Origin of the sequence: Flavobacterium pectinovorum, from assembly GCF_900142715.1 — a bacterium.
GTDB classification, from domain to species: domain Bacteria; phylum Bacteroidota; class Bacteroidia; order Flavobacteriales; family Flavobacteriaceae; genus Flavobacterium; species Flavobacterium pectinovorum.
Genome location: NZ_FRBX01000007.1, coordinates 237,073 through 294,743, shown reverse-complemented (window position 1 = coordinate 294,743; position 57,671 = coordinate 237,073). Strand labels below are relative to the sequence as shown.

Annotated in this window: 53 protein-coding genes and 1 tRNA gene (2 of these 54 only partly in view); 26 read left to right on the top strand and 28 right to left on the bottom strand. The window is 34.0% G+C overall.

The genetic code is table 11. The annotated features are described in order from the left end of the window. The 5 genes from BUE22_RS21420 to BUE22_RS21400 all read left to right on the top strand — a co-directional run. On the top strand, positions 1-379 hold the 3' portion of the coding sequence (locus BUE22_RS21420) for a DoxX family protein (RefSeq protein WP_042565429.1). The gene continues 2 nt to the left of window position 1, outside the view; the window shows 379 of its 381 coding nt (coding positions 3-381); its start codon straddles the left edge of the window (only 1 of its three bases is visible, at position 1); the stop codon is at positions 377-379. Continuing rightward, positions 380-601, top strand: coding sequence for a hypothetical protein (locus BUE22_RS21415; RefSeq protein WP_244152492.1), 222 nt, complete (start codon positions 380-382; stop codon positions 599-601). A gap of 80 nt (positions 602-681) precedes the next feature. Beyond that, positions 682-1,068 (top strand): VOC family protein, encoded by a 387-nt coding sequence (locus tag BUE22_RS21410; RefSeq protein WP_073398088.1) that lies wholly within the window; start codon positions 682-684, stop codon positions 1,066-1,068. 10 nt (positions 1,069-1,078) lie between these two features. Beyond that, entirely contained in the window at positions 1,079-1,588 is a 510-nt protein-coding gene (locus tag BUE22_RS21405; RefSeq protein WP_073398015.1) for a DinB family protein, read from the top strand. A 9-nt stretch (positions 1,589-1,597) separates the two neighbouring features. Beyond that, positions 1,598-2,059 (top strand): DUF1440 domain-containing protein, encoded by a 462-nt coding sequence (locus tag BUE22_RS21400; RefSeq protein ID WP_073398014.1) that lies wholly within the window; start codon positions 1,598-1,600, stop codon positions 2,057-2,059. Positions 2,060-2,227: 168 nt separating this feature from the next. Here the strand turns inward: BUE22_RS21400 and BUE22_RS21395 are convergent, their stop codons facing one another. Then, a complete protein-coding gene (locus tag BUE22_RS21395) occupies positions 2,228-2,389 on the bottom strand; it encodes a DUF1328 domain-containing protein (RefSeq protein ID WP_042565425.1) in 162 nt (53 codons plus the stop codon). A gap of 274 nt (positions 2,390-2,663) precedes the next feature. Here BUE22_RS21395 and BUE22_RS21390 point away from each other — a divergent pair, with 274 nt between their 5' ends. The 8 genes from BUE22_RS21390 to BUE22_RS21355 all read left to right on the top strand — a co-directional run bounded on the left by BUE22_RS21390 (position 2,664) and on the right by BUE22_RS21355 (position 13,386). Further along, positions 2,664-3,719 carry a glycoside hydrolase family 130 protein gene (locus BUE22_RS21390; protein WP_073398013.1) on the top strand — a complete coding sequence of 352 codons (1,056 nt, stop codon included), beginning with the start codon at positions 2,664-2,666 and terminating at the stop codon, positions 3,717-3,719. Further along, positions 3,703-5,973, top strand: a complete 2,271-nt coding sequence (locus BUE22_RS21385) for a glycosyltransferase (protein WP_073398012.1) — start codon at positions 3,703-3,705, stop codon at positions 5,971-5,973. The genes BUE22_RS21390 and BUE22_RS21385 overlap by 17 nt, the downstream gene beginning before the upstream one ends. Before the next feature lie 484 nt (positions 5,974-6,457). Next, positions 6,458-7,216, top strand: coding sequence for an MlaE family ABC transporter permease (locus tag BUE22_RS21380; protein ID WP_042565422.1), 759 nt, complete (start codon positions 6,458-6,460; stop codon positions 7,214-7,216). A 2-nt stretch (positions 7,217-7,218) separates the two neighbouring features. Next, positions 7,219-7,998 carry an ABC transporter ATP-binding protein gene (locus BUE22_RS21375; protein WP_073398011.1) on the top strand — a complete coding sequence of 260 codons (780 nt, stop codon included), beginning with the start codon at positions 7,219-7,221 and terminating at the stop codon, positions 7,996-7,998. A 24-nt stretch (positions 7,999-8,022) separates the two neighbouring features. Next, positions 8,023-8,877, top strand: a complete 855-nt coding sequence (locus BUE22_RS21370) for an MlaD family protein (RefSeq protein WP_073398010.1) — start codon at positions 8,023-8,025, stop codon at positions 8,875-8,877. Positions 8,878-8,891: 14 nt separating this feature from the next. Next, positions 8,892-11,705: an AsmA family protein gene (locus tag BUE22_RS21365; RefSeq protein WP_073398009.1), complete on the top strand. Its 2,814-nt coding sequence runs from the start codon at positions 8,892-8,894 to the stop codon at positions 11,703-11,705. Positions 11,706-11,711: 6 nt separating this feature from the next. Continuing rightward, positions 11,712-12,185 carry a low affinity iron permease family protein gene (locus tag BUE22_RS21360; RefSeq protein WP_073398008.1) on the top strand — a complete coding sequence of 158 codons (474 nt, stop codon included), beginning with the start codon at positions 11,712-11,714 and terminating at the stop codon, positions 12,183-12,185. A 1-nt stretch (position 12,186) separates the two neighbouring features. Next, entirely contained in the window at positions 12,187-13,386 is a 1,200-nt protein-coding gene (locus BUE22_RS21355) for an NAD(P)/FAD-dependent oxidoreductase (RefSeq protein WP_073398007.1), read from the top strand. A gap of 200 nt (positions 13,387-13,586) precedes the next feature. Here the strand turns inward: BUE22_RS21355 and BUE22_RS21350 are convergent, their stop codons facing one another. Together BUE22_RS21350 and BUE22_RS21345 are read right to left on the bottom strand one after the other, a co-directional pair. After that, a complete protein-coding gene (locus BUE22_RS21350) occupies positions 13,587-14,540 on the bottom strand; it encodes a bifunctional helix-turn-helix transcriptional regulator/GNAT family N-acetyltransferase (protein WP_073398006.1) in 954 nt (317 codons plus the stop codon). Between the two features lie 307 nt (positions 14,541-14,847). After that, positions 14,848-15,870: a helix-turn-helix domain-containing protein gene (locus BUE22_RS21345; RefSeq protein WP_042565415.1), complete on the bottom strand. Its 1,023-nt coding sequence runs from the start codon at positions 15,868-15,870 to the stop codon at positions 14,848-14,850. 229 nt (positions 15,871-16,099) lie between these two features. Between BUE22_RS21345 and BUE22_RS21340 the strand changes: the two genes are divergently transcribed. The 4 genes from BUE22_RS21340 to BUE22_RS21325 all read left to right on the top strand — a co-directional run bounded on the left by BUE22_RS21340 (position 16,100) and on the right by BUE22_RS21325 (position 19,918). After that, entirely contained in the window at positions 16,100-16,585 is a 486-nt protein-coding gene (locus BUE22_RS21340; protein ID WP_073398005.1) for a DNA-deoxyinosine glycosylase, read from the top strand. A gap of 256 nt (positions 16,586-16,841) precedes the next feature. Continuing rightward, positions 16,842-17,276 carry a DUF6526 family protein gene (locus BUE22_RS21335; RefSeq protein ID WP_042565413.1) on the top strand — a complete coding sequence of 145 codons (435 nt, stop codon included), beginning with the start codon at positions 16,842-16,844 and terminating at the stop codon, positions 17,274-17,276. 435 nt (positions 17,277-17,711) lie between these two features. Further along, positions 17,712-18,632: a hypothetical protein gene (locus BUE22_RS21330; protein ID WP_042565412.1), complete on the top strand. Its 921-nt coding sequence runs from the start codon at positions 17,712-17,714 to the stop codon at positions 18,630-18,632. A gap of 152 nt (positions 18,633-18,784) precedes the next feature. Continuing rightward, positions 18,785-19,918, top strand: a complete 1,134-nt coding sequence (locus BUE22_RS21325; protein ID WP_073398004.1) for an FAD-dependent oxidoreductase — start codon at positions 18,785-18,787, stop codon at positions 19,916-19,918. A gap of 141 nt (positions 19,919-20,059) precedes the next feature. Here BUE22_RS21325 and BUE22_RS21320 read toward each other — a convergent pair whose 3' ends face one another. The 6 genes from BUE22_RS21320 to BUE22_RS21295 all read right to left on the bottom strand — a co-directional run bounded on the left by BUE22_RS21320 (position 20,060) and on the right by BUE22_RS21295 (position 29,933). Then, positions 20,060-22,084, bottom strand: a complete 2,025-nt coding sequence (locus tag BUE22_RS21320; protein WP_084540309.1) for a glycoside hydrolase family 97 protein — start codon at positions 22,082-22,084, stop codon at positions 20,060-20,062. A 26-nt stretch (positions 22,085-22,110) separates the two neighbouring features. Next, positions 22,111-23,355 carry a glycoside hydrolase family 99 protein gene (locus tag BUE22_RS21315; protein WP_073398002.1) on the bottom strand — a complete coding sequence of 415 codons (1,245 nt, stop codon included), beginning with the start codon at positions 23,353-23,355 and terminating at the stop codon, positions 22,111-22,113. Positions 23,356-23,739: 384 nt separating this feature from the next. Then, a complete protein-coding gene (locus BUE22_RS21310) occupies positions 23,740-25,251 on the bottom strand; it encodes a RagB/SusD family nutrient uptake outer membrane protein (RefSeq protein WP_073398001.1) in 1,512 nt (503 codons plus the stop codon). 25 nt (positions 25,252-25,276) lie between these two features. Further along, positions 25,277-28,294 carry a SusC/RagA family TonB-linked outer membrane protein gene (locus BUE22_RS21305; RefSeq protein ID WP_089075916.1) on the bottom strand — a complete coding sequence of 1,006 codons (3,018 nt, stop codon included), beginning with the start codon at positions 28,292-28,294 and terminating at the stop codon, positions 25,277-25,279. A 24-nt stretch (positions 28,295-28,318) separates the two neighbouring features. Continuing rightward, positions 28,319-29,401, bottom strand: a complete 1,083-nt coding sequence (locus BUE22_RS21300) for an antibiotic biosynthesis monooxygenase family protein (RefSeq protein WP_073398086.1) — start codon at positions 29,399-29,401, stop codon at positions 28,319-28,321. Between the two features lie 7 nt (positions 29,402-29,408). Further along, complete coding sequence (locus BUE22_RS21295) at positions 29,409-29,933, bottom strand: DUF5004 domain-containing protein (protein ID WP_042565409.1); 525 nt, start codon at positions 29,931-29,933, stop codon at positions 29,409-29,411. A gap of 464 nt (positions 29,934-30,397) precedes the next feature. Here BUE22_RS21295 and BUE22_RS21290 point away from each other — a divergent pair, with 464 nt between their 5' ends. Beyond that, positions 30,398-31,996 carry a DUF6377 domain-containing protein gene (locus tag BUE22_RS21290; protein WP_073398000.1) on the top strand — a complete coding sequence of 533 codons (1,599 nt, stop codon included), beginning with the start codon at positions 30,398-30,400 and terminating at the stop codon, positions 31,994-31,996. 468 nt (positions 31,997-32,464) lie between these two features. Here the strand turns inward: BUE22_RS21290 and BUE22_RS21285 are convergent, their stop codons facing one another. The 12 genes from BUE22_RS21285 to BUE22_RS21235 all read right to left on the bottom strand — a co-directional run bounded on the left by BUE22_RS21285 (position 32,465) and on the right by BUE22_RS21235 (position 43,543). Beyond that, positions 32,465-33,685, bottom strand: coding sequence for a sterol desaturase family protein (locus tag BUE22_RS21285; protein ID WP_073397999.1), 1,221 nt, complete (start codon positions 33,683-33,685; stop codon positions 32,465-32,467). Positions 33,686-33,816: 131 nt separating this feature from the next. Further along, positions 33,817-35,103, bottom strand: a complete 1,287-nt coding sequence (locus tag BUE22_RS21280) for a Glu/Leu/Phe/Val family dehydrogenase (protein ID WP_243396748.1) — start codon at positions 35,101-35,103, stop codon at positions 33,817-33,819. A 451-nt stretch (positions 35,104-35,554) separates the two neighbouring features. Continuing rightward, on the bottom strand, positions 35,555-36,409 hold the full coding sequence (locus BUE22_RS21275) for a DMT family transporter (RefSeq protein WP_073397998.1): 855 nt from the start codon (positions 36,407-36,409) through the stop codon (positions 35,555-35,557). A gap of 30 nt (positions 36,410-36,439) precedes the next feature. Then, positions 36,440-37,759 carry a serine hydrolase gene (locus BUE22_RS21270; protein ID WP_073397997.1) on the bottom strand — a complete coding sequence of 440 codons (1,320 nt, stop codon included), beginning with the start codon at positions 37,757-37,759 and terminating at the stop codon, positions 36,440-36,442. A gap of 5 nt (positions 37,760-37,764) precedes the next feature. Then, positions 37,765-38,202, bottom strand: coding sequence for a MarR family winged helix-turn-helix transcriptional regulator (locus BUE22_RS21265; protein ID WP_073397996.1), 438 nt, complete (start codon positions 38,200-38,202; stop codon positions 37,765-37,767). Positions 38,203-38,294: 92 nt separating this feature from the next. Beyond that, positions 38,295-38,888 (bottom strand): 2OG-Fe(II) oxygenase, encoded by a 594-nt coding sequence (locus BUE22_RS21260; protein WP_042565403.1) that lies wholly within the window; start codon positions 38,886-38,888, stop codon positions 38,295-38,297. A 233-nt stretch (positions 38,889-39,121) separates the two neighbouring features. Further along, positions 39,122-40,585, bottom strand: coding sequence for an AAA family ATPase (locus BUE22_RS21255; RefSeq protein ID WP_073397995.1), 1,464 nt, complete (start codon positions 40,583-40,585; stop codon positions 39,122-39,124). 349 nt (positions 40,586-40,934) lie between these two features. Next, positions 40,935-42,053, bottom strand: a complete 1,119-nt coding sequence (locus tag BUE22_RS21250) for a vWA domain-containing protein (protein ID WP_042565401.1) — start codon at positions 42,051-42,053, stop codon at positions 40,935-40,937. A 106-nt stretch (positions 42,054-42,159) separates the two neighbouring features. Beyond that, on the bottom strand, positions 42,160-42,537 hold the full coding sequence (locus BUE22_RS21245) for a YchJ family protein (RefSeq protein ID WP_073397994.1): 378 nt from the start codon (positions 42,535-42,537) through the stop codon (positions 42,160-42,162). Then, a complete protein-coding gene (locus BUE22_RS21240) occupies positions 42,527-42,754 on the bottom strand; it encodes a hypothetical protein (protein WP_073397993.1) in 228 nt (75 codons plus the stop codon). Before BUE22_RS21240 ends, BUE22_RS21245 begins: the two co-directional genes overlap by 11 nt. A gap of 100 nt (positions 42,755-42,854) precedes the next feature. Further along, positions 42,855-43,001 carry a hypothetical protein gene (locus BUE22_RS23815; RefSeq protein WP_089075917.1) on the bottom strand — a complete coding sequence of 49 codons (147 nt, stop codon included), beginning with the start codon at positions 42,999-43,001 and terminating at the stop codon, positions 42,855-42,857. Further along, entirely contained in the window at positions 43,001-43,543 is a 543-nt protein-coding gene (locus tag BUE22_RS21235; protein WP_073397992.1) for a hypothetical protein, read from the bottom strand. Before BUE22_RS21235 ends, BUE22_RS23815 begins: the two co-directional genes overlap by 1 nt. Before the next feature lie 86 nt (positions 43,544-43,629). On the opposite strand from BUE22_RS21235, the gene BUE22_RS21230 reads away from it, so the two are divergent. The 5 genes from BUE22_RS21230 (at position 43,630) to BUE22_RS21215 (ending at position 46,341) form a co-directional block, all read left to right on the top strand. Further along, a complete protein-coding gene (locus BUE22_RS21230) occupies positions 43,630-43,881 on the top strand; it encodes a hypothetical protein (protein ID WP_073397991.1) in 252 nt (83 codons plus the stop codon). Positions 43,882-44,205: 324 nt separating this feature from the next. After that, on the top strand, positions 44,206-44,646 hold the full coding sequence (locus BUE22_RS21225; RefSeq protein ID WP_026983258.1) for a KTSC domain-containing protein: 441 nt from the start codon (positions 44,206-44,208) through the stop codon (positions 44,644-44,646). Positions 44,647-44,905: 259 nt separating this feature from the next. Then, positions 44,906-45,667 (top strand): DUF4369 domain-containing protein, encoded by a 762-nt coding sequence (locus tag BUE22_RS21220; RefSeq protein WP_042565396.1) that lies wholly within the window; start codon positions 44,906-44,908, stop codon positions 45,665-45,667. A gap of 39 nt (positions 45,668-45,706) precedes the next feature. Then, positions 45,707-46,072: a TlpA family protein disulfide reductase gene (locus BUE22_RS23530; RefSeq protein WP_082036966.1), complete on the top strand. Its 366-nt coding sequence runs from the start codon at positions 45,707-45,709 to the stop codon at positions 46,070-46,072. Between the two features lie 185 nt (positions 46,073-46,257). Continuing rightward, positions 46,258-46,341: transfer RNA gene (locus BUE22_RS21215), tRNA-Tyr, on the top strand. A gap of 349 nt (positions 46,342-46,690) precedes the next feature. Here BUE22_RS21215 and BUE22_RS21210 read toward each other — a convergent pair. Further along, entirely contained in the window at positions 46,691-47,551 is an 861-nt protein-coding gene (locus BUE22_RS21210; protein ID WP_073397990.1) for a LysR family transcriptional regulator, read from the bottom strand. An 89-nt stretch (positions 47,552-47,640) separates the two neighbouring features. Between BUE22_RS21210 and BUE22_RS21205 the strand changes: the two genes are divergently transcribed. Further along, the gene (locus BUE22_RS21205; protein ID WP_084540308.1) at positions 47,641-48,615 is read left to right on the top strand and encodes an alpha/beta fold hydrolase; all 975 of its coding nucleotides are present in this window, start codon (positions 47,641-47,643) and stop codon (positions 48,613-48,615) included. 290 nt (positions 48,616-48,905) lie between these two features. On the opposite strand, the gene BUE22_RS21200 is transcribed toward BUE22_RS21205, so the two are convergent. The 3 genes from BUE22_RS21200 to BUE22_RS21190 form a co-directional block, all read right to left on the bottom strand. Next, complete coding sequence (locus tag BUE22_RS21200) at positions 48,906-49,178, bottom strand: DDE-type integrase/transposase/recombinase (RefSeq protein WP_159438495.1); 273 nt, start codon at positions 49,176-49,178, stop codon at positions 48,906-48,908. 64 nt (positions 49,179-49,242) lie between these two features. Further along, complete coding sequence (locus BUE22_RS21195; protein ID WP_073397988.1) at positions 49,243-51,363, bottom strand: cation:proton antiporter; 2,121 nt, start codon at positions 51,361-51,363, stop codon at positions 49,243-49,245. Between the two features lie 3 nt (positions 51,364-51,366). Then, positions 51,367-51,942 carry a hypothetical protein gene (locus BUE22_RS21190; RefSeq protein WP_073397987.1) on the bottom strand — a complete coding sequence of 192 codons (576 nt, stop codon included), beginning with the start codon at positions 51,940-51,942 and terminating at the stop codon, positions 51,367-51,369. A 327-nt stretch (positions 51,943-52,269) separates the two neighbouring features. On the opposite strand from BUE22_RS21190, the gene BUE22_RS21185 reads away from it, so the two are divergent. Continuing rightward, positions 52,270-52,479, top strand: coding sequence for a helix-turn-helix domain-containing protein (locus BUE22_RS21185; protein ID WP_073397986.1), 210 nt, complete (start codon positions 52,270-52,272; stop codon positions 52,477-52,479). 261 nt (positions 52,480-52,740) lie between these two features. On the opposite strand, the gene BUE22_RS21180 is transcribed toward BUE22_RS21185, so the two are convergent. Beyond that, positions 52,741-53,370: a nitroreductase family protein gene (locus tag BUE22_RS21180; RefSeq protein ID WP_073397985.1), complete on the bottom strand. Its 630-nt coding sequence runs from the start codon at positions 53,368-53,370 to the stop codon at positions 52,741-52,743. Between the two features lie 98 nt (positions 53,371-53,468). Here BUE22_RS21180 and BUE22_RS21175 point away from each other — a divergent pair, with 98 nt between their 5' ends. Beyond that, a complete protein-coding gene (locus BUE22_RS21175) occupies positions 53,469-53,831 on the top strand; it encodes a winged helix-turn-helix transcriptional regulator (RefSeq protein WP_073398083.1) in 363 nt (120 codons plus the stop codon). Between the two features lie 281 nt (positions 53,832-54,112). Here the strand turns inward: BUE22_RS21175 and BUE22_RS21170 are convergent, their stop codons facing one another. Next, a complete protein-coding gene (locus tag BUE22_RS21170; protein WP_073397984.1) occupies positions 54,113-56,737 on the bottom strand; it encodes a glycoside hydrolase family 31 protein in 2,625 nt (874 codons plus the stop codon). Between the two features lie 40 nt (positions 56,738-56,777). Then, positions 56,778-57,671: the 3' portion of an alpha-L-fucosidase gene (locus BUE22_RS21165; RefSeq protein ID WP_073397983.1), read on the bottom strand. 753 nt of this gene lie beyond the right edge of the window; only the last 894 of its 1,647 coding nucleotides appear in the window; its start codon lies off the right edge, out of view; its stop codon occupies positions 56,778-56,780.

Below are 57,671 nucleotides of genomic sequence, written 5' to 3'. Positions count from 1 at the left end.
GAAAAAAGCAAAGATGATTTTCTGGATTACAACTATTATTATTTTCCTGTTTGAAGGTGTTATGCCAGCACTGACTTCTCAAAGTGAAATGGCAAAAGAAGGAATCAGGCACCTTGGATATCCTGAATATTTTGGGAATGCCTTAGTCGTTTTTAAAATTATCGGCGTATTGATATTAGTGATTCCGCAAGTTTCAAATCGTGTTAAAGAATGGGCTTATGCAGGTTTTGCTTTCGATTTTATATTTGCTTCAATAAGCCATTTTGCGGTTGATGGAGTTGATTTTCAATCTTTCTTTCCTTTAATCTTTTTAGCGATTTTGGCGACTTCATATATTTATCACCATAAAATAGAGCAATACAAAAACATCGCTTTATAAATGCAAAAACCGATGATAGAAGTTTTTAAAACAAATGTTCAGGAAATGGAGCAATCAAAAATGATTGTGATGAAACTTCTTGAGCATTTTCCAAACAGCATCATCAATTTTGATCTCGAAGATTGCGATAAAATTTTGCGGGTTCATGCTGCATCGATTTCAAACCACAGCATCATTGAACTTTTAAATTCTTACGGCTATCATTGCGAACCGCTTCCTTAAACAATGCAAAATATTGATTTTTAGAAGTTTAAATTAAAATCGTAAATTTGGTTGTATCAGTAATCTTAAATAACAGAAAAATGAACATACCCAAAAATCATCAGGTTGTAATGCCGTATTTAATTGTAAAGGGCGCATTAAAATTTATAGAATTTACAAAAAACGTTTTTAATGCAACTGAATTACAAGCACCATTATTGCGCGAAGACGGAACAGTTCAGCATGCTGAAATCACGATGCACAACAGCACTATTATGGTGACAGACGAAACCAAAGATTTTAAAGTGCAAAACGCTAACTTATTTGTATATGTACCTAATGCCGATGAAAGTTTTAAAAAAGCAATCGCTGAAGGTGCAACAGTTTTAATGGAATTAAGCGATCAAAATTACGGCCGAACTTGTGGTGTAACAGATCCCTTTGGAAACATCTGGTGGATCACATCTGTAGATAAATTGACCATTTAAATTAAAAAAGATGAAAACAATAGTGCAAAAAGATATTGTTGAAACATTCAAAAAATTAAACGGGATTCTTTCTGAGTTTTCTGAAATTGAATTAAATACCGTTCCGTACAAAGGCAGCTGGACAGCTGCACAAACAACACAGCATATCATTCTTGTCTGTTCCGGTTATCCCGAATTATTTGCAGGAAAAACGGAAAAAACGGCCAGAAAACCTGATGAAAAAATTAAAGAGATTGAAAGCATTTTTTTAGACTTCAAAACAAAAATGGATGCACCCGATTTTATAAAACCTGAAATTAAGGATTACAGCAAAAATTCGCTAACGTTAACCCTGCTTAATATAGAATCTGATTTACTTAACGCTTCAGAAACTTGTGATTTAACGCTTACATGTCTTGATTTTGAAGTTCCTGGATTTGGAAAATTCACCATTTTAGAATGGATTTATTTTGGTTTAATTCATGTTCAACGACATACGAAGCAGTTACAAGACATTTTTAATTATGCGACAAAACTCTAAAATCATTATATGAAATCAAAAGCGGGAACAATATTTTTAGCAGGATTAATTGCCGGAACACTTGATATTTTAGCAGCGATTTTTATCTACGCAATTCTATTACAAAAAACAACTCCAATAAAAATTCTGCAATCCATTACCAGCGGAATATTCAAGAAAGAGGCCTACAATCACTCACAAATGGCTTGGTACGGATTGGGTTTCCATTTTATAATTGCCCTTCTTTTTGCCTGGTTTTATTTTATTATTTATCCCTATTTAACCTTCTTAAAAAAGAGCGCTCTCGTTTCGGGATTTCTGTATGGCATTTTTGTCTGGATTGTAATGAATTTAATTGTTCTGCCAATTGTATTTCCGGTTTTACCGGCTAAACATTTAGATTTCCCTTTAATCTTATCGGTCTTGATTCTGATATTTTGTATTGGATTTCCAATCGCGTTTATAACGCGGAAGTTTTATTCTTTTAAATAAATATTCAATTTTCTTAACGTACATACTACAAACCCGACAGGTTTTAAAACCTGCCGGGTTTAACAGCGTAATACCACTTGAAATCTGAAACAAAAGATAACAAACAAAAAAAAGCGACACTCCCCAAAGTATCGCTTTTTTTGATTTATATAATTAATCAGTTTATCACTAAACTTTTCTTCTTCCGCTTATTAATGAAAGTATAAATAATACGATAAATATGAAGAATAAAACTTTTGCGATACTAGCTGCTCCAGCGGCAATTCCACCAAAACCAAATATTCCGGCTACTATAGCTAGAATAATAAAAATGACTGTCCAACGTAACATATGATTTGTTTTTAGTTAATAAAAGTGACTTTTTGGGTCTGTTTGTTATTCAAATTTCTTTCTTAAATAAAAGCTTTATTAACTCTATCCAATAATTTATTAGCGCAATCAAATATAAAACACAATAAATGAGTAACTTACAAAAAAGTATCAGAATTCCAATTTTAGTCTTATAGAATTCCCATGAAAATGCTTTTGAGTTAAATTTTTAGTCGATTGGATTAATCGTACCCTTGCCTTCGATCTAATTTTAGATAATATTTAAAAAGAACGTATGGAATTGGCTACAAAACATGGTGTTGTACTTGAAAAAACCGAAAGGTCTTTTGAAGAATTAGGAGTTTTAAATCCTGCCGTTTTTCAAGACGGAAATTCAGTACACATGTTTTACAGAGCTGCAAAAAAAGGTAACTTTTCTACTATAGGATATTGTCGATTCGAAGGACCAATGACCTTAGCAGAAAGAAATACTGAACCAATCTTTGTTCCCGAATACATTTATGAAATTCATGGAGTTGAAGATCCGAGGATTACAAAAATTGATGATTTGTATTACCTCACCTATGTTACTTATGACGGAATAAATGCGTGCGGAGCTTTAGCGGTTTCGAAAGATTTGAAAAAATTTAAAAAGAAAGGAATTATTACGCCGAAATTCATTTTGAATGAATTTACAAACCTGATTAGAAAACATTTAGAAAATCCAAGTATTGCCAAAATACTTGCTTTTAATGTCAAAAGAAATTATCCTTTGACAGAAACTATTAAAGAAAATCTATTTGTGTGGGATAAAAACGTGGTTTTATTTCCCAAAAAAATAAATGGAAAATTTGTTGGATTACACCGCTTATTTCCATCTATACAAATATTTAGTTTTGAAAAGAAGAAAGACCTGACCGAAGATTATTGGAAAGATTATTTAAAAAACCTGCCTGATTATCTCGTAATGGAACCTAAATATGACCATGAAACAAGTCATATTGGTCCGGGTGCTCCTCCTATCGAAACAGCAGATGGCTGGCTGCTTATTTACCACGCCGCCGAAAGAAGAGAAAAAGGATTAGTGTATCATGCTTGCGCCGCAATGCTGGATATAAATAATCCGCAGATAGTTTTATCAAGGTTAAAAATACCTCTGATAACACCATCAGAATACTATGAAAGACATGGTTATGTAAATTATGTAGTTTTTCCAACGGGAACAGCCATTTTTGACGACCTTCTTTATATATATTATGGTGCTGCCGATGACAAAATTGCGGTAGCCTCTGTGAACTTAAATGACTTATTAAACGAATTAAAAAGTAATCCCCATGAAAGCAATATCTAATAAATCAAAAATCGTTTTTTTATCAACATTTCCACCAACACAATGTGGAATTGCTACTTATACGCAGGATACAATAAAAGGTATTACCGATGTTTTTGGTAAATCTATAGCATGTGAAATTTGCGAATTGGTTAAAGAACCAAAAGAAAATCCAACACAAGCTTTTACTTTAAACACCAATAACAGAGAAGAATACTCAAAAGTTGCCGAAGAAATTAATGATGACGAAAGCGTCAAACTAGTTCATATTCAACATGAATTTGGATTGTTTGGCGGAAATTACGGCGACCATTTATTAGATTTCTTAAATGTGATTAAAAAACCTGTTACGTTTACGTTTCATACCGTACTTCCTAACCCCAACAACGAATTAAAAACATTTGTAAAATTACTTTTGAGTTATAGTAATTCTGTATTTGTAATGACCAAAAGGTCTGAAGAAATATTGATTAATGATTACAACATTCCACAAGATTTTATTACAACTATCTCTCACGGAACTCACGTTGTTGTTTATGAAGCACCGGAAACGGCAAAAGCAAAATTTGGAATTGAAGACAGAAAAGTGTTATCAACTTTTGGCCTTTTAGGCGAAGGAAAAAATATTGAAACAGGTTTAAGATCTTTGCGCAAAATTGTTGAACATACGCCAAATGCACTTTATCTGATTATTGGCAGAACACACCCTAATTTAATTATTGATGGCGTAGATACATATCGTGAAAAACTAGAAGCTATTGTTAACGAATTAGACTTGCATGACAATGTTCGTTTCATCAACCAATATCTTGAAACAGAAGAACTTTTAAGCTATTTGCAGGCTACAGATATTTATCTGTTTACATCAAAAGATCCAAATCAGGCAGTAAGCGGCACTTTTTCTTATGCAATGAGTTGCGCTTGCCCAATTGTCGCATCAAAAATTCCGCATACAAAAGAAGTTCTTACAGAAGATTCAGGAATTCTGGTTGACATTGGAAATGAAGAACAATTTGCAGAAGCTGCAATAAAATTACTTTCTGATGAAAATCTAAGAGAAGAAATGGGTAAAAACGCCTTTAGAAAAACACGCGCCTGCTCTTGGGAAAATATAGCAATTGCGCACATCAATACATACAAAAAACTGATTGAAGATGCGACAGAAATTAAATTTACATATCCGCCAATTGAATTAGCACATGTTAAAAAAATGACAACAGAACTTGGAATGATTCAGTTCAGCAAAATTTCTGTTCCGGACCTTTCTTCAGGTTATACCTTAGATGATAATGCAAGAGCTTTGGTAGCACTTTGTATGCATTACAAACTTACAGAAGACAAAGCTGATTTGCCATATATTTTAATTTATCTGGATTTTATCGAGCGCTGCCAAAAACCAAAAGGTAATTTCATGAATTATGTTGATGAAAACAATCGCGAACATATTGAGCAAAATGCCGAAGTAAATCTGGAAGATTCTAACGCACGCGGAATCTGGGCATTAGGAACAGTTGTTTCTATTAGAAAAATTCTGCCTGAAGCAATTGCCAAAAAAGCTTCAAAATGTTTATTGAATTCTTTAAAATGGGCCGAAACTATTCAATCGCCTCGTTCTATAGGTTTTGCAACAAAAGGTTTGTATTTATATCACAGCGCTATTCCTAATTTATATGTGGCAGCCATTATCAATAAGCTAAACGCGAAATTGTTATACAATTATGAAGTTCATGCTACTAAAGACTGGAAATGGTTTGAAAATTATTTAACATACGGAAACGGAATTTTACCCGAATCAATGCTATATGCTTATTTGGTAACCAACAAACCTATTTATAAAAAAGTGGCTCTGGAATCGCTAGATTTCTTAATCTCTAAAACTTATAAAGGGGATAATTTCAAAGTAATTTCAAATAATGGCTGGTATCATAAAGACTCAGAACCAGCAGAATACGGAGAACAGCCAATTGATGTTTCATACATGATTCAGACTTTAAATTCGTTTTACAGCGCATTTAAAACTCCGGAATACAAACGTTTGATGAAAATTGCCTTTAACTGGTTCTTGGGTAAAAATCATTTGAACCAAATTATGTATAACCCGGTTAGCGGCGGTGGATATGATGGTTTGGAAAAAGAGAATGTAAATCTAAATCAGGGTGCAGAATCGACAGTTTGTTATTTAACCGCAAGATTAATAATGGAGAATCTGAAATTATCTGAAAGTAAAGTGATTCCGTTAATGAAAGCAAAAACTGATATGGCTATTAACTCATAATATCTTAACTATACCATAACTATATTTGAGTAACAGATTGTTACCGTAAAATCCCTTCTTTTCGAGAAGGGATTTTTTGTTTTTAAGATTTGAATAATGTAACACTAAAAAATTTACCTCAGAGATTCACAAAGTTTTTTCACAGAGTTTCGCAAAGTATTTAATAAGCTTTACTACAGTTGTATTCAAGCTTTGTGAACTTAAAAAACTTTCAATGAAGTTAACTCTGCGGATCTCTGTGAAAAAACTTTGTGTATCTCTGTGGTAAAATATCAGTATAGAAATTTTATGCTAGCACAAGTGTCATCTAACGTAAATCTTTTTGAGTTATTGCTTACGATGTAAATTATATAAACTTGAAAAAAAGTTCTGTAATATTTTTCGTTAACAATTAAGATAACTTTAATATTAAATAAGAAAGGAAAATACAATATGTTAAAATATTGATTTCTAACCTAATATCACCAACTAAAAACAACTTATTTTGATACTCACTTTAAAAAATACATTCGAAGAAGTAGGAAATGCAACGTTGTTTGCAAAGCAGTTTTTTAAGGAAGTATTTATACCCCCTTACGAAACCAGACAATTTTTGAAACAATGTTATATCATCGGATATAAATCATTGCCGCTTGTAGCCATAACAGGTTTCATTATGGGACTTGTGCTTACCATGCAATCGCGACCAACTTTGGTAAAATTTGGTGCCGAATCCTGGTTGCCGGGTATGGTGGCGCTTTCGCTAATAAGAGAAATTGCACCTGTTATTACAGCCCTGATTTGTGCAGGAAAAATTTCGTCAGGAATTGGTGCCGAATTAGGCTCTATGAAAGTAACAGAACAAATTGATGCTATGGAAGTTTCTGCCATTAATCCTTATAATTATTTGGTTGTAACGCGCATATTAGCCTGTACATTAATGGTTCCGATATTAGTGTTTTTTGCAGATGCAATAGGAATTATGGGTGGTTACGTGGGCGTAAATATTCATGGTGATGTCAATTTTCGCAGATACCTCACACAAATTATTCAGTCTCTGGAATTTCTGGATTTGATTCCGGCAACGATAAAGACTTTTTTCTTCGGATTTTTTATTGGAATGATTGGATGTTATAAAGGATTCAACGCCGCAAACGGAACCGAAAGTGTTGGTAGAGCTGCAAACTCTGCTGTTGTAACGGCGTCCTTGACCATTTTTATTATAGATATGATAGCCGTGCAAATAACCGATTTATTTTTTTAAAGATGATCAAGGAAGAAAAACATATAGAAAAAGAACCGAAAGCTAAAGATAAAAAAGCAATCATCGAAATCAAGGATTTGCACAAAACCTTTGGCAAAAACAATAAAGTTTTACAAGGCGTGAATCTTACTGTAAACAAAGGTGAAGATTTGGTGATTTTAGGCCGTTCAGGTTCCGGAAAATCGGTTACTATAAAATGCATCGTTGGTTTAATTGAACCAGACAAAGGTGAAATCAAGGTTTTTGACGAGAATGTATTACATCTTAAAAAAAGTGAACTCAATGAGATCAGAGTCAGAATTGGATTTTTATTTCAAAGCGGTGCTTTATACGATTCAATGTCAGTTAGAGAAAATTTAGCTTTTACGTTAAGAAAACACAAAAGAGATTTAAGCGCTGAAGAAATTGAAAGTCAAGTTATTGAAGCACTTGACAGCGTAGGATTAAGTGAGGCTATTGATAAAATGCCATCTGAATTATCCGGCGGAATGCAAAAGAGAATTGGCTTAGCCAGAACTTTAATCCTAAAACCCGAAATTATTTTATATGATGAACCAACAACAGGTTTAGATACGATAACATCAAGAGAAATCAGCGAGTTGATTCTCGACATAAAACATAAACGCAAAACAACTTCGATCATTATTACACACGATATGGCTTGTGCCAAACTTACTGCAGACCGAATTATGGTTTTAAAAGATGGTGTAATTCATGCCGAAGGAACATACGAAGAACTAGAAAAAAGCGAAGACGAATGGGTACGCTCTTTTTTTCAATAAAACTAAAAAACAAAAATAGAAATCATGGATAAGCAATCTGGATATACTTGGAAATTAGGAATGTTTGTAACAATTGGTTTGTTGCTTTTTATAATAGCAATTTACTTTATCGGGAAACAAAAAAACCTGTTTGGTTCAACATTCAACATCACTTCACAATTTAAAACCGTAAGCGGTTTAGAAGTGGGTAACAATGTTCGTTTTTCAGGAATAAATATCGGAACGGTTGAAGAAATCAGATTAATAAATGATTCTTCGGTAGTGGTAAGTATGGTTATCAAAGATGAAGTTCGCGAATTTATTAAAACAGATGCCCGCGCCAGTATAGGATCTGATGGGTTAATGGGAGACAAAGTATTAACGATTTCTCCTGGTGTAAAATCTACTAAAGTAATCGAAAACGGCGGAGCCATAGCTTCTGTCAACGGAATCGAAATGAACGATATCATGAAAAGCGTTAAAAAAAGCGTTGATAATGCCGGTATAATTACTGAAGAGTTAGCCATTTTTAGCCATAGTATGAATAACGGAAACGGTGCTTTGGCAAGATTAGTTCGTGATGATAAAATGGCAAACAGCGTTTCGAATACTCTTTCAAATCTTGAATCTGGTACAAAAGGTTTCAGCGAAAATATGGAAGCTGCAAAAAGCAACTTTTTACTAAAAGGCTACTTCAAGAAAAAAGAAAAAGAAAAAGAAAAAAAGCAGGAAGAACTGAAAGAGAAGAAAGAAGAGCAAAAAGAAAAGGCTGAAAAAGCACAAAAGGAAAAAGAAGAAAAAGCGAAAGAGCAAAAAGAAAAAGAAGAAAAACAAAAAGAAGAAGATGCTAAAAAAGCAGAAGCTGAAAAAAAAGAAGCTGCAGACAAAGCCAAAAAGTAATTTAATACACGCCTATGAATTCGCCTTTCAAAAATATTGCCTTAAAAGCACTCAAAGTAACAGGAATAACAATAGCATCAATTTTGCTATTGTTATTTCTCATTCCGCTATTGTTTCCCGGCAAAGTAGCCTCTGAAGTAAAGAAAATTGCCAACGAACGACTGGATACAAAAATGGAGTTCTCAAAATCGAGACTTTCATTTTTTACGCATTTTCCGTCGTTAACCGTTTCGCTTGACGATTTGTCCCTTACAGGTTCTGCGCCGTTTGGAAACGATACTTTGATAAAAGCAGAACAGGTTGCGTTTGGCATCAACTTAAAAAGGCTGATTTTTGACAACGAAGTAAAAATCAATAAATTATACGTTTCCAAAGCCTTAATAAACGTAATGGTAAACCAAAAAGGACAAGCCAATTACAATATTTATAAAGCTCCGGATGAAGACAAAAACAAAGCCGATAATCCCGAAGAAGGAACAGCAATTCGTTTAGAACGTATTGATCTTGAAGATTGTCACGTAAAATACAACGATCGATCGGCTAAGATTCTCATTGATGCAAAAGGTTTTAATTATGTTGGAAAAGGAAATTTGAGCGAAGATATTTTTGATTTAAATACCGATGCCAAAATTGACAACATCGATTTTTATTATAACCGAACTGCTTATCTGAGAAAGAAAGAATTACGTGCCGATTTAATTACCAGAATTAACACACATGCGCTTTCGTTTATTCTTCAAAAAAACGAATTAAGAATCAACAAATTACCTCTAACATTTACTGGTTTATTTACGATTTTACGAGACGGATACAAAATAAATATTAAGGCAGCTTCAAAAAATACAACCGTAAAAGATTTATTTTCTGTAATGCCGCCGGAATACTTAACCTGGCTGGATGAAACTGAAATTTCCGGAAAAAGTGATTTGCTTTTATCTTTTAGAGGAAATTATAATGTTTCAAAAAATCAAAAACCAGATTTAGCTTTCAATTTAAAAATCAACGAAGGCGCGATTAATTACCAAAATGCACCCGCTCCATTGACTGATTTTCAAATGGATTTAAATACCGTTTTGCCTTCTCTTGATGTAGAAAAGCTATTAATCAACTTAAGAACTTTAAAATTTAAGGTTGGTGAAAAAGATTATTTTACCGCTTATCTGCATAGCAAAGGATTTAACGAAATGACGGTCGACGCAAGCGTAAAAGGCGCACTCGATCTGGCTACTGTCGACGCTGCTTTGGGCTTGAGTACAATTGATTTAAAGGGGATTTTAAAAACCAATATTCAGGCGAAAGGTGTTTTTAGTACTTCAAAAAAATTATTCCCTAAAACAATTGGAGGGATTTCATTGCGAAATGGTTCTCTAAAAACAGACTCCTACCCTAACCCAATTACCGATATTACTTTTATTGCCAATGTACTCAATAAAGCCGGTACATTTGAGGATTTGATTGTGGCCGTTGCACCGGCATCGTTTGTTTTTGAAGGAAATCCGATGTATGTAAACGCAACGCTTTCTGACTTTAATGATTTGGCTTACAATGCCAAAATTAAGGGCGAATTGAATGTGGGACGAATCTACAAAGTCTTTTCGAAAAAAGGTGTCGATATTACAGGCTGGGCAAAAGCCGATCTTTCTTTAAAAGGAAAACAAAGCTACGCGACAACCGGACAATACAACAAACTGGATAATCGGGGAACCATTATTCTGAAAAATATTAAAGCAACCTCTGAACTTTTTCCTAAAGCCTTTTATATCAAACAGGGAAATTTCCGTTTTCAGAACGAGAAAATGTGGTTCGAAAAATTTGATGCTTTTTATGGAAAATCAGATTTTGCTATCAATGGATATCTGCTAAATACAATCAATTATTTTCTGGAATCGCACGGAACCTTGAGCGGTAATTTCAACTTAAAATCAAAACTGATTAATGTTGATGAATTTATGGCGCTCGAAAAAGGTGAAAATACAGATCGAAATATTGAAGTACAATACGCCAAAGAAGATCATCCAAAAATGAGCGGTGTTGTTATTGTACCGAAAAACCTAAATGTTGGTTTAACGGCAAACGTAAACAAAGTTGAATATAACGGACTTGTTTTAAATAAACTAACCGGGAAAATTGGTATTACAAAATCAGGTTTTTATCTCGAAAATACCAATTTTAACATCATCGATTGTATTTTGGGAATAAACGCTACTTATAAAGATGAATCGCCAACTTCGGCGCATTTTGATGCTCATTTTACTGCTAAGGATTTTAGCGTGGAAAGAGCTTATAAAGAGATTCCGATGTTTCATGATATGGTTTCTGCTGCCGAAAAAGCACAGGGAATTATTGGCGTTGATTATAATATAAAAGGAGATTTGAACGGAAATATGGGGCCAATTTACGAATCACTTGAAGGTGGCGGAACTTTAAATCTTCGCGATGTAAAAGTAAAAGGATTGAAATTATTTGACGGAATAAGCTCTAAAACCGGACAAGACGGCCTGAATAATCCGGATATGAAAGGTATCGAAATTAAATCATCTATAGATAATAATTTAATTCATATTGAGCCATTTACATTTAGCGTTGCCAGTTTTAAACCTACTATAAAAGGTACCACAAGTTTTGACGGATTACTTGATTTAAGAATGCGATTGGGGCTTCCGCCGTTTGGTATTGTTGGATTTCCAATTGTAATTACGGGAACGCACGAAGATCCTAAAATTAAAATTTTTAGCAAAACAGGTCAAAAAATTGACGATGCCATTTATGACGAGAAAAACAACAAAGTGATTAAGGAAGAAAAAGTCAGCAAAAAACGAAAAAATTAGAATCAAATGGAAAAGAAAAAACAAAACAGTGCATTCGAAAAATTTGCTTCGCATGTTTCAAAAGCTGCAGGAAGCACAACCGCTTTTTTAAGTGCTTTTTTAATTGTGATAGTTTGGGCTGTTTGCGGCCCTATTTTCAATTATTCTGAAACCTGGCAATTGGTTATTAATACAGGAACAACAATTATCACTTTTTTAATGGTTTTTTTAATTCAGAAAGCACAGAACAAGGACTCACTTGCCATTCAATTGAAATTAAATGAATTGGTAGCTTCCAATAAATATTCAAGCAATAGTCTGGTCGATATTGAAAGTATGACCGAAGAAGAAATGATTATTATTCAAAAATATTATCACAGACTAAGTGAGCTTGCTAAAAAGGAAGTAAGTATCAAAACATCGCATTCTATTGACGAAGCACATGACCAACACGAACGCAAGGATAAAAACAGAATAAAAATACGTACCAAAACCAAATAAAATGAAGTTACGCTCATCAGAAACTTACTGGCCGTTAAAGCATGCAATGGATACAAGCTATCCGTCGTTAGACTCAGATATTACTACTGAAATACTAATTATTGGCGGTGGAATTACCGGTGCATTAATGGCATATAAACTTATTAACGAAGGAAAAAAGGTAACAATTATTGACCGTCGTGATATGTGTAACGGAAGCACTGCCGCCAGTACCGCATTACTTCAATATGAAATTGATGTATCTCTTCATGATCTTATAAAACTAAGAGGAGTCGATTGTGCCGTTAACAGCTATATAAACGGAAAAAAAGCAATTTTTGATTTGCGAATAATATGTGATGCCATAAAAAGCGAATGCGGATTTGAGTTTAAAAAAAGCATTTATTTTTGTTCTCTTAAAAAAGATCTTCCGTTTTTAAAAGCCGAATTTAAATGCCGAAAAGAGCATGGCTTTGATGTTACCTGGCTTGAAAGATGGGATCTTGAAAAAATGGGATTAAATGCCATTGCAGCAATAGAATCTAAAACTGCCGCGGTGATGGATCCGTATAGACTGGCGCAGGATTTACTCGTTTATTGTGAAAATAAAGGACTGAAGATTTACGATCGTACCAACATTACTTCTACCCAAAATCAAAAGGGAAAACTCGTTGCACATACTGAAGATAAATGTACTATAACAGCAGATCATATTGTAAATTGCACCGGTTACGAAAGTACCGAAACACTTACTGAAAAAGTGGTCGATTTAAAAAGCACATTTGTAATCGCATCCGAAAGTATTCCTGAATTACCAAAAGTATTTAAAAATGCCATTTTGTGGGATACGTCTACGCCATACGTTTATTTTAGAGCAACCCCGGATAACCGAATTATTATGGGCGGTGGCGATGAAGATTTTAGAGATGCCAAAAAAAGAGACAAATTATTACCCAAAAAAGAAATTTATCTTTTAAAGAAATTTCAAAGAAAATTCCCAAAAGTCAAATTCAAATTAGATTATTCCTGGGCAGGAACTTTTGGCGAAACCAAAGATGGCTTACCGTACTTCGGAAAACCAAATCCAGACAAAAATGAACATTATGTACTAGGTTTTGGCGGTAACGGAATCACCTTTAGCGTTATTGCAATGAACTCAATTCTTGATTCTATAAACAACATAAAAAATCAGGATTTGGAGTATTATAAGTTTGGGAGATAGGTTCAGGTACAGGGGTGCAAAGGTGCAAAGTTTTTTTGACCAATGTTTACTGTAGAGACGCACGGCAGTGCGTCTAACATTATGCAAAGACGCACTGCCGTGCGTCTCTACGAAAAATAATGCCGTGAAAAATAACGTATATTTTTAATCTCTGAACCTTTGAACCTTTGCTACTTTGTACCTTTGTGCCACTTTAAACCTCATTTAATAATAAGCTCCATTTGAATATTACAACGTTTATAAGGTGTTGCCAAACCAGAAACTTTCTCGAAACCTAATTTATGGTATAAGTTAATTGCGGGTTTAAGGATTGTATTACTTTCCAGATATAACTTTGACGCGCCAAGTTCTTTAGCATTTTTTACAATTGCTTCACCAAGCAGCCAGCCAATACTTTTTCCCTGTGCTTTTGGCGAAACAGCCATTTTTGCCATCTCAAAATCATAATTTTCATCATTCATTTTAATGAGGGCGCAAACACCAACAGGTTCATTTTTATATAAAGCAACCAAAATCTTTCCACCTTTATCAAGAATATATTCTTTGGGATTATCCAATGCTTTATAATCTGCTTCTTCCATTTCAAAATACGTTGATATCCATTCCTCATTTAAAGCTTTAAAAGCTTCCTGATATTCGGGAGTATACTCTATAATTTGAACATCCTGACTTTCACGCATTTTTTTCTGTTCGTTTACTCTTTTAAACAATGATTTTTGTTCCAGTAAAAATTCCCATTCTTCGAGTGCAGCCCATAAATTATGATTTGATTCAGAAATCAGAGATTCAACAGCAGCTTCAACATCAATACATTGCAATTTTATTTTTTTAGACAGGATTAATCCTTTTTCTGTCAAAGCCACAATATTTCTGCGTTTATCTGTCGTTTTTAAATTATCATTTACAAGTCCTGCAGTAATCATTTCCTGAACAATTTTACTTACTGAGGGTTGCGAATGTCCAATTTCATTAGCAATTTCAGTAATCGTAATTTCTCTTTCTTCTGTAAGTGTATAAAAAACCGGGAACCATTTTGGCATAAAATCCGCTTCATATAATTCGTAAACTTTTGCAGCATCATCTGTAATTATTGCTGTCATTAAACGCAAACGGCTTCCTAAAGCCACCTTACCTACTTTATTAAAAAAAACCATTTTATAATTGATTACATAATTAGTTATGCAAATATATGCTTTTTTAAGATACTAAGGTTCTGAGATGCTAAGATTCTAAGATTTTTTTAAGACGAGTATATTTTCGAAACACATCAATGTGTAAAATATATCGAATTGTTAGCGTCCAATCTTTGCGTAGACGCACTGCTGTGCGTCTCTACGATTTGCGTTGAGAAAAAATTGTGAAAAAAATTGGCATAAAAATTCATCCAAAAATAAAAAAAATCTAAGATTCCAAAGTAAAAACTTAGAATCTTAGAACCTTAGTAACTTAGTATCTTATTTATCAAGCTGTAATAGCCAACGGATTCAAATTGAATTTATATTCTTTTGGACTGCAATTGAATTTTTGTTTGAAGATTTTAGAGAAGTAGCTTCTGCTTGTAAAACCAATGCAATACACAATTTCAGAAATATTCAAGTCCGACGTTCTAATTAAAATTTCGGCTTTTAAAACACGCATATGTGTAATATAATCATTAACTGTGCGATTGTGAATCATTTTAAAACCTTCCTGCAATTTATTTGGTGACAGACCTGATTTTTTGCTTAATGATTTAATCGTAAATGGTTCTTCAGGATTGGCTTTTATAGCTTCAGAAAGTTCTTTGATTTCTTCCATTTCTCTTAAAGTCAAACAGTTTGTATCTTTTGAAGCAGCAATTAAATCATCTGTATGTTGTTGAATTTCCATAGCAAGAATAATTCTTAAAATACCTTCTTTCAATAAATTACGAACTATTCCGCTTTGATTTACAGCATTTAACTGCTCTATTTTTTCGGCAATTCTTAAATTATATGAACCTATGTAAAAGAAATCTTCGACAGTATTTTTACCAAAAAAAGTTTCTCTCACATTTTCATTCAATGAATGAGTCTGATTAACAGTTGCGTGAGTTCCCACAATAATCAAAGTAAATTTTGTTTTCTTATCTTTTTCAAAAAACAAAACATGTTCCTGATCTTGTTTAGAAGAAAGAATTGCTGTTTGAAACGTTTTCAATTTTCTTTCTTCGCCCGTAATTCCAAAACTATGAGATAAATTACCTTTAGAACAATAAGCAAAATAAACCGGAGACGATTTTAAGTTTAAGATATTCATTCGAACATCGGCAGAAAAAGTCATATCAAACTGCACATACGAAATATCATCATTGAATGAAGCACCGGTAATAGATCCTTTTGCAAAACTATTATTGACTTCCAAAGTATATTCATCTAAATCGAAAGTTACTTTTCCGCCTACATTTAAAGTTAACTCATCAAAAATATTTTCGATTTTCTCTGTATTTATAGTTACTATTTTCATTTTGCGTGGATTTTAAAAATTCTACATTCTATTTTTAATAGATTTTTGAGAAACTTTTAGAAACAGAAACATTTCTTTTAGACGTTGGATTTCCTTAAAAATCTATCTGTCAAAGTTCGTTTAATGACCTTCCGAAAATGTTATATAATTTTTGTAATTTGTTTTATAATTACTTCTAAATGATTATTCTAATATTTAAATTTTTTTCTTCTAAATAAGTAAATACAAAATGAAAAGTTTTTCTTTCGCCCCAATAACTTCAAATGATGCTAATATTTTGATATTAGGCACAATGCCCGGCACTAAATCATTAGAAATCAATCAATATTACGGTCATAAACAAAATAATTTCTGGAAATTTATGTTCACTATTTTAAAAGAAGATTTTTCAGATAACTATCCAACCAAAAAAGCACTTTTGCAAAAAAATAAAATAGCACTTTGGGATGTTTTACAATTTTGTGAACGAGTCGGAAGTCTGGACAGTGCCATAAAAAATGAAATTGCCAATGATTTTGAAACTTTCTTAAAAAATCACCCTAACATAAAAACCATACTTTTTAATGGACAAAAAGCGGCGGCTTTCTTTAAAAAATACGTTCATCTTCAAAAAGAATATCAATTGATCACCTTACCTTCATCAAGTCCGGCCAATGCGAGTAAAACTTTTCAGTCAAAATTAGAGGAATGGAAAATTATTGAAACCTTAATTTAAAATTCAATATTTGAATTCTATAATAAAATCATTTTAAAATGTAACAAAAAAGGACAGCTTCTAAGATAATTTTACCAAAGGTTTTAAGATATTTAAAATAATTAATCCTTTTAATTTATATGGACTCACTACTTATAAATTATTGCCAGGGAATTAGATTATAAAATATTGGTTGTTAGTTTATTTTTAAATAAAAGCTATTCTTTATTGAATAGCTTTTATTAATTTAACACTAATATTTAATGCAGAAGAAATCATGAAAATTCAAACATATTCAAACCATATTCGGTTTTATTCATGGCATCATTTTATTTATTATCCTGTTTTGATCGCATTTTTGACAGGAAGTATATATTTTGTCTGCACCACAAACGATAAATTAATCTGGACATTTATAAGTGTCTGCTTTATTTTTTTGTTCTGTCTTGCTTTTATGCTTCGCCAGCATTATGCAATTACCCTCCAAAACAGAATTGTCAGACTCGAACTTAGGTATCGCTATTTTACGCTAACCGGAAAAAGATTAGAAGAATTTGAATACAAATTAACCGACGATCAATTATTTGCCCTGCGTTTTGCGCCAGACAACGAACTGCTTGGTTTAATCGACGATGCCATCAAAAACAACCTCTCCGGAAACGCCATCAAAAAGGCAATTGTTCACTGGCGAGGCGATTATAATCGTGTCTAACAAAACCAACTTTCCATTAGTCTCTTTTAGAGGCTTTTTTTTGAACTAACCAAAATGTAAATCAAAAATACGATCAACTCTCAGTATCTTAACAATCTGGGCGTGCCACCATCCCGATAAGGGGGCAAATTTACATTGCGGTTATTCGCCCCCTCATCGGGATACTGTCGGGCTATCCGCGCTACTTCGGTAGCTTGCTCCTATCCCTCACGCGATATTCAGTATTCACAAAAAAATATTTCAGCTTTTAAAACATTCTTACAAAATTAATTCACTAAAAAAACATATAAAGTATCTTTATTTTTACAAAATAAAATATACAATACTGATAATCAAATAAATCTAAAAAATAATAAAATAAAAAAAGTAAGAAGAACGTTTTTTTTTGTTAACTTTAATTGCTAATTTTTGTCAATAAACCTAAAAAACAATCCTATGAAAAAATTATTTTCTTTGTTGGTTATTTCCCTTTTTTGGTTTTCAGCTCAGGCACAAACCACAGCCGAAATTCCTGCCGAAACCACTTTACCTACTTTACAAAATAATAATAATTTAGAAGATCTTCAGGATTATGATGTCAATGAATTGCCCTGGCACGCCAGACGATTTAAATTTACTGCAGGAGCATTTTTTCCTTTAAACAACACACAGGTTCAGGTTGGAAGAAATAGTACCGATACAGCAACCGAGATAGATCTTGAAGACGATTTAGGATTTTCAAAATCGAGCGTGTCATTTTTATCAACATTCGAGTGGCGTATTTCAAGAAGATCAAGACTAGGTTTTGAGTATTTTAATTTAGACAGAAATTCATCAAAAACTTTAGAAAGAGATATTACTTTTGGCGATCACACGTATAATATAGATGCCAGAATAACTGCCTTTTTTAATGTTCAGATTGCAAGAATCGCTTATGGATATGCCTTTTTATCTAAACCAAAATACGAAGCCGGTTTATTAATTGGATCACACGTTATGTTTGTAGATTTAGGTCTACGTCTTGAAGGAGAAGGACAGAGTGTTGAATACAGAGATAGTTTTAATTTTACTGCACCATTACCGGATGTTGGAGTTTGGGGAGAATTTGTTCTGGGAGAACGCTTTGGTCTTTATGTAAATGCTAATTACCTCGCTGTAAAAATTGACAACATTGACGGTAGAATTCTGAGTTATAATTTATCTCTATTATATAATGTACACAAAAACTTCAGTTTAACAGCCGGATACACAGGACTTAATTTTAAAATTGATACCGTAAGAGAGAGACTAAACGGATATTTAAAATGGGGTTACAATGGCCCAACTTTAACAGCAGCCTATACCTTTGGAAATCATGTTAAGCTTTATAAACATTAGTTTTTATAACCTCAATTAGCAAACTCTAAAACTTACAATTCATTTAAACCATTTCTGTTGGTGTTTTGTATTTAGATTTGATCCATTTTTTATTTTAAAATAAAGAAAATTGATGTTAATAATCTCATGAATAAATAAAGTTTACAAAGCATATGCTCTTAAAAAATAAAAAAATAGCCATCATTGGTGCAGGACCTGTTGGTCTCATAATGGCTAAATTGCTACAACAAAAAGGAATCGATGTAACTGTTTACGAAAGAGATAAAGATTCGCAGACAAGAATCACAGGCAGTACGCTGAATTTATATAAAGATTCAGGACAAAAAGCCATGAAAAAAGCAGGATTATTAGAACGATATTTCGAAATGGGTCTTCCTATGGGAAAAATTGTTACTAACAAACTAGGTAAAATATTATTCGCCAGACAAACGACAGCCAAAGAGCAGAATGCTAATCCTGAAATAAACAGAAACCATTTAAGGCAAATATTGTTTGAAAGTTTAACTGTTGATACAGTAGTTTGGGATAGAAAATTTACCAACCTTAAAGAAGACGACGGGAAATGGCTTTTGCAATTTGAAGATGGAAAATATGCAACCGCAGATTTTGTTATAGGAGCTAATGGAGGAATGTCTGCACTTAGAAAATATATTACAGATGCCCAAACAGAATATACAGGAAGTTTTATTATAATGGGAAATGTATTTGAACCAGAAATAAAATGTCCATTATACTATCAACTTTTTAATAACAATTTGCTATTGGCTCCATGCCAAAGTAATTTATTAGTTGTAAATCCGCAGAATGACAATATCCTGACTTATGCTTTGTCTTTTGAAAAACCTGAAGGATGGGCTGATGAAAATGAATTAGACTTTAAAGATACGGAATTCATTATTAATTTTTTATCAAACAGATGCGCTGACTGGCACGAATGTTACCATGAATTATTCCGGTCAACATCTACTTTTGTAAAAGGATCAACAATGAAAATGCCGTTAGAAAAATCCTGGAAAGATAAACGTCCTCTGCCAATGACACTTATTGGAGACGCTGCCCATATTATGCCTCCTTACGCAGGGCAGGGTGCTAATATAGGGATGACAGATGCATTGATTTTATGCGATAATCTAACTAATGGAAAATTTAAAACTATAGAAACTGCTGTAAAAGATTATGAAAAAAAAATGTTTGCTTATGCAAGAGAGGCACAACTTCAAACAAGCATGATCGAAATGATTTTATATCATCCTTATGCAGCCGATTTACTTCGTATGTACTATTAATAGAATTGAGGAATAAAACGTTGATTTATTTTAAAATCAACTTATAATACAATTTCCAGAAAAAACAAACCCAACACCTTTTTCTAAAGATGCCGGGTTCATTGATCAAACTTAACTCAAAATAAACTCAATTAACTTATTTTATTTCTCGACTGGAGAAAATTTTATAGCTGTTCCACCGCCAGCTGCGAGTTTAATATCTAAAACTGTTTTACTATTTACTTTTTGTTTTGAAATCACCACCGGATACGGATTCGTTTTGTAGTTTGCTCCTGCTCCATCCGCATAAATTTCGGCTTCGTATTCTTTTCCTGCATCTAAAAATGATAATGCTACTTTAAGATCTCTGGCATTACTGTTTGTTATAGAACCCAAATACCAGTTGTTCTCATCCCAGTCTTTGCGGGCAATTGTGGTGTATTCTCCAATTTTAGAATCCAGAACTTTTGTGTCTGACCAATTGCACGGAACTTCTTTTACAAACTTAAATTCAGGTTTTCCTTCGTAATTCTCCGGCAAGTCTGAAGCCATTTGCAACGGACTAAAAACAATTACATATAAAGCCAGTTGATTTGCCAAAGTCGTCTGTACACGTGCTCCGGATGGCGTTTTGTAATCAAAATTGAAATTCCCCGGCGTGTAATCAAAAGGTCCTGATAGCATTCTTGTAAAAGGCAAAGTAGTTAAATGTTCCGGCGTGTTTCCGCCATCTACAGACCACGCGTTGTATTCCTGACCTCTGCCGCCTTCCTGAGACATAAAGTTTGGATACGTACGCTGTAAGCCCGTTCCTTTTATAGGTTCGTGGTTGTCGATCATAATGTGATATTTCGCCGCTGTTTCCATAACTTTTCTGTAATGACGCGCTCCGTATTGGCTATCATGCCATTCTTTTTTGTCCAGATATTTGTTTACATAACCCGTTTTTACGGTATTTACGCCCATTTTTTGATACAATTTAAAAGCATCTTCCAACTGGCTTTCGTAGTTTTTTGTAGCTCCGGCAGTTTCGTGATGCCCAATTAAACGAACATTTTTCATGGCCGCATATTTTGTAATTTCTTCCAGATTAAAATCAGGATATGGTTTTACAAAACTAAACGCAGATCCGTCTGCCGTCCAGTCGCCGTCCCAGCCTTCATTCCAGCCTTCGACAAGAACACCGTCGAAATTATTTTTTGCAGCAAAATCAATGTATTCTTTGGTGTTTTTGGTTGTTGCACCGTGTTTTGGTCCTTGTCCCCAAGTGAATTTTTCGAGATGCATTCCCCACCAGATTCCAATATATTTGGAAGGCGTAATCCATGAAAGATCTTCAATTTTTGAAGGATCATTTAAATTCAGCATAATCGTAGAAGTCGTTAAATCTCCCGGATTTTTGCCTACAATAATCGTTCTCCAAGGTGTTGTAAAAGGTGTTTCTGCATATACTTTTACGCCATCTGCCCAAGGCACCAATTCACTTTTGTATTGTTTATTATTTACTTTTAATAACGTCATTGAGGCAAAATCGGTCAAATTGGCTTCGTGAATCGCCACAAATAATTTTTCTTTGGTTTCAAAAGTGGCCGGCGTGTTTATAGTATCTGTTTTACTAACAGGCGTTTTACGATAGGTACTTTCATAATAACTGTTTTCTCTGTGAACAGGAATCCACCAAACCTCATTTTCAGATTTAAAAGTAAACTGCGTTGCTTCGTCAGTAATTTTCACTTTATTTAAATGAGGCTGTTTCGGAAAGAAATAGCGAAATCCAACGCCATCATCAAAAACCCTGAAAATAATATCAACCAAACGTTCTTCTCCTTTTGATTCTTTCAAATGAACAATCAATTCGGTGTGATGGTCACGAACTTTTTTGAATTCGCCCCAAGGCTGTTCCCAGGTTTCATCAGACGTTTTTTCTTCGGTGGAAACCACTTCAAAACCTTCTGTCATTTTCTGGATTCCCTGAAATTCAAATCCCATCAAAGACGGCTCAATAACCGATTTTCCATTGGATGAAAAACTGTATTGCGGCTGACCCGAAACAGTTAATTCAAAAACCAATTGGGTCGTTTTTCCAGGTGAACTGATTGTGTATGTTTTTTTAGTACCAGCACTGCAGGCGTAAATCAATATCGACGCTAAAGCAATTAAACAGTATCTATAGTTTATGTTTTTCATTATTTAATTGTATTAATTACAACTCTTTATTTAATTTCATTAATCAATTGTTTTGCTTTTGCAGGCTGTGCGGAAACAAAATAATTAAAAGCCTGATCTAATTTTTGCTGCACATCGGCATTGCTTTTCTTTTCGATTCTTAAATTGTACATTTTACTGATTTCAGCAAAAACCGATTCGGTACTTTTTACGCCGGCAAAAGCTTTTACTTTTTCGATATACGTATAACCAAATTCTACCGTTGGTTCAAACATGGTCCCTTCGCCAAAGTCATTCCATGTAATTAATTGTAAGAAGTTTAGGTTTGCATTTTTAGCCATCGAAAGTGTTTCATCAAGCGTAACGCCATTGTTATGTTCGATTGTCCAGCCAATCGCTGCTCCGCCCCCGCCTTCGGCATAAAAATCTTTAAAGCCGGGATAAGCGCTTCCTATTGCAACATCTAGTTTTGGTTTTGTATTGGTATAAAAATTCGTCAGGTAAGAGTTGTTTTTATAAACCCAGGCATATTCTCCCGAAGCATTTGCTCCCGCCTCTACAGATTGATCCCAAAGTGTAATGAATGTCGGTTTTGTAGTTATGGTGTTAAAAACATTCGTCCATTCTGCTGGCGTTTGCAATACAATTGGACCGAAGTTTAACAACAAAGGTTTTCCGTTTACTTTGATATAATTAGCGTCATCAAAATAATTTTTCTCCATATAAGCCAAATCTGTTTTTGCTGCTGCGGTTACAGAAATTGCTTTTCCGGCATCAACAGCGCTTTTGGTTACTCTGTCTTCATAAACGATGGCATATTCTAAACCAACTTTATTAAGCATGGCAATTAATTGTTCTGTGTTTTCTTTGACCATTCTGTAATCAAAAACATCATAAGTGCCGTACCAATCGATTAAAACACCATCAATTCCGGAGTATTTCATTAGTAATAAATGGTTTTCAATCACATTTTTATCGCCTGAATGGTACGGACCAATTAGGGGATAATAATACGATGCAATTTCTCTGCGATTGTTTGCGCCTACCGTATTCGGATTTTTGTTGGCCATTGTCCAGTGATATCCCCATTTTTTGTCGGCACTGCTTTCGTTGGTTTCAAACCACGGCATGTAGTGCACGTAAATTTTGGTGCTATTTGTTTTTTCAATCGCAACGGGCGCAATAACTTCTGGTTCTGCAGGTTTATCTGAACCTTTGTCATCGCTGCTGCAACCGGCGGCGATTAAAATATTCAAAATCCCAAAAAACAATAATGTGATATATCTTTTCATATTTGTTTGTTATTTGCTTTTTATTTTTTGCCACTTAATTTTCTCACGCAGATTTGGCAGATTGAGCTGATTTTTTTTGCCACAGATTAAAAGATTATCACAGATTTTTTAATCATTTTAATTTGAAATCTTTGGCTAAAATTATTTCACGCAGATTTAAAATAGATTTGAGCAGATTCCGCAGATCTTTTAATTAAATTAAATCTTTTTTAATCTGCTTTAATCTGCAGAATCTGCGTGAAACAAAAACTATTCACACAGATAAATAAATCTGCTCAATCTGCCAAATCTGCGTGAAAAAAAATCCTTTTAATCTGTGACAAAAAAAATAAAAGATGTCAGCCTTCCACGACTAACCAACATGGAAGACTGACATTCCAGAATCTAGTTTACAGGATATCCGGGATTCTGATTAAGGTTTTTATTTGTGGTCATTACAGTACTCGGAATTGGGAAAATCGCTCTGTATTGTTCTGTCGCTCCTTTTTCCCACCATGAATCGAAGAAAGTTCCAAAACGAATGTTATCTGTTCTTCTTCTTCCTTCAAAAGTAAATTCGCGAAGCAATTCCTTATCGACATAAGCAAGATCAATCGTAGCCGGTAATTCTGTTCCGGCGCGAGTTGCAATTTGCTGTAAAAATGGTTTTGCTAAATCTGCAGATCCTAAACGAACATAACATTCTGCCTGCATCATCAAAATTTCGGCATAACGAATTACGACAAGATCGTGATCACGTTCCCACATTTCGCCCGCTTTCATTTCGTATTTTCCCAAACGAACACCTTCATTTTCTTTGGCATCGGCAACACTTGTTACAGCTTCTGTGTAGGTTAAAGGTTCTCCATTATCCATCATAATAACCTGTCCGGTTGCTAAATTAATCTGATCTCCGGCAACCATACATTTTCTTCTTTTATCAGTTGCTTCAAATGCAGAGAAAACGCCCGGCTGTGCGCACATTCCGTTGGCACTCCAAGGATAATCTCCAATTGCAGAAAGCGTTAATTTATGAAGGTAATGACATGACATTGATGACATATAATTTCCAACAGTTCCTGCTTTTGAATCGTATGGAATTGCAAAAATAATCTCTGGTGATTTTTCATTTTGTGTCGCAAAATTGGCAAAGAAATCCGGTGCTAATGTATAACCAGTTACTTTCTGGCACATGTCGATACAATCCTGCCAACGCGGCGTTCCCACAAATGCTTCTGAATTTAAATACAATCTTGCCAATAATGAATATGCCACATTTTTAGTGAATTTAGAATACACCACATTCGAAGTTAAATGCGGAAGCGCGTCCAATAATTCTTTTTCTACAAAATCATAAACCTGTTTTCTCGTAGAATTTGACGGCAACGAAGTATCTTCAAAATTAACTACGATTGGCACATTTCCAAACATATCAAGAAGATTGTAATAGTAATACGCTCTCAATGCTTTTAATTCGGCATAAATGGGTGCTTTTGCGGCATCTGTCAATGACGATTTATCGATTTGATAAATGATCGAATTGATCTTTGCTATTCCGGTATAGTTATAACGCCAAGCCGAAAGAATCATACGATTGTCTGGTTTCCAGGTATGTTTTTGTGCATCCTGATATTGTCCGCCATCGTACCAGTTGGTTCCTCTTGTTGGAATCGTGGCTTCATCTGAAACGGTTTCATTCAAAAAGAAAACATATTCGCAAGTTGGGTAATTGTTTGAAATTCCGTCTGCAAATCCTCTTAGCGAAGAATAAGCGCCACCAACCAATGCATCAATTTCTTTTGGCGTATTTCCGAAGTTTCCGTCTTCTACTCTATCGTACAAATCTTCATCTAAGTTTGTACATGATATCGTAAAAAGCATGCTCATCAATATTGCTGCTGTTATTTTGATTTTCATTTTTTATATTTTTGAGTTAATTCGCTTAATTGTTAAACGTGAAATTTAATCCAACAGAAATCGTTGTTGGGCGAGGATAATTGTTATATCTGTCAATTCCAGGCGCTGCCAATCCGGTTAAATCCATTACTCCGGTTTGGTTGATTCCATCTTGCGCATTTAAACCAATTTCCGGATCAACACCTTTGTATTTTGTAAACACGGCAAGATTTTCGCCCATTAAATACATTCTCAATTTTGAACCTTTTAATTTCAATGGCAATGTATATCCAACAGAAACCGTTTGAAGTCTAAAGAAAGAGGCGTCTTCGATCCAGTAACTTGAGTATTTTGGTGCAGAAGTAATTCCTGTATTCAGGAAATCATCAGGAACATTAAAAGCCGGTAATCTGTTTGGGTCGTTTAACATCATGTTTGTGGCATTTAATGCTTTTTGACCAAACATTCCGTAACCAGAAATTCCTAAATCAAAATTTCCATAAGTAAAATTCATTCCGATACCTAAAGTTAAATCCGGCTGAATATTTCCTAAATCTCTTTTATCTGCATCTACCAGAACATCGTCCAGAACTTTTTCTCCGGCAGCATTGTAATACAACATTTTTCCATCGGCGCCAAGCCCGGCACTTTCAAATCCCCAGAAAGTTCCAACCGGATATCCTTCTGCAATTATTTGAGAATATTGTCCTGACATACCCGCTAATCCGTGTAAAGATCCGCTGTAAATTACATCTGTTTTATAAGTAGGATTCGATAGTTTTTCTATTTTTTGAACGTTGTGACCTAAAGTCAAATTAGCATCCCAGGTAAATTTATCTCCTTTTACAATGTCTGCATTTAGCGTAAGCTCAACTCCTTTGTTTGACATTTCACCAACGTTTGCCAACATATTACCCACTAAATAAGGTGGTTGTGGCACTTCATACGTATATAATAAATCTCTTGTCGTTTTAGAATACCATTCGAATGAACCTGTAATTCTATTAAATAAACTAAAGTCTATACCCACGTTTACTTGTTCTGTAGATTCCCATTTTAAATCAGGATTTGGGTTTTGTTTTGGCGAATAAGCCAAACTCCACGTTCCTGTAACAGGATCATAATAACTGTCGTTACCCACTCCTAAAATCGAAAGTGATTTGTATTCACCAATTCCGTCCTGATTACCGGTAATTCCCCAACCTACTCTTAGTTTTAAATTGCCTAACCAATCTTTAGACGAAGTCATAAAATCTTCGTTAGAAATTCTCCACGCCGCAGATGCAGATGGGAAAGTTCCCCATTTATTGTTTTCTCCAAAACGGCTTGAACCGTCACGTCTTACCGTTGCAGTCAACAAATATTTGCTGTCGTAACCATAATTGGCACGCGCATAAAATGAAACCAAATTCGATTTTCCTTTATACGAATACACATCGCCCAAACGATAATTGTAACCTGCTCCTAAATTATTATAACCAAAAGCATCAGTTACAAAACCGGAACGCTGTGCGCCAAAACCATTGTAAATATTTTCTAAATAAGAATATCCGGCAAGTGCGCTAATATTATGTTTATCAATAACTTTAGTATAATTTACATACAATTCTCCTTGTGCATTTGTATATTCTGCATAAGTTTTTTGAGCATAACCGCCTTCGGTTCTTCCTTCCATAACAGCATACGAAGGTTTATAAGTACTTCCCTGCATCGCATTATGTTCTAATGAAATATTGGCAACTGCTAAGAAATCATTCAGGAATTTTACTTCAGTTTTAAAATAACCCAGAAGTCTGTGTCTTTCGTTATCAACTGTTCTGTTGGTTAAAATCTCCACTGGATTTTCGTAGATATTTCCGCCTACAGAAGAAAAATCCCCGTTTGCATCATAAACCGGAATTGTTGGATTCAGGTTATAAGAACGCTCAAAAATTCTGTAATCAATTGGATGCCATTTATCGATATTGGCAAATAAACCCATATCAAATTTTACGGCTTTGTTGTCTCCAAGATATTGGTAGGCGTTTAGGTTTCCGCTAATTCTTTCTAAACCGCTTGTTTTAATAACACCTTCATTATTTAAGTACGAAAGTGAAGCTCTGAAACCGCTGTCTGTTTTACCAGAATTGATGCTTAAAGTATGCGATTGCGAAATGGCAACTTGCTCGATTTCTTTTTGCCAATTGGTATTTCCGCCGTAATCAACAGCATCAAGATTTCCGGTTTGGCGAACCTGAGCTCTCCATTCGTTTGCAGATAAAAGATCTAAATTATCAGCCACATAACCTACGCTTGATAAACCGCTATAGGTAACAGAAACCCCTTTTGTTCCTGATTTTGTGGTAATAATAATTACTCCGTTTGCTCCTCTTGAACCGTATATGGCTGTCGCCGAAGCATCTTTAAGAATGTCTACCGATTTAATGTCTGAAGGCTGAACGACATTGATATCAACACCCGCAATTCCATCAACTACAATAAGCGGACTGTTACTTGCTGTTAAAGATGTTCCTCCGCGCAAGCGTAAAGTAGAACCCGCTGCAGGATCTCCGGAAGGACGAATTACATTCAATCCCGCTACTTTTCCCTGTAAAACCTGTTCTGTTGAAGAAATTGTTCCTTTAACCAAATCATCTGCACCAACGGTCGAAATGGCTCCGGTTAAATCTGATTTTTTCTGAGTTCCGTATCCAACAGAAACAACCTGAACTTCTGCCAGTTGATATCCGTCATTTTGCAAACGAACATCAATGTTTGAAGAAGTTGAAGTGATTTGAACTTTTTGTGTTGATGAACCTATAAACGATACTTCTATGGCACCTCCTACGGCTACATCTAGCGAAAATTTCCCATCAAAATCTGTTGTGGTTGCGTTTTTTGTACCCACTTCAATTACCGAAGCTCCCGGCAAAACACTTCCTGTATTGTCATAAACGGTACCTGATACTTTCTTTTTTCCCTGCGCAAATATTCCTGCCGAAAGGAAAAGCATGAAAATCATGAATACCACCGATTTAGTAGTCCACATTTGATGCAGGACTATTTTTTTATTTTTACTATTCATTAGAATTGGTGTTTGGTTTGATAGTTATTTGTCTAAAGTTTTAAGCGGAATGGTTGTATCCGAAATTGTTTTGTCTTTATTGTCTTTGACCAAAACATGAATTTCACTTAAATTCGGAATTCCCTGAAGCTCTGAAACCAAATTGACAAATCCTTTTATTTCAGCAGTTCCGCCTGAAAACTCACCCGTAATTATTTTGCTTCCGGCTGTAATCGTGTACATTAATTTGTTTACGCCCGGTTCGTTGTTTTTTCTGTACATACCCAGAAAATCTTTTTGGCTAATTTGTAAAGGAAAAAAGCCAAATACCGGCGGTGGTGGCGGCTCATAAGCGCCTGCATAAATAATCTGATCGCCAGAATTCGTTGTCCAGTCTTTTGCTACAAACAGAAACGTAATGTTTTCCATAACAAAGCCAGGCTCAGGATTATAATATTCTTGTGGAATCAAATCCATTCTGTAAAAACCATTTCCAAGATCTTTCAGTTTTGTTTTTTCAGATACTTCCGGAAGCCATGCCTGATATTCCTGTTTAACCGCCCAATCGTTTAATCCACTGTGGAAATGCACACTTGGAACTCCGGCAAAGCCGTCTTTCAAGTTTGAGTTAAATAAAATACTAACCGGTTTATCAATTGTTGGTTTTGTTGGGTATGATCTGATTAACTCATTTGCAGTGTAAAACGAAGAGAAATCAGTGTAAGTTACATTGGCAACCTCACTTTGTTTAGATCCGTTTTTGTTTTTTAAACGAAACCAAAATCCGTCGCTTGCCGTAATTTGTGCCACCGTTCTGGAGAAATAAACTGTTGGTGTTAAAGTAAAACTCCATACTTTATTGCCTTCATAATGCAGTTTTGCAAAATCAGAAGAATTTTCCCAGTTGCCCGCGTCCGGTTCAGATGGTGACCACATCCACATATACAGATCTTCGTTTTCGGTAAAAGTTGATCCTGACATGTCAAAATACCACGTAACCTGCTCATCATATTTATAAACTACGGGAAACGATGATATTGGTCCCACAGCTCCCGCGGCTTCCTGAGCCTGCGTAAAATTCGGAGCCATTAAAAGGGCAAGTAAAATTGTATATAGAAATTTTTTCATATTACTTTTAGTTAATAGCATTTAATTTGAATACATAAGATACAAAGGCAATTCCGCCTGAAGAATGCACTAATTGAAGTTCCATTTCGTCGTTGTTTCCAGGAACCGAAGTCAGTCTGAGTTCGTCTGTTTTTTGCGTTTTCTGAGCGTCGCTGTACAAATAAATTCGAACCGGACCGCTTGCATTAGTAGGCTGAAAATCTGAACTTAATCTCCAAAATCCAGTTTTGGCAAACAATGGAGGAACGTCTCCCAGAACTTCATAACTTGTCGGGTTCCTATTTTCATCTACGTTAAATTTGATTTTAAAATCTTCGTAGTTAAAATACGTACTCAAGTTTTGTTCACTTGGTTCGATGGCATTTGCCTTAGCAGATTCATCAACCATTTTCAAATTTGTTAATCCCCAATTTCCGTTTACTTTCTCGTAAAGGGTAATCGGATCAACGTAGCTTCCGTCTTCTGTATTATCACAACCAATGGCCATGAAACACATCAAAACAGCTAACCAATAAATACTTTTACATTTCATAAATTTGTGGTTTGTTTCGTTAGTTTTTTTGTCTTCTTAAAGACAGAACGAAACTAGATGTTAAATAAATCTAAAAAAAAACATCTGAGAAAAATCAAGATATATTTTGAGTCAATAAGAAGTCAAAAATCTAATAATCAATATTTTACAATCTTGTAACGATTCAAAAAATCAAGACGTTGTTTAGATCAAATTATAGGTTTTTTTAATGGTAATAATGACAATATCTAAATTTATACATGTATTTTTTTCACTATGCATATATATAATTGCTTTTTATTGTATAATTGCAAATTATTAGACTACTTTTAACATTTAAGAGTGATTTGACTTTATAAATCACACATTTTTAAATACAAAAAGCTAATTTTAAAAGTTGCTCAATCATCAACTCTTTTAAAATTATTCTGAATTAACCAATTAACACTACAAATCAAAAACTAACTTTACCTAACCAAAACACTATGCGAATACTATTGATTCTGTATTTTTTTATTGCAGGTTTTTCTCTGGCTGCGAAAGAGACAAATCCTGTTCTGGAAGAATTAGATAAAGTGCTTCTGAAAAAAGAAGTTTACTTAAAAAAGAAATATCATAAAATTGCAGCCTTAAAAAAAGACATTTCAAAATTTACTTTAAGCCAAAATAACGAGCAATTGTATAATTGCTATATGTCGTTATTTGAAGAATATAAATCTTTCAAATATGATTCTGCTTATTATTATTTGGAAGAAGCAAAAATCAAAGCCATTGTTTTAAAAGATCCAAAGTTTTTGGCTAAAAGCCGAATTAAAGAAGGTTTCGTATTGCTTTCTTCAGGATTATTTAAGGAAGCAATTGACACTTTGAATGTTATCGAAGACCAAAAACTCGACCAAAAAAATAAATTCGAATATTATTCTATAAAAGCCCGTGCTTATTATGATCTCGCCGATTATAATAAAGACCAGCGTTTTAACATTCATTACGTACAGCAAGGAAATCATTTTCTGAAAAAAGCCTTAGAATTAATTGGAACCAACAGCAACGAATATTGGGCAGCCGAAAGTTTAAAACGCTTAAAACAACAAGATTGGCGTGGTGCTGAATTTGCTTTTAGCTATTGGATAAACAACTACAATTTGCCTCCGGATTACTACGGAATCGCAACTTCAAGTCTTGGTTATATTTATTCGGAAAGAGGATATACCAAAAAAGCAATTTACTATCTCGCTCTCGCCGCCATTGCCGATGTTAAAAATGCCACGAAAGAAACCGTTGCTTTACGAAATCTCGCCAACGAACTCTTTAAAATGGGAGAATTAGAAAAGGCAAATGAGTACATTAATATCGCAATGGACGATGCTACTTTTTATAATGCAAGACATAGAAAAATTGAAATTTCGTCGATTTTGCCTATTATAGAAAAAGCACAACTGAATAATGTAAAAGATAAAAATGACAAACTGGAAAGAATCATTATTCTGTTAACGATTCTGACTTTGATTATTATTTTGTTTCTGATTATCATCTTTAAACAATTAAAAGAAAAGAATAAAGCCCGTAAAATAATGGCTTCTTCCTACGCGCAATTGCAGGAAATGAATGTGAGTTTAAGCGAAGCCAATGCAATTAAGGAAGAATATATTACGTATTTTATTAAGGCGACTTCGGCATTTATTAATAAAATTGATCACATTCAGAAAAGTACGCTTCATAAAATTATCACCAAGAAAACAGATGAAGTTATCGCGAGTTTAAAGCGTTATAATGTAAAGGAAGAACGAGAAAATCTCTTCCATCAATTTGATGAAATCTTCCTGAAATTATTCCCCACTTTTGTGACCGATTTTAATCATTTATTTCCAAACGATCATAAATGCGTCGTTAAAAAAGGAGAACTTTTAAATACCGAACTTCGCATTTTTGCCTTGTATCGATTAGGGATTCAGGATAGTAGTCAAATGGCAGAATTTCTGGAACTTTCTGTAGCTACAATTTACACGTATAAAACGAGAATCAAAAGCAAATCAGATTTTAAAGACACTTTTGAGGAGAAGATTATGGCGATTAAAACGATATGATTTTTTTGCCCACGGATTGGACGGGTTAAAACAGATTGACGCAGATTAGAAAAAAACATTTTAATCTGTGTCAAAAAACCGCCACGAATTCACGAATTTTAAAACAATTTAATTTTTTGCCCACGGATTGAACGGGTTAGAACAGATTGGCACAGATTGGCACAGATTAGAAAAAAACATTTTAATCTGTGTCAAAAAAAAACGCCACAAATTCACGAATTTTAAAACAATTTAATTTTTTGCACACGGATTGAACGGGTTAAAACAGATTGGCACAGATTAGAAAAAACATTTTAATCTGTGTCAAAAAAAAACGCCACGAATTCAGGAATTATTGTTACATCTGCATGTATAAAAATTCGTGAATTCGTGGCGATCTTCATAATTTTATTCTGCCCAGATCATACAAATTTATACAATAAAAAATCTGTGATAATCCGTATCATCCGTGTCATCTGTGGCCTATTTTTATTCTGATTCCAATTGCAATACTACATTTTGATAACGTTTGCTCAGCGAAAACAATTGCTCTGCAAAAATCATAATCGCCAGCGGAACAAATAAAAATGCCGTTAAATCTTCTTCGTATAAAAAATAACTGCTTACGATAAAAATTCTCCCATATTCCAGATAATAAATCCATCTGCGCTGTTCTAATAAAGCACCACAGTTGACTAACGTTATCAGAATAAAAGTTAACACAAAAATCTTATCAAAGAGATTTAAAAAGTCAAAATAATAAGTAAAAACAGTTAGAAATAAAGTGCAAATTCCTAATTGGATATAAAGGTAATTACGGAATCGTAACCTTTGATGCGGATTGCTTTTGTCCTGCAAAAAGCGTTTTTCTAATATCGGTCGAATATCCTGATCCATATGTGCGGGACTTCCAAAAACGGCTTTCCATTTGGCTTTAAATCCTGAAGAACGTTTCCATAATTCATAAATTTCAAAATAATAATGAAAGTGCTGCCAAAGGAAACTGTAGCTTTTTAGCGGATGTGTTAATCCGTATTTTGGTTTTTCTTCTTCTTCCTGGAAAGTTCCAAAAATACGATCCCAAAAAGTAAACATATCGCCGTAATTTTTATCCAGGTATTTCTCGTCAGAGGCGTGATGAACACCGTGAACTGATGGCGTTACAAAAACATATTCTAACCATTTTATTTTACCAATAAGCTGTGTATGTGTAAAAAAGGAATAAGCGCCGTGCACAATAAGCATCGTGATTACCATCGTAGGATGAAAACCAACAAGTGGAAGAATGCACCAAAAGCCGGTTCGTACAACCGCCTGAAAAGTAGTGATTCTGGCTGCAGCCGTAAAATTAAATTCTTCACTGTGATGGTGTACAATATGCGCAGCCCAGAAAAAATTGACTTCGTGACCTAGTCTGTGGTACCAATACCAGACAAAATCGGTCGCGAGAATTAAGGCAAACCAAACAAAAATGTTACTCGGAATATCAAGAATTCGGTAATTATTATAGATAAAATAATAGAGCTGATAAAAACTTGCGGCTACAAAAAGATTGATTAATCTTTCGGCAATACCAATACTAATGTTCGAAACAGAGCTTTCATAATTGAAAATCTCAGGTCTTTTTTTGCGCTGTGCCAGTTTATATTCCAAAAACAAAAAAATGAAAAACGCAGGCATAGCAAACGCTAGAAAATTAATATGTTCCATTTTAAAAATTACTTTTAATTGCTAAACAATTAGGTATTTAATTCGGTATAATTTTAACGAAAAAGATATTTTCATCAGTTACTATTTCGAATAACCAATGAAAATATACTATTCATTTAAAAAATCAGTTTTTAATTCTGTTTGAATTTTGGTGCGCTTAAAGCCACTTCTTTTACAGATTGCGTATCGGCAACTTTTTGCAAAGCGATGATATAAGCCGCAATACGTGGCGTTACGTTGTGTTTTGCAGCAATCCTGAAAACAGTTTCAAAACCTTTTTCCAAAATATCTTCGAGACGCGTATTGATTTGGTGAATTCTCCATGACTCTAAAAGCGAATTCTGAAGCCATTCAAAATAAGAAACCGTTACCCCGCCGGCATTTGCCAAAATATCCGGAACAACCAAAACATTGTTCTCATGCAAAATCTGATCAGCATCTGAAGAAACCGGACCATTTGCGCCTTCTACAATTATTTTTGCCTTAATTTCGTTTGCGTTTTTTTGTGTAATTACATCTTCTTTCGCCGCCGGAATTAAGACATCAACTTCCAAAAGCAATAAATCTTCGTGTTTTATGGCAACAGAATTGGGATATCCTTTTATACTTTTATTATTGAGATTATAATACAAAATCAGTTCAGGAATATTAAGTCCATCCGGGTTGTAAAATGCTTCTGAAACATCACTTACTGCGACTACCTTCAATCCTTTTTGATGTAAAAACAATGCGGAATGCAATCCTACATTTCCAAATCCCTGAATAGCAACTGTAGATCTTGCCGGTCTTAATTTTAATTTTTGAAGTGCCAAAAGTGTAATAATACTTACACCTCTTCCGGTTGCTTCTACCCTGCCCAAAGAACCTCCGGAATGCAAATGTTTTCCGGTTACAACAGCGTGAATTGGTTTGCCGTGAAGTAATGAAAATTCATCCATTAACCAGCCCATTTCATCCGGACCGGTTCCCATATCCGGTGCAGGAACATCTTTTTCGGGACCAAAAATATCTGATAAGGCTTTTGTATACGCTCTTGTAATTTTTTCTAATTCTTTTTTAGAAAGTGTTCTCGGATCGCAAATAATACCTCCTTTTGCTCCCCCAAACGGAATTCCTGTTACGGCAGATTTCCAGGTCATCCAGGCTGCCAATGCTTTTACTTCGTCAAGATTTACGCCATTATCATAACGTATTCCACCTTTTGACGGACCTAATGCCGTGTTGTGAATTACTCTGTATCCTTCGAAGTTTTGTACGTTTCCGTTATCCAAAACAATAGAAAAATTAACGACAATTTGTTTTTCAGGTCTTTGCAATTTTTGCCTGATTGATTCGTCAAGATTAAGAATATCTGCCGCGATATTAAAACGATCAATCATAGACTGAAAGGGATTCTGTTTAATTATTTCTGTACTCATTTTTATATTTTTAATTGGGGTTATTTTTTTGATTTAGAATTTTACCTGACTCTTTTCCAAGAGAATTGTTATTGTAAACAATTACCTTGTCTACAACACGGAATTTTGATAAGACAGCATTGCATCATTATGTTGGTATTTCTATTTGATCTCATTTTATTGATTTTTTAATAGTTCTAAAAAAAAGCCTTTCATGGTGCATGAAAGGCTAAAAAAAAAATAACTAACAAGTTCCATTTTCTATTAACGCCATTTCATTACATAGTTCATCATGCAACACATCGTGAAGCTGCACATGACCTGAATGATATTTTGGCTAGAGTTTCTCATTGTTGAAGCAAATTTATAAATATATTTTATAAATTCTATAGAATTAGTCGAGTTTATTTTAATTATTTTAAAACTTAACATAAAAGAGCCTGTAAATTAACACATTAAGCTGCTGAAAAATTTACTTAAATTGAGAAATAACAATCAAAACAATGGCAATTAAGGCCAAAAAGATACCGATAAAGTTAATTTTGGATAGTTTTTCCTTGAAAAAAAGCAGACCAACAAGACTTCCTAAAATAATAACACCCATATTCATTCCGGCAAAAACGGTGGAGGGATTTTCTGAAAATGCTTTGTGTGCTTTTAGGTAAAACAGAATATTTCCGAAATTAAAGAGTCCGACCAAACTTCCGAAAAGGATATTTTTAGCTTCCAATTTTACCTTTTTAATTGCAACATCATAAATAACGATAAGCAAAGAAACCGCTAATGAAATATCAAAAACAATAAATAAAGAAGTTGTATAAGGCAAATTGGTATAAAGTGCAATTTGTTTGAAAAGGATATCGATTAATCCGAAACCTATTAAAACCACAGCGGGATAAATCCATTTGTTTTCTTTATTTTGAGATTGTTTTTTTAAGATGAACAACAGCGCTAAAAAACCAATTATGATTCCCAGAACTTTATATGTATTAAATTCTTCCTTAAAAATAAACCATGCGGCTAGTATTGGTATAAAAAGTGATAATCGCTGTGCTGCATCTGTTTTTACGATTCCCATATGTTTTATGGATGCAATCAAAAACAAGAAAACAACTGGCAACAGAATTCCTATTGCAAGATAAATATTCCACGGCGCAGTTGTGTGAATTTCAGAAATATCCGGACTAAAAGTGAGGTAACATAATAGGAGGGCAAACACATAATTGAAGGCTACAATCTGAATTGGGTTTCCGTTATATTTACGGGTTATTTTGAAAATTACACCAACAGTTACGCTACAAAGAATACTTAAAAGAAGAAATAACATATTATATATTTTAAATACAAAAATAAGGTTTTAAACTCCTTTAGTTTTATTTTTCACTTCTTTTATTCCCGCTTTTTTGATTTCTAACTGTGTAATTTTTCCTTTTTTATTTTTAATAAATTCCAATGTCATATTATTATTGTCTGATCTAAAAAATTTCGTCTGAGATTCCGCCAACAGTTCGATATTGTAATCAAGATAATAGAGTTTATTGTCTTTCTTTAAAATTTTGATGCCATCATAATCGCCAACATACTCATCAAAAACTTTTGCATCTATTACTGATTCAATGTGTTTGTACGGAAGCTCTACTTCTTTTCCAAAACAGATTCCGGCAAGACCATAAGCGATATAATATGATTTTGACTGATTATTAGACAAAACGGTTATAAAAACCTTATCCTGTGTGTATTTATTAAAAGAAGTCATAGCACCGTAGAAACCTCCATCGTGCGCAATTAATTGATGCCCCTGATTATAGAAAGGATTTATTAGAACTCCAAAACCAAAATTTTGCTCATTATAAGGCGTAAACATTTCTTTCTTAGATTCTTCTGATAAAATGGTTTCACTATCAAAAAGCGCCTTATTCCATAAATATAAATCTTCAGCAGTTGCATAAATACCATCATGCCCTAAATTACAACTCCAATCGATATAGGGATTCTTTACCAATTTATTATTTTTTAAATAATACAATTGAGTCATTTTATCTACTATTTCATCATTAGTTGAAACACCTGAATTATACATTTTTGCTTTATCGAATACATTCTCTTTTAGGTATTCGGCATAAGATTTTCCAGATACTTTCTCTATAATACGCCCCAGAAAATAATATCCAATATTGCTGTAAGCCGTACTTGTTCCAGGCTCAAACAACAATGGTTTTTTGGTTAAATAGTTATAAACAAAATCTTTATCAAGATTTGTTTTAGACAGATACAACTCGTCAAAATCCATTTGTAAACCTGAATTGTGGGTTAACATCATTTTTAAAGTTATTTTTTCTCCTTTAGGAAAATCACTAAAATATTTGCTAAGAGGATCATCCAATGAAAGTAATTTCTTTTCTGTCAATTGCAAAATAGCAACAGCAGTAAATTGCTTTGAAACCGAAGCTAAACTGAATTTAGAGTCTATCGTGTTTTTTACATTCCACTCATAATCAGCAAAACCATATGCTTTTTCCAGCATTACAGAATCATTTTTAGAAATCAAAACAGTACCGCTAAAATTATTAATGACAAATTGAGCATCCATATATTTTTCTAATTTGCCCGCAAGTTCTTTTTGTGAATATCCAAAAGTAAATACCAACAATGCAATTAGTGTTAATCTTAATTTCATAATTATTATTTTTTACAATTCGCAATTATTTTATTGAGGGTTTTGTTTAACAATGCTATTTCTTCTAATGATAAACCATCGAGTGCCGTTTTTCTATTAATTTTGATAACTGGCTTCATTAGTTCCAGAGTTGTTATTCCTTTATTTGTTATTTCTAGATTAAATTTTCTGCGGTCTTCGAGATGAATTGTTCGGTTTAGATATTGTTTTTTAACCATTAATTCAATCATTCTTGTAATCGAAGCATTGTCCTTAAAGACTAGATTTGCTAATTCTTTCTGAGAAATATTCTGATTATCATTTAGTATAATTAATACTAAACACTGATCTATCGTAATGTCTTTTACAACTTTGGTTATATTTTTTTGTGCCAGTTTTCGATATTCCTTTATCGCTTTTTCTATTGAATAAAGCGCGGTTCCGGTTGGATTTTCAAGTTTCATGTCCTTTTTATTTGATACAAATATAATTGATATATCAATATAATTTCTAAAAATATTCAAACTCCAAACAATTAAATATTTATAAGGATCTCTTAGTCGCTCTTTAACCAGCCAGTAATGCTCATTCTTGTGTTTTGCGTAACCAAAACTTCATGGACCAATTCATTACTTTTAAAAAAAACTGTTTTTCCCTGAGTTGGGGCAATTTTTTGATTGTTGTTTTCCTGATGAATCATTAATTCGCCACCATCTGCTTCTTTCCAATTACTATTTAAATAACTGATCATAGAATATTTTCGACTCGGGTTATTTTTGAATTGATCTAAATGTTTCAGGTAAAAATCACCGGCTTCATATAATGAATAATGAAATTCATAACCGGTAATTCCAGCGTAACAGCTTTCGTTTAAGTATAATATGAAAGCGTCTATTTTATCGAAGAATTCATTTTCGAAAACATTATTGTGCTTTTTATCAAGCCAATAAATGGAATCACTTCTGATGGCGCCGTCGTAAGATAGTTTCTCTGAATTACCAATTCCGGCAGCAAGCAACAAACTTTTGTCGTTTAAATCAAATAAATTTTGTTTTAAATGATTTGCTAGTTCAGCACTTAAAAAATGCTCTGATATTCCTACTTTATTCTCAATATAACTCGAAATCAAATCTTCGAAACTATCTTCCATTTTGTTTTAGGGAAGACTACAATTGCAGCCAACGGAGCAAGGTAGACGAAATAAAAATGGTAATGGGTTTAATTTCAATAAAATAAAAAACCTATTATGATAGTTGATTGCTAAATCTTTGTCAAAGTTTTAAACTTTGGCAAAGATAGTTGCGCATAAAAAACCCGACAGGTTTTAAAAACCTGTCGGATTTAAATTTATAAGACGTAACTTAATTTATAATTTATATTAAACTATAGTTTACTAATATAACTTCCGTACATATCTTTAAACTGATGTCCTTGTGCAAAACGATCTTTACTTAATTTTTTATATTCAACCAATCCCCATAAAATAAATTCTTTGAAGAAATAAATATCTTCTTTATCCAGTTCTGGCTGGTATTTTTTTACCAAAATATTTAACGGAGTTACTTCATCCAAAATTCCCTGATATTCAGCATCCGAAGCATCGTCTAATAATTCGAAACCACTTTCGGCAAAAAACCATTCGATCAAATCAGAATATGGTGTTTTTTCTCCCGGTTTTTCGAGCTTTTCAATTTTTGGCAAAAGTGTCGGGAATAACGTTCGAATTGCAGAACCTATTAAACTCTGAGCCACATACGCTGCTCCCTCCTGCTCTCCTTCGTAAACCAATTCTACTTTTCCGGTAATAGCCGGAATAATTCCGATAAAATCAGACAAACGTAAATTTGTTTTATCAACTCCGGCTTTTAAAGCGCGGCGTTCTGCTGTACTTATTAAGTTTTCGAAAGCCGTAATACTCATTCTCGCACTTACACCGCTTTTATTGTCGATGTATTCGCTCTCGCGGGCTTCAAAGCTAATTTGCTCTAAAATATCTCTCGCTAATCCTGGCACATAAACAATGTCGCTTTGGTTTTGATCTAATTTGGATTCCTGTTCCGTAATTGTTCTCGCAATGGCAACACTTTCAGGATAATGCGTTAAAATTTGTGAACCAATTCTATCTTTTAAAGGCGTTACAATACTTCCACGATTGGTATAATCTTCGGGATTTGCCGTGAAAATAAATTGCATATCAAGTGGCATTCTCAACTTAAAACCTCTAATTTGAATATCGCCTTCCTGCAAAATATTAAATAATGCTACCTGAATTCTGGCTTGTAAATCAGGTAATTCGTTGATTACAAAAATGCAACGGTTCGCTCTCGGGATCATTCCGAAATGAATTACGCGATCATCCGCATAAGATAGTTTTAAATTGGCAGCTTTTATTGGGTCAACATCCCCAATTAAATCGGCTACGGTAACATCCGGCGTGGCTAATTTTTCAAAAAAACGTTCGCTTCTGTGCAGCCATGAAATTGGCGTTTCATCTCCTTTTTCTGCAATTAAATCTTTTGAAAATCGAGAAATTGGATTCAACGGATCGTCATTAATCTCCGAACCTGAAACAAACGGAATATATTCGTCTAACAATTCGACCATTTTGCGCGCCAAACGCGTTTTTGCCTGACCACGAAGTCCTAATAAATTGATATTATGACGAGATAAAATAGCACGCTCCAATTCTGGAATTACAGTATTTTCGAATCCGTGAACACCTTCAAAAACAGGAGCTCCGGATTTTATCTTCTCACGAAGATTATTTCTCAATTCGTCTTTAATACCTGTGCTTTTATATCCTGCGGCTTTTAATTGACCTAATGTGTTTATGTTTTCTATTTTCATTTTATTGAAATATCTGTGTTGTTATTATTATTTGTGAATGACAAATATTGTGTCATTACTTTGCGTAGACGCACTGCTGTGCGCCTCTACGATATGCGTTGTGTGTATAAACCTTTACAACTTTGAACCTAAATCTCTTTATGTTAGACGAACTGCTGTAAGTCTCTACGATATGCGTTGTCTATAAAAACCTTTGTTCCTTTGAACCTCTGCAACTTTGAACCTAAATCTTTTTACGTTGTCTATAAAAACCTTTGTTCCTTTGAACCTCTGCAACTTTGAACCTAAATCTTTTTACGTTGTCTATAAAAACCTTTGTTCCTTTGAACCTCTGCAACTTTGAACCTAACTAACGAACTCTCTTCTTCCTATTCGTTTCATAATCTTCAAAAATCATTTCGCCCAAACCTTTAAGTCCTGTATAAAATGCCTTTCCCTGATTGGCTTCTGTAAAATGATTCACAAAACGCTGTAAATACGGATCGTTTGCAATCATAAAAGTCGTAATCGGGATGTGTAGTTTTCTGGCTTGCTGTGCCTGTGTGTAGCATTTATCTACAATATATTCGTCGAGACCGTTACTATTCATATAATAAGAACCGTCACGTTCGCGCACGCAACTTGGTTTCCCGTCGGTAATCATGAAGATTTGCTTGTTTGTATTTCGTTTTCTACGTAAGATATCCATGGCCAATTGTAAACCTGCCACTGTATTTGTGTGATATGGACCAACCTGTAAATAAGGTAAATCTTTTATGGGAATCGTCCAGGCATCGTTTCCAAAAACCAAAATATCAAGCGTATCTTTTGGATAACGCGTTGTGATTAATTCGGCCAGAGCCATTGCAACTTTTTTGGCAGGCGTGATTCGGTCTTCACCATACAAAATCATACTGTGACTGATGTCTATCATCAAAACCGTACTCATTTGGGCTTTGTATTGCGTTTCTTCTACAACCAAATCATTTTCGGTCAACATGAAACTTTCAACTCCATTATTGACTTGTGCATTTCGCAAACTTTCTGTCAATGAAATACGTTCTAAACCATCGCCAAAATTAAATTCGCGAAATTCTCCTGTATGTTCATCGCCGTTTCCGGCATGCTTAGTTTTGTGATTTCCTGTTCCGGAACGCTTTAAATTTCCAAAAATCTGATCTAAGGCTTGTTGTCGAATGGCACGTTCTGTTTTAGCAGTAATACCAAAACCTCCTGTTCCATCTTCTTTAACCTCATCTTTTATGTAACCTTTCTTTTTTAAATCTTCGATAAAATCATCGATTGTGTAGTTTTCGTCGGTCAGTTTATATTCTTTATCCAACTCCCGAAGCCAGTCTATTGCTTCATCAAAATCGCCCGAAGTATGGGTGATTAGCTCTTTAAAAATTCCAAAAAGCTTTTCAAACGGAGACTGAAATGGGGCTTCGTACGTCTTAAAATAAAAACCTTTTTTAAATTCGTTTTTCATAATTCTAAAATTAAGCTATTTTAGAATTACGAAAAAAGAAACGTTTATTAATTTTTAGTTAAAATATTCAAACAAAAGAGGTTGAATTCCCTTATAAATTTAGCAATTATTCAAACTTTCCGTCAACGTAAAACCAAACATTATTTTCTAATTTAAAAGTCGAAAATTCATAATGTGTTTGAGGCTTATTATTAACATCTAAAAAATAGGCTTTAAACTCAACTGTATCTTCTGATGAACTAAGAATTTCTAATTTTTGCCATTTATTACTTGTTGCCCATTTTAAAATTTCAGTTTTTGAATAATACTTTCTTTCCGAAACATAAGTAGTTTCCAAAAGATAATCAGCATTATGAGTCGCGTATGCCGAATATCTCGAACGCATTAACGCTAAAGCTGTTGGCGCTTTTTGATTGTTTTTAAGATACAATCCGCAGCAATCCTTAAACAATAAACCTGTATCGCAAAAACATTTATTCCCCATCAACCTGCTCTTCGCCGTTAATTTTTACATGCAACTGATTCAATAAAACCTGATAACGGCTAATTTCTCTCAAATCTTCATCTTCTTCTGCGTGATCCAGCATTTCGTCTAAATCATCACTTACTTCAAGCAGTTTATTATTGGCTTCTCTCTCTTGTTTTGCAGCTATCAAATCAATGATTTCCTGCACTCTCACTTTTAAATCTTCGAATTTCATATTTTTTGTTTTCTGTTTTTTGTTTCAAGTTTCAGGTTTCAGGTTTCAGGTTACTTGACGCAACTTGAAACCTGAAACCTGAAACTTGAAACAATTATTTCTATTCTTCTTTTTTGTCTTCGTTGAACTTTTTTATAATTTCTTTTAGTTTTTCTTTACGTGCAATTTCGGCCTGTTTTACTTTATTTTGGGCTTTATGCAATTTGTCATTGTGTTTCTTGATATTCCTTTCGTTGTTGCGTCCCATTATATTTCTCTTTTAATTTCTTCTAAAGTTTTCTCGGTGTAAATCAATTCGTTTATAATTTGCTTTCGCAAGTCGGCAATATCATCATAATCGAAATGTTTAGCCCAGGAAGTTAATTGCTGCAGATTTCTAATCTGTTTGATGCGTTTTGTCGTTTCGAAACTCGTTCTTAAAATTGCTTTTTTATCCCAATCCGGATTATTTTTATGCTGATAGGTTACGGTATTTTTATCAAAATCAGTATCTATATAATATAGTTTTTCTTCAACATTATCCGGGTAAAATTCACTCCATGCGGCAAAACCTATTTTAGTTTTTGATTCCGTTTCAGGCTCACGCGCTACCAAACGCCATTTACTGTTGGCAAGTCTTCCCCAATGGTTCGAAACGCGATACATTCCGGCTTCGGTATAATAATAGGTACTTCCGGCTTTGCTTTCGAACTGTTTTTTTAATCCTTCAATTTCATCTGCAAGTACTTCATGAAAAACACAGAATGTATTTTTGAACGAATTAGGATGTGGCTTAAAGTTTTTTTGCATATGCAAATATACTCAGATTGTTGCGAACTCCCCAAAACAAACATTAATTGATTAACTTTGCTGCTTTAATTTTAAATTTAAAAGTCATGTCTAAAGATTCACAAGAAAAAATGCCCCAAAAAGGAGTTTACACCGGTATCATCGAAAAAGATGAAAACAACAATTATTTTTGTGGTGAATATCTTTTAGATTATAAAATTGCAAGCACTAACTTTACTGTAGGTGATTGGATTACAATTAAATCTGTAATTGAAAATCCAAGCGATATTAGTTATGATAAATATCCTAAAAAATCTAAAAACTTTGATAAGGCAAATCATAAGCCGGAAAATAAGTAATTTTTGTTCCTGGTTTTATTTGTTTCAGGTTTTGAAATGAGAATTTAACCACAAAGTCCACAAAGGTTTCGCAAAGTTCGCAAAGTTATAACACATAGCTTTGCGTCCCGAGGCTTCGGGATGCGGTTTACAGGTAATTTATGTATAAAAACTTTGCATTTTGCTGTAAAATTTCACCACTTAAACGTTAAGTCTTAATTTTTTACAATATTTTTTCCTTCAAAAGTAAAAAGTTAAAAAAAAGTGTACCTTTGCAAAAAATTTGTCGTTTTGAAGTAAAAAACACTCATTTCAAACTAATAGACAATAAGTTACCTTTTATTTATGAAAAAAATAGTTGAATACCGCAAGTTACTAAACGTTGATAAAACTGCAGAGTTAAAAGATTTGAAAACCATTTATCGTAATGCGATGAAAGAATCTCATCCTGATAAATTTCAAGGTGATGATGCTGGTTTAAAAGCTGCAGAAGAAAAAAGTAAAGCTATTATTGAGGCTTACCACTTTTTGGTTAGTATTAATCCTGAGACAATTAAAGCAAATTTACCTGAGTATACAGAAACGATTTCAACTTGTTCAATTACCGATTATAAATTTGTTGAAGGTCGTTTAATTATCGATTTTTCTAACGGAAGTGTTTACGAATACATCAGTGTTCCTAAAGCAACTTACGTAAAAATGGTAAACGCTGATTCTCCTGGAAGATTCGCAAAAAGACACATTTTAAACTCTTTTACCTGGAGAAAGAAAACAAATCAGGAATAGATTTATACCCAAATATTTATAAAAGCATTCTGACAACAGGATGCTTTTTTTATGCTTAAAAATCAGAAAATTGTATGTTTTATTTCCAAATAATAATATAATTAAAAGTTTTTAGTCAAATTTAGTCAGCAAACACACTGAAAACATGAGAATTAAGCATAAAAAAACTATAACAAAATTTTAGGTTACAAAATTCTTTAAGTTTTATATTTTTAGATACTTTTGTTGCACAAATCAATTAACTAATTAATTTTTTATAATGAAAAAAATACTTTTTTTACTTACCGCTTCTGTAGCGATAATTTCTTGCAGCAAAGTTAAAGACGGAGAATACCTAATTACAGGAACTGCAACTGGAATTGAAAACGGAAAAACGATCATTCTTCAAGGTCAGGACCCAACAACAAAAATGCCATTAGCTCTTGATACAGTAAAAGTAGAAAATGGAAAATTTGAAATTAAAGGAAAAGTAACTGAACCAGCATTTCATACTTTAATTCTTCAAGGTGCAAACGGGCCAATTCCTTTTATCTTAGAAACAGGAGAAATTAAAATTGCAATCGATAAAGACAGTATCCACAAATCTAAAATTTCTGGAACTTACAATAATGATGAGTATGTAAAATTCAACGAAGAGCTTACTAAAACTCAAAAAGCATTAGTTGATTTTCAAAAAAACAACACTCAAAAAATGCAGGCAGCTCAACAAGCTCAAGATACAGCAACTATCAACGGTTTGATGAAACAATACATGAAAATTCAAACTGAGGTTCAGGCAGATTCTAAAAAGAAATATTTAGCTTACGCTGAAGGTCATCCAAAATCTTATATTTCTGCATTGATTATTCAAGGTATGTTAGGAGATCCTTCTACAGATGTTAAAAAAGCAGAAGCTTTATACAACTCTTTAGATGAGTCTTTGAAAAACACAGCTCCTGGTAAAGAAATTAAAACAAAACTTGGTCAAGCAAAAATGCCTGCAGTTGGTGCAACAGCTCCTCCTGTTGGTGACGCTAAATGAAGATCAGATTTTTCTGCACCCAATCCTGAAGGGAAAGTAATTTCGCTTAAAGAAAGCTTAGGAAAAGTAACTATTGTTGACTTTTGGGCTTCATGGTGCGGACCATGCAGAAAAGAAAATCCGAATGTTGTAGCCATTTACAAAGAATTACATTCTAAAGGCTTAAATATTATTGGGGTTTCTTTGGATAAAGAAAAAAGCAAATGGACAGAAGCTATCGCAAAAGATGGCTTAACATGGACACACGTTTCGAACTTAAAATTTTGGGACGAGCCAATTGCAGCTCAATACGGAGTTCAATCTATTCCGGCAACTTTTATTCTTGATGCGTCAGGAAAAGTGGTTGCTCAAGACTTAAGAGGTCCTGAATTGAAAGCAAAAATCGTAGAATTATTAGCAAAATAATCCTACTTTTTAAAAAAACTTAAAAAATCTCCCTAGTGGAGATTTTTTTATTTTATTCAATTCCAATGAATTAAAAAATAACTTTAAAATAACTTAAAATTAAGTTCGTTTTTTGTTTGTAAACATGAAAAACGTTCCTATATTTGCAACCGCTTAGAACAACAAAGCGCATCAATGCTGAGATCGGGGAGATACTCAAGCGGCCAACGAGGGCAGACTGTAAATCTGCTGTGTGAACTTCGCAGGTTCGAATCCTGCTCTCCCCACCAAAAGGGTAAAAGAAATAAAGGCAACTTTTTCAATCTTTTCAAAAATCCATAAAAAACGTGGTAAAACCTGCAAATCCTAGGATTCGCAGGTTTTTTGCATTTAAGGCAGTTTTTATTCTTTATAAAAACACTCAAAAGTTTTGTGGTAAAATCGTGGCACTTTTGTCTTGGAGTGGATACCTTTTCTGCCACAAAAAGTTATGACGTTTTTTGAAGATATTTCACCTGTCTAAGTTTTGTGGCAGAATCGTGGCACAAACTACTTTTAACAATTAAAATTATTCTTTTCATGAACATTGTTTGTATAAAGCGTTGGCAATATAATTTGGCCATTCCCACAAATTCCGATTTAATTCCGATACTGATCTAAAAATACATTTAAAGCCTTTGAAGGTTCTTCATCATTTCTGTAAATTAACACTGTAGTCATCGTGGCAAGTTCTTTAGTTAAAGGAAAAGTTTTTATATTTCTGTTCCTGTAATACTGATTTACCACTTCTGCAGGAAGTATACTAATACCAAGACCTGCCTCCACAAAATTAATAATGCCTTCTATCGAATTGATTACGGTACTTTTATAACGGAGGATTCCTTTTGAACCGAGCCAGGTTTCAAGTCGCGCCCTGAAAAAACAACCTTGCTCAAAAACTACTATTTTTAAAGGTTCTTGTTTCAATACTACCGAAAGCTTATCCACATCACCACCTGCAATTATTACAAGTTGTTCATCACGAACAATAAGCTGCTGTAAACCCGGAATATTTATGGGTGCTGCAACAAAAGCAGCATCAAGTTTATAACTGATTACATCGTTTATCAATGCTGACAACATCGAAGAATAAAATTCAAGCTCTACATTGGGATAAAATTCTGCAAAACCTTTGATGATTTCTGGCACTTTAAAAGCCATAGTGGTCTCAATACACCCTATGCGTATTGTCCCTCCTATTTTGTCTGCACTCTGTATATCACTTTTTGCATCATCCAATAATCGTCCTATTTTTTTAGCATATTGCAAAAGTGTTTCCCCTGCTTCAGTTAGAACCACTTTTCTGGCTACTCTTCTAAACAGTTCAGCTCCAAATTCATCTTCGAGATTTTTTATGCGAGCCGTTACGTTTGATTGTACCGTAAAGGTTGCTTCTGCAGCTTTCGTAAAACTTCCGAGTGTTGCTGCGGCTTCAAATATTTTCAGGTCATTACTATTCATAGTATCACTTTTAGTGATTGATTAGATCATTATAAATCGTTTTCAGGTATCAAATATAGACTGTATTTTTGTCTTAAACAATTGAAAATATGAAAAACACAATTAAATCCTTAATTCTAATTCTAGCTATAATTATGCTACCACGAACAAATGTAAATGCACAAGTTAAAAACTCTTTAACTACAAAAGAGAACACTGAAATTCATACCACTCATTACAATAACACGGAAGTCAACGGACTAAAGATATTCTATCGTGAAGCAGGATCTAAAAATGCTCCAATTGTATTATTACTGCATGGTTACCCTACATCATCTCATATGTTTAGAAATCTTATTCCTATTTTAAGCAAAAAATATCATGTAATAGCTCCGGACCTGCCTGGTTTTGGCTATTCAGATGCACCGGATCATCTTAGTTTTCAATATACTTTTGATAATCTTACCAACACTATGCAGGGCTTTATCGATAAGCTTGGTTTAAAACGTTTTGCCATTTATGTATTCGATTATGGCGCGCCAACCGGATACAGGCTTGTTCTTGCTAATCCGGAAAAGATAACTGGCATCATATCACAAAATGGCAATGCCTACGAAGAAGGATTAAGCAATGGTTGGAATCCTATTCAGAAATACTGGAAAGATCCTTCGCTGGCTAACAGAGACGCGCTTAAGGATTTTGTTTCTAAAGAATCAACCTGGTATCAGTATCACGAAGGTGCTTCGGATGCTGCTCTTATCGCACCTGAAACATACACATTGGATCAGCATTTTCTGGATCGCCCGGGAAACATCGAGATACAGCTTGACCTGCTAAAAGATTACAGAACCAATGTTGCTTTATATCCTAAATTTCAAGCTTATTTTAGAGATAAAAAACCTATGATGTTAGCTGTTTGGGGCAGTCAGGATCCTTATTTTCTTCCCGCAGGAGCAGAAGCATACAAACGTGACAATCCAAATACTACTGTAAAGTTCTATAAAACGGGTCATTTTGCCCTGGAAACTCATTATAAAGAAATCGGAACTGATATATTGTTGTTTCTTGCCAAACTTCCTAAATAATTTGGCTATAATATATTTAAAATAGCGGTTATAAAAGCCGCTATTTTTTTAGATAAAAGTGTACCTGATATTTTTTTTACAAAAATTTAATTTGTATTTATCTTCCAACTCGCTTTTATGCGATTTAAAAGGGTTGATATTTTTCTGTTATTTACTATAAAAATATATTTTTGCTTTTCAAATAATTAAAAGAATCAGAGTATGGTTCTGTCGCATCTATCAGAATTAAATACAAATATTTAAGTAATTCAAAAGCTAAACTGCTAATTTACAAAATGATTTAAACATGGTCAACCTAGTCTAACCATTTGATTCTTTCTCAGCATATGCACAACTTCAATTCCACTCAATTTTCGTATAACTGATTCAAAACTTTTAAAGCCTAATCCGTTTTGTGTATGCCATTTGATAAAACGATGATCCTGTTCTGCAATATTGTTGAGATATTTACATTGCCGGATTTTAATCTTTGAAAACGAACGCTTGTTGTATACTTTGATAGCTGCCAAATTAGAACCACTTTTATCAATATTGATTACTATCGGCCTGTAGTTAGTATTCATTTTGGATGAGCTTAAATTTATAAAGATAAAAGTTATTACCAAATGCGACAGAACCACTATTTTCTTACTTAAAAATTCGGCCAATAATTTTTCCAATATCAGCAAAATCATCAAGATTACTTACGGATCTTTTTTCTGTAACCGTATTATCAATTTTTGAGAAAGGATAAATTAATAAATAATTGTTATTATGGAGTTTTTTATTTAAAATTTCAGGCACTTCTTTCATCTGAGGAAAATAAGAATGCATACCCCTGTCAGCCATTAGAATGATAAGCCCTTCATCTTCTTCAAGACTGCTTGCCATATTTTCAGCCTCCTGCCAGGAAGTTACAGCATTAAAAACAGCTTCAATATTTGCCTTTTTAATAATGCTTTTCAATACATCAAGAGTTTTATCGTTTGCATAAAAACTCATTTTAGCACCCGAGTTTTTTCCGATATTCCAAATCCTTAATAAACAATGGAAAAAACCTGGTTCGCGCTCCGCATCGGCAGGAATAAGAACAACATATTTTTTAATAGTTGACACTGGCTGGACCGCATGATAGATAATCAAATTTATATGCTTATTTTGCAGGTAACCGTTATAAAGATTATAAATAAAAGAGGTTGAGAATCCTTTTTCTTCTTCAAGACCAATAATCAGATCCGTAATATTCTGTTCTTTTACCACGTTATTAACACCCGCAATTACATCATTGTCATGTCGTGTTATCGGATTTATTTTAACATCCGCAGCTGCGCCCATATTTACAGCTTCACCCAGCAGTTTTTCTGCATTTTTTGAAGACGACTCGCTTTTTTCTTCATTAATCACATTAAGTGCGAAAATCTTGTCTTTATTACTTTTATTTTTTATAAGAAGTCCCAGGTTAACCATTTTCTCAACAGTATGCTCATGATTTACAGCCAGCAGAATCTTTTCTTCTTCATCACCCGTACCCGCCGCAGTTTCTTCTTTATCAGCATCGGCAATCCTCTGGGCACTTGCCATTGATACAAAAGATGAAATAGTACAGGAAACCAGGATAAGTAGAATACTACCATTAAGCACATGTTCGTTTAAAAGCCTCACAGGCTCGCCTGCTTCATTTTCAGATAAAATAATATTATATCCTACCATTACAGATGCAAGTGTCGCTGCTGCAGAGGCGGCGCTCATTCCGAAAATAAGCCTGCCTTCATCATCTGTAAAATTAAATGTCTTTTTAGTTAAGATAGCTGCTGCGTATTTTCCTCCTATTGAAGCAATAAGCATAATTGAGGCTACCCCCAGTGTTTCCCAGCTCTGGATAAAAGCGTTAAAATCAATCAGCATACCAACACTGATCAGGAAAAAAGGAATAAAAATAGCATTGCCCACGAATTCTACCCTGTTCATAAGTGATGAAGTGTGAGGTATAAGCCTGTTTAGGGCAAGACCAGCAAAAAATGCTCCGATAATGGCTTCTATTCCTGCTAATTCTGCCAGTAAGGCTGCAAGGTATATCATTACAATTACAAAAATATACTGCGAAATCTTGTCTTCTACATTCTTAAAAAACCAGCGTGCTATGATGGGAAAAAGAAGTAAAACTACTAAAGCAAATACCAGCATGGAAGCAGATAGTGTAACCCAAAATGAAGTACCTACTTCTCCCTGTGACATACCTACTACAACAGCTAATACTACTAGTGAAAGTACATCTGTAATCATTGTTCCGCCTACCGTAACATTTACTGCCAGCTTTTTTGCTATTCCGAGTTTACTCACCATTGGATATACAATAAGAGTGTGTGACGAAAAAAGACTGGCAAACAATACCGAGGTTAAGAGCGAAAAATGAAGTATATAATATCCGCCTATAAGTCCCAGGGCAAATGGCACAATAAAGGTATACAGCGAAAAAGTGATACTCTTCCATTTATTTTTTTTAAAGTCACCCATGTCTATCTCCAGTCCTGCCAGAAACATTATATACAGCAGTCCTGTAGTACCTGTTACCACTATGCTGCTGTCTCTGGCAAGAACGTTAAATCCATTTGGACCTATAACGGCACCAGCTATAATGAGGCCAAGCAGATGCGGCACTTTTATTTTATTCAGTAAAAGCGGTATACATAAAATAATAATGAGTTCGATAAGGAATTTTAGCACTGGATCTTCAATAGGAAGACTGACGTGTTGTATACTTAATAACATAAATTATTTTTTTTGAGGAAGTGTAAGTTCTACCGAGAATCTGGCAGAACAGTTATCCTGTCCGGTAATAGTCTGCGTGCCTTTAATAATATTTTCTTTGATATCATCAAGAACCACATTCATTTTTACTCTGTTTTTAGAAACACTGTCACTGCTGAATTCAAGCATTATTTTATCTTTTAGGTATTTTGCCTTAAATACCCTGACCAGCTTTTTATTATTTAGAACATTCGTATAAGTTCCGGTAGAATCAGATACAAATTCCCAGGCTTCATTACGCTGGTCTCCTATAACGTACTGGCTGCAGTTTGATTCTCTGCACAGCATCTTACTGTTCCAGAAACCTTTAAGCGATTCCGACCATTCCGTAATTAATTCAGCATCCCTATTTATAGTGTCTTTTAAAGCAAAGATGCTGTCGCGCATAGAGAGTAATGCATTATAATCTGCTTCTTTTTTTTCAAATTCTTCTTCCTTTAAAATTATAGCCTTTTCTCTCTTCAGCAGCTCCTGTTCTTTTCTGTTTTCGCATGAAATAAAAATACAGGCAAGAATTAATAGTAGAGGTAATTGTTTCATAAATCTTTTTTTGGATATACAATTTAACCAAAATATACCGCTATACAAAATAAAAGAAACCTTAAAAACAATAAGCTTCCATTAAAGTTGATATAGAAAATAAGAATAAATCAGTAAATTTCAATTAAAGCAAGCCACGAAATTAAAAAAGATTACAGTAAATTAGTTTAAAACTTACAACATCATGGTTATGTTATCGACAATCTAAACGAGTTTTGGGTAGACAATCAGGCATTTATATTGATGGCAGCCGTAGTCTATGTTATTGCGACAATTTTTCAAAAAGGAGTTGAAATCCAAAACGATAACGACTTAACAGCGTAAGCTATGCCAATAATTGTAAACCTGAATGTGATGATGGCAAAACGAAAAGTTTCTCTGAATGAACTTTCTGAAAGAGTTGATTTGACATTATCTAATCTTTCAATATTAAAGACTGGAAAAGCTAAGGCGATCCGCTTTAGCACCTTGGAAGCTATTTGTAGAGCTTTGGACTGCCAACCAGCCGACATTTTAGAATATGTTAATGATAAGTAAACAGCGACCACTGACAACCACTAACCGTAATCGCGGAGATTTAGGTGAATTTACGTTGTGATAATAAATATATCGATGTGAAACGAGAATTTGAGCGAAAAATGAAAACGGAATAATATCATTATCAGTAACATATTACAGTACAGTCAATAATAAACCTCCAAACTTTTTTGGAGGTTTATTATTTTTTACTTTAATAAGTTCGAATCAAAATTGAATTTAAATTCTGATAATTTATCACATCTGTAAATAGTAGTTCAATTATTTTATTTTAGTTGCAAATTGATCAATTGGCAGGCGAACTTTTGACATGGAAGCCAAATAATCGTTTGCAGTATCGCGATAGCCCAAAGAAATAATGACAGAAGCATGAAGATTCTTTTCTGACAAACCCAAAACATTATTAAACAACTCCGGATCAAAACCTTCCATAGGAGTAGCATCTACTTTAAGTTCAGCTGCTGCGATTAAGGCAGTTCCAAGGCCAATACAAGCTTGTTTAGCAGACCAAATCGCGTGTTGCTCGGGAGTTTGAGTGAAAAAAAAAGAAGTCACTGCATCCTTTAAAGGATTTAGAGCTCCAACTTCCAAAGCGCGTTTTTTTTCCATCATTGCTACGTAATCTGCAATGTACTCGCTGGTTATATTGTTAAATGCAGCAAAAACAAGTAAATGAGAAGAATTCAAGATCTGAGTATTGAATGATCCCTCCGCTAATTTTTGTCGTATTTCAGGATTAGTTACCACAATCAGGCGATAAGGCTGTATCCCGCAGGAAGAAGCGCTAAGATTGATGGCTTCGATGATTTGGTCAATCTTGTCTTCACTAACCAGTTCATCTGTGTATTTCTTAACAGCATATCGCCATTGTAAATTTTTGATCAATTCCATATTTATATAATTTTAATGCAAAGCTATATCAGTTATGTGTATATTTGTCACTTAGTGACAAAAAGTTATAGTGACAAATGGGTAACCACCTAAATGATATGGAACAGAAATTTGAACCAATAAAAGATTGCGCCCATAAAATATTAGCGATCAGCGATACAATGGATATTTTAAATGGGAAATGGAAAATGTCCATCGTTGCCTGCTTGTGCTATAAGCCAATGCGCTATTCCGAACTGCTGAATGAGGTTAAAGGTATTTCCGGCAAAGTGCTCAGCCGCGAATTGAAAGATCTGGAAATAAATGAGCTTATTGAGCGTAGAGTGTTAAGCACTGCGCCTGTTGCCGTCGAATATCGAATTACAGAGTACGGCAATTCGCTTAAAGAGCTCACCAATACAATAGCAGATTGGGGATTCATTCACAGAAAACGCATCATCAGCAGAATGAAAAAGGATTGAGCTGTTTATCACTAGTTACTGCAGGTTGCCGTTGTACATTCCTACGTCAAAATGGACTGTATCTGTTTGTGTTATAAACAATACAATATCGCTTGTTTTAACAGCTTTCAAAAATCTATTAATTCGTCATCATCAACTAAATCACAGGTGTAACATAACATTTTTGAAATCATAATTTTACTTTTTAAAGAGGGTTAATCTCTATAAATTCAACATAAAAACTGTTATAAGAATGACTAACTGTAAGCTTAGAATTAGAATGAAATTATAAAAGTTTACTTTTATTCTCTTAAAATATCAATATTATTTCCAATGTATTTTACAGAGATATTTGTTTCCGCTTTTTCGAGACCAACACCGTTTGATTCATTAACCCAAACGATATTGAATACCCTGTTTTCAATTAACCCATTAAAGATTTTGCCTTTTCGTTTTCCAATTGTAAGGGTTTGTTTTTGCTCATTCCATTCAAAAGGTATAATCGAAAAAGCTCCTTTCTCATAGTTGTAATTTACTCCTTCATCTTCATAAAGTTCAAACTTGCCATCTGATCCTGTATATATTCTAATTTCAAGATTTTCAGCAGGCTTTTCATTTGTGTACTGTATTTTTTCACCCATTGGAATTACAGAACCCGATTTTACATATAGAGGAATAGTTGAAAGAGACGAAGCTGTTTGTATTGTTTGCCCACCTTTATACTGTTTTCCCGTCCAAAAGTTAAACCATACTGATTGATTTTCTGGCAAGTAAACATCCCAGTTTTCCATTCCTTCTGAAACAACTGGCGCCACAAGAAACGCAGGTCCAAACATATACTCATATTTTTGTTGAAGTGCTTTTGTATCATTTGCAAAATCCATTATCAGTGGACGCATCAAGGTTCCGTTTTTAAATGTTATATCTGCTGCTTGGGAATAAATATACGGAAGCAGACGATAACGAAAGTTTAAATATTTTAAAGATTCGGCTTCTACTTTCTCACCATATCTCCAAAACTCAGTATTCGTCTCATATCCATGTACTCTTTGTAGTGGAGAGAATGTAGCCAACTGAAACCATCTTAAAAAGCGTTCGTGAAATTTAGTATCCGTAAATTGGCTTTTGCCCGGACGGAAAAACCCTCCTGCATCAAAAGTCCACCAAGGCAATCCTGTTATTGAATAATTTAATCCAGCAGTTAGCTGTCGACGTAGGGTTTCCCAATCGTTACCTACATCTCCAGTCCAAACAGCTGCTGCATAACGCTGTTGGCCTGAAAATCCGCTTCTGGTAAGGATAAAAACCCTTTTATCCGGAGCATCTTTACGAGAACCCTCATAAACTGTTTTTGTTACGTACATCGGATACACATTTCGCATTTGCTCTCCGGGAATTGTTCCGTTATTTATTTTTCTGTTTACCAAATCATCATTTTCCGGTTCAGTAGCATCCTGCCACCATGCATCAATTTCATAAGGTTTTAATAGTTTTTTACTAAAGTTTTTCCAATAATAATTTGCTGCATCAGGATTAAAAAAATCAACCCACTCTGTATTTGGGATATAGTATTTTTTGTTACTAAACTCTTTACCAACAACACTTTCTTTATCAATTTTGGACCAAACGGAAAGCATTAGTCGCATATTCATTTGATGTAATTCTTTTACCATTGCAGACGGATTCGGATACAGCTCTTCATCAAATTTCATCGAATTCCAACCGTATTTACCCCAATATTGCCAATCCTGAACAATTAAATCCATTGGCAATTTTTTCTCCCTGAATGCTCTGGCATTCTCAAGCAAATCATCTTGAGTAGTAAAACGTTCACGGCAATGAATATAGCCCAATGCCCATATGGGCATAAGCGGAGCCTGTCCTGTCAGATTACGATAGCTTGAAATAACCTCATCTGAATTTCCGGCAAAAACAACATAATCCAGTATGCTCGCGACAGGAGATCTAAATACTGTTTCATTGGTGATTTTACGATAATACACAACGGGGAGATCATTTTTTTCTCCTGTAACAGTAATCTCGTGTTTACCCGCTGTTAGTTTAACCAATGTACTGGTTGTTGGTGGTAACCAGTGGTTTTTAAAATTAAGAACCTCCTTACCGTCAATTGTCAATTGCCATTTTCTGGCCATTTTTTGTCCCACATCCAGTAGAATAGCGTACTCATCTGTATCTTTAATAGTGAAATTTCCGATAAAAACACCGTCCTGACGAGTTTCCTTTTGTGTTCCGTTAGTAGTTGTAACAGCAACAGTTATCGCTTCCCCACTTATACCTGCAGGCTTTAATTTAACAATACTATCAGCAGGATTAAAATCAGTAAGACCATAATTATGCCATAGCAAACCATAACCTTTGCTTGACATTATAAATGGAATAGCAATTTGTGTATTCACTTGGGTTAGTCTTCTGGGTAATCCCTTAATATTTAAATATCCGTCCTGAAACTGACCTGTTCCAAAAATATATTCATCGGGTAAAGTGCTAAAACCTTGTTCAACAATTTGGCAAGGTACACCTTGTACTGAACTTGGTTTCAAAATACGACTATCAGGTTTCTCGCTAAGAAAAACTTTTCCCTCATGGTTGCGATAAGACAATGATCCAGTCTTCTTATCTACTGCAATAATCATTTTTGATATAGCAATTTCAATTAGTGAGTTGGATTCAGAAACCTTAAAATCAGGTACTTTAACTTTCGAAGTAAAAACTAATTCAGGAATTTGATTTTTCATTTCCAAGCCATACTGAATCCTTACGGTATTTTCGGTTAGAGGACTTAAATACAGTTCACCTTTATCGAAAGCTATAATTACTTTATCTTTATATTTCTTATAGCTCTTAACCACTTGTCCAATACAAAATATTGGAATCAGGAAGACAAATAGAATTGTTATTTTTTTCATTTAATCTTTATGTAGAATTATAAAACAAAATCAATTTACATTATGATAAAATTTCCAAAGCATTCGCATAAGAAGCTTCTGGTTTTTGATTTGGAAAATATACTTCAAGAGAATTTAAATTCTGCTTGAATTTCAGTTTTTGTCCTGTACTAACTAGTCTAATCTGTCTTATTTCCTCTATAAGATGTTGGTTAGATTTACCCAAATTTTTAATAATTGCAGTACCGCTTTCCGGCCATGCCATTACAGTAGCATAAAGTATTTTATCTTTTTGAACAAAACGAATATCTTCTGATGTAAAGGGTTTTCCTTTTCCTTCATTAAAACCTTGAGCGGTTAAAGCTCCGGCGCTCCCTAGCTGAGGGCCTTCCCCAAATATTTTCCAAGGACGAGTACCATAAATACTTTTGCTATTTAGTTTCATCCAAACACCAATTTCTTTTACAATCTGTCGTTCTAATTCGTCGATACTTCCATCTCCTCTTACCGGAATATTAAGCATTAAATTCCCATTTTTACTTACTGCATCAATCAGGGTATGAATAACTGTTTTAGCTGACTTATATTCCTTCCTTTCGTAAACCCCACGATCATAATGCCAGTTACCAAGACAAGTATCTGTCTGCCAAGGCAAAGGTTCTATATCATTACCTTGTCCTTTTTCGATATCCCAAACCAAGGCTTTTTTTTGCTGTGTATCTAATATTTTACCTGTGATTACCGCTTGAACGGTTTTATTTTTTTGGAGACTTTTGTTATACATGTGTGCCGCAATACGTAAACCTGCATCGCTGACAGGCCACAATGGTAATGCGGTATCATCAAAATAAATCATATCAGGATTATATTTGTCAATCAAATCAATGGTTCGATCATAAAAATTCTCCATGTAAGCTTCCGAAGGCTTTGCTACTCCATTTCCCCAATTCCATTG

Excerpts from the sequence above, each read along its gene's own strand:
- BUE22_RS21415 (WP_244152492.1), top strand. The coding sequence starts at position 380 with ATGCAAAAACCGATGATAGAAGTTTTTAAAACAAATGTTCAGGAAATG.
- BUE22_RS21410 (WP_073398088.1), top strand. The coding sequence starts at position 682 with ATGAACATACCCAAAAATCATCAGGTTGTAATGCCGTATTTAATTGTA.
- BUE22_RS21405 (WP_073398015.1), top strand. The coding sequence starts at position 1,079 with ATGAAAACAATAGTGCAAAAAGATATTGTTGAAACATTCAAAAAATTA.
- BUE22_RS21400 (WP_073398014.1), top strand. The coding sequence starts at position 1,598 with ATGAAATCAAAAGCGGGAACAATATTTTTAGCAGGATTAATTGCCGGA.
- BUE22_RS21395 (WP_042565425.1), bottom strand. The coding sequence starts at position 2,389 with ATGTTACGTTGGACAGTCATTTTTATTATTCTAGCTATAGTAGCCGGA.
- BUE22_RS21390 (WP_073398013.1), top strand. The coding sequence starts at position 2,664 with ATGGAATTGGCTACAAAACATGGTGTTGTACTTGAAAAAACCGAAAGG.
- BUE22_RS21385 (WP_073398012.1), top strand. The coding sequence starts at position 3,703 with ATGAAAGCAATATCTAATAAATCAAAAATCGTTTTTTTATCAACATTT.
- BUE22_RS21375 (WP_073398011.1), top strand. The coding sequence starts at position 7,219 with ATGATCAAGGAAGAAAAACATATAGAAAAAGAACCGAAAGCTAAAGAT.
- BUE22_RS21370 (WP_073398010.1), top strand. The coding sequence starts at position 8,023 with ATGGATAAGCAATCTGGATATACTTGGAAATTAGGAATGTTTGTAACA.
- BUE22_RS21365 (WP_073398009.1), top strand. The coding sequence starts at position 8,892 with ATGAATTCGCCTTTCAAAAATATTGCCTTAAAAGCACTCAAAGTAACA.
- BUE22_RS21360 (WP_073398008.1), top strand. The coding sequence starts at position 11,712 with ATGGAAAAGAAAAAACAAAACAGTGCATTCGAAAAATTTGCTTCGCAT.
- BUE22_RS21355 (WP_073398007.1), top strand. The coding sequence starts at position 12,187 with ATGAAGTTACGCTCATCAGAAACTTACTGGCCGTTAAAGCATGCAATG.
- BUE22_RS21350 (WP_073398006.1), bottom strand. The coding sequence starts at position 14,540 with ATGGTTTTTTTTAATAAAGTAGGTAAGGTGGCTTTAGGAAGCCGTTTG.
- BUE22_RS21345 (WP_042565415.1), bottom strand. The coding sequence starts at position 15,870 with ATGAAAATAGTAACTATAAATACAGAGAAAATCGAAAATATTTTTGAT.
- BUE22_RS21340 (WP_073398005.1), top strand. The coding sequence starts at position 16,100 with ATGAAAAGTTTTTCTTTCGCCCCAATAACTTCAAATGATGCTAATATT.
- BUE22_RS21335 (WP_042565413.1), top strand. The coding sequence starts at position 16,842 with ATGAAAATTCAAACATATTCAAACCATATTCGGTTTTATTCATGGCAT.
- BUE22_RS21330 (WP_042565412.1), top strand. The coding sequence starts at position 17,712 with ATGAAAAAATTATTTTCTTTGTTGGTTATTTCCCTTTTTTGGTTTTCA.
- BUE22_RS21325 (WP_073398004.1), top strand. The coding sequence starts at position 18,785 with ATGCTCTTAAAAAATAAAAAAATAGCCATCATTGGTGCAGGACCTGTT.
- BUE22_RS21320 (WP_084540309.1), bottom strand. The coding sequence starts at position 22,084 with ATGAAAAACATAAACTATAGATACTGTTTAATTGCTTTAGCGTCGATA.
- BUE22_RS21315 (WP_073398002.1), bottom strand. The coding sequence starts at position 23,355 with ATGAAAAGATATATCACATTATTGTTTTTTGGGATTTTGAATATTTTA.
- BUE22_RS21310 (WP_073398001.1), bottom strand. The coding sequence starts at position 25,251 with ATGAAAATCAAAATAACAGCAGCAATATTGATGAGCATGCTTTTTACG.
- BUE22_RS21305 (WP_089075916.1), bottom strand. The coding sequence starts at position 28,294 with ATGAATAGTAAAAATAAAAAAATAGTCCTGCATCAAATGTGGACTACT.
- BUE22_RS21300 (WP_073398086.1), bottom strand. The coding sequence starts at position 29,401 with ATGAAAAAATTTCTATATACAATTTTACTTGCCCTTTTAATGGCTCCG.
- BUE22_RS21295 (WP_042565409.1), bottom strand. The coding sequence starts at position 29,933 with ATGAAATGTAAAAGTATTTATTGGTTAGCTGTTTTGATGTGTTTCATG.
- BUE22_RS21290 (WP_073398000.1), top strand. The coding sequence starts at position 30,398 with ATGCGAATACTATTGATTCTGTATTTTTTTATTGCAGGTTTTTCTCTG.
- BUE22_RS21285 (WP_073397999.1), bottom strand. The coding sequence starts at position 33,685 with ATGGAACATATTAATTTTCTAGCGTTTGCTATGCCTGCGTTTTTCATT.
- BUE22_RS21280 (WP_243396748.1), bottom strand. The coding sequence starts at position 35,103 with ATGAGTACAGAAATAATTAAACAGAATCCCTTTCAGTCTATGATTGAT.
- BUE22_RS21275 (WP_073397998.1), bottom strand. The coding sequence starts at position 36,409 with ATGTTATTTCTTCTTTTAAGTATTCTTTGTAGCGTAACTGTTGGTGTA.
- BUE22_RS21270 (WP_073397997.1), bottom strand. The coding sequence starts at position 37,759 with ATGAAATTAAGATTAACACTAATTGCATTGTTGGTATTTACTTTTGGA.
- BUE22_RS21265 (WP_073397996.1), bottom strand. The coding sequence starts at position 38,202 with ATGAAACTTGAAAATCCAACCGGAACCGCGCTTTATTCAATAGAAAAA.
- BUE22_RS21260 (WP_042565403.1), bottom strand. The coding sequence starts at position 38,888 with ATGGAAGATAGTTTCGAAGATTTGATTTCGAGTTATATTGAGAATAAA.
- BUE22_RS21255 (WP_073397995.1), bottom strand. The coding sequence starts at position 40,585 with ATGAAAATAGAAAACATAAACACATTAGGTCAATTAAAAGCCGCAGGA.
- BUE22_RS21250 (WP_042565401.1), bottom strand. The coding sequence starts at position 42,053 with ATGAAAAACGAATTTAAAAAAGGTTTTTATTTTAAGACGTACGAAGCC.
- BUE22_RS21245 (WP_073397994.1), bottom strand. The coding sequence starts at position 42,537 with ATGGGGAATAAATGTTTTTGCGATACAGGTTTATTGTTTAAGGATTGC.
- BUE22_RS21240 (WP_073397993.1), bottom strand. The coding sequence starts at position 42,754 with ATGAAATTCGAAGATTTAAAAGTGAGAGTGCAGGAAATCATTGATTTG.
- BUE22_RS23815 (WP_089075917.1), bottom strand. The coding sequence starts at position 43,001 with ATGGGACGCAACAACGAAAGGAATATCAAGAAACACAATGACAAATTG.
- BUE22_RS21235 (WP_073397992.1), bottom strand. The coding sequence starts at position 43,543 with ATGCAAAAAAACTTTAAGCCACATCCTAATTCGTTCAAAAATACATTC.
- BUE22_RS21230 (WP_073397991.1), top strand. The coding sequence starts at position 43,630 with ATGTCTAAAGATTCACAAGAAAAAATGCCCCAAAAAGGAGTTTACACC.
- BUE22_RS21225 (WP_026983258.1), top strand. The coding sequence starts at position 44,206 with ATGAAAAAAATAGTTGAATACCGCAAGTTACTAAACGTTGATAAAACT.
- BUE22_RS21220 (WP_042565396.1), top strand. The coding sequence starts at position 44,906 with ATGAAAAAAATACTTTTTTTACTTACCGCTTCTGTAGCGATAATTTCT.
- BUE22_RS21210 (WP_073397990.1), bottom strand. The coding sequence starts at position 47,551 with ATGAATAGTAATGACCTGAAAATATTTGAAGCCGCAGCAACACTCGGA.
- BUE22_RS21205 (WP_084540308.1), top strand. The coding sequence starts at position 47,641 with ATGAAAAACACAATTAAATCCTTAATTCTAATTCTAGCTATAATTATG.
- BUE22_RS21200 (WP_159438495.1), bottom strand. The coding sequence starts at position 49,178 with ATGAATACTAACTACAGGCCGATAGTAATCAATATTGATAAAAGTGGT.
- BUE22_RS21195 (WP_073397988.1), bottom strand. The coding sequence starts at position 51,363 with ATGTTATTAAGTATACAACACGTCAGTCTTCCTATTGAAGATCCAGTG.
- BUE22_RS21190 (WP_073397987.1), bottom strand. The coding sequence starts at position 51,942 with ATGAAACAATTACCTCTACTATTAATTCTTGCCTGTATTTTTATTTCA.
- BUE22_RS21185 (WP_073397986.1), top strand. The coding sequence starts at position 52,270 with ATGCCAATAATTGTAAACCTGAATGTGATGATGGCAAAACGAAAAGTT.
- BUE22_RS21180 (WP_073397985.1), bottom strand. The coding sequence starts at position 53,370 with ATGGAATTGATCAAAAATTTACAATGGCGATATGCTGTTAAGAAATAC.
- BUE22_RS21175 (WP_073398083.1), top strand. The coding sequence starts at position 53,469 with ATGGAACAGAAATTTGAACCAATAAAAGATTGCGCCCATAAAATATTA.
- BUE22_RS21170 (WP_073397984.1), bottom strand. The coding sequence starts at position 56,737 with ATGAAAAAAATAACAATTCTATTTGTCTTCCTGATTCCAATATTTTGT.